This window comes from Alistipes onderdonkii (assembly GCF_025145285.1).
GTDB lineage: Bacteria > Bacteroidota > Bacteroidia > Bacteroidales > Rikenellaceae > Alistipes > Alistipes onderdonkii.
This window is the reverse complement of sequence record NZ_CP102251.1, coordinates 2,418,723-2,476,393: the sequence shown is the minus strand read 5'-3', so window position 1 is coordinate 2,476,393 and position 57,671 is coordinate 2,418,723. Positions and strand designations below refer to the sequence as shown.

45 protein-coding genes and 1 tRNA gene (2 of these 46 cut by a window edge) are annotated in these 57,671 nt (G+C 60.3%); 28 read left to right on the top strand and 18 right to left on the bottom strand.

Annotated features, from left to right (window positions below; translation table 11 throughout):
* Positions 1-361: the 5' portion of an ATP-dependent Clp endopeptidase proteolytic subunit ClpP gene (gene clpP, locus NQ559_RS10060; protein ID WP_018694810.1), read on the bottom strand. 308 nt of this gene lie to the left of the window's left edge; the window shows 361 of its 669 coding nt (coding positions 1-361); it begins with the start codon at positions 359-361; its stop codon lies beyond the left edge, outside the window.
* Positions 362-619: 258 nt separating this feature from the next.
* Positions 620-1,945 carry a trigger factor gene (locus tag NQ559_RS10055; protein ID WP_018694809.1) on the bottom strand — a complete coding sequence of 442 codons (1,326 nt, stop codon included), beginning with the start codon at positions 1,943-1,945 and terminating at the stop codon, positions 620-622.
* 351 nt (positions 1,946-2,296) lie between these two features.
* On the opposite strand from NQ559_RS10055, the gene NQ559_RS10050 reads away from it, so the two are divergent.
* From NQ559_RS10050 to NQ559_RS10025, 6 genes are read left to right on the top strand one after another with little or no spacing between them, the layout of a single operon-like run.
* Entirely contained in the window at positions 2,297-3,088 is a 792-nt protein-coding gene (locus tag NQ559_RS10050) for a glutaminyl-peptide cyclotransferase (RefSeq protein WP_018694808.1), read from the top strand.
* Positions 3,089-6,703, top strand: a complete 3,615-nt coding sequence (gene metH / locus NQ559_RS10045) for a methionine synthase (protein WP_018694807.1) — start codon at positions 3,089-3,091, stop codon at positions 6,701-6,703.
* Between the two features lie 5 nt (positions 6,704-6,708).
* Complete coding sequence (locus NQ559_RS10040) at positions 6,709-7,674, top strand: methylenetetrahydrofolate reductase (RefSeq protein WP_018694806.1); 966 nt, start codon at positions 6,709-6,711, stop codon at positions 7,672-7,674.
* A 9-nt stretch (positions 7,675-7,683) separates the two neighbouring features.
* A complete protein-coding gene (locus tag NQ559_RS10035) occupies positions 7,684-8,796 on the top strand; it encodes a M20 family metallopeptidase (RefSeq protein WP_018694805.1) in 1,113 nt (370 codons plus the stop codon).
* The gene (rnr, locus tag NQ559_RS10030) at positions 8,793-11,027 is read left to right on the top strand and encodes a ribonuclease R (RefSeq protein WP_018694804.1); all 2,235 of its coding nucleotides are present in this window, start codon (positions 8,793-8,795) and stop codon (positions 11,025-11,027) included. The genes NQ559_RS10035 and rnr overlap by 4 nt, the downstream gene beginning before the upstream one ends.
* Before the next feature lie 2 nt (positions 11,028-11,029).
* Complete coding sequence (locus tag NQ559_RS10025; RefSeq protein WP_018694803.1) at positions 11,030-12,130, top strand: CofH family radical SAM protein; 1,101 nt, start codon at positions 11,030-11,032, stop codon at positions 12,128-12,130.
* A gap of 141 nt (positions 12,131-12,271) precedes the next feature.
* Here NQ559_RS10025 and NQ559_RS10020 read toward each other — a convergent pair whose 3' ends face one another.
* The 6 genes from NQ559_RS10020 to NQ559_RS09995 form a co-directional block, all read right to left on the bottom strand.
* Entirely contained in the window at positions 12,272-14,212 is a 1,941-nt protein-coding gene (locus NQ559_RS10020; RefSeq protein ID WP_026318181.1) for a glycoside hydrolase family 97 protein, read from the bottom strand.
* 91 nt (positions 14,213-14,303) lie between these two features.
* Entirely contained in the window at positions 14,304-15,833 is a 1,530-nt protein-coding gene (locus tag NQ559_RS10015) for a glycoside hydrolase family 125 protein (protein WP_018694801.1), read from the bottom strand.
* A gap of 38 nt (positions 15,834-15,871) precedes the next feature.
* Positions 15,872-18,715, bottom strand: coding sequence for a glycosyl hydrolase (locus tag NQ559_RS10010; RefSeq protein ID WP_018694800.1), 2,844 nt, complete (start codon positions 18,713-18,715; stop codon positions 15,872-15,874).
* 20 nt (positions 18,716-18,735) lie between these two features.
* Positions 18,736-19,902, bottom strand: a complete 1,167-nt coding sequence (locus tag NQ559_RS10005) for a glycoside hydrolase family 76 protein (RefSeq protein WP_154653987.1) — start codon at positions 19,900-19,902, stop codon at positions 18,736-18,738.
* 48 nt (positions 19,903-19,950) lie between these two features.
* Positions 19,951-21,135, bottom strand: a complete 1,185-nt coding sequence (locus NQ559_RS10000; protein WP_018694798.1) for a glycoside hydrolase family 76 protein — start codon at positions 21,133-21,135, stop codon at positions 19,951-19,953.
* Positions 21,136-21,148: 13 nt separating this feature from the next.
* Positions 21,149-21,862, bottom strand: a complete 714-nt coding sequence (locus tag NQ559_RS09995) for a GDSL-type esterase/lipase family protein (protein ID WP_018694797.1) — start codon at positions 21,860-21,862, stop codon at positions 21,149-21,151.
* A gap of 287 nt (positions 21,863-22,149) precedes the next feature.
* On the opposite strand from NQ559_RS09995, the gene NQ559_RS09990 reads away from it, so the two are divergent.
* Positions 22,150-26,202: a hybrid sensor histidine kinase/response regulator transcription factor gene (locus NQ559_RS09990; protein ID WP_018694796.1), complete on the top strand. Its 4,053-nt coding sequence runs from the start codon at positions 22,150-22,152 to the stop codon at positions 26,200-26,202.
* Between the two features lie 325 nt (positions 26,203-26,527).
* Here NQ559_RS09990 and NQ559_RS09985 read toward each other — a convergent pair whose 3' ends face one another.
* The 8 genes from NQ559_RS09985 to NQ559_RS09950 all read right to left on the bottom strand — a co-directional run bounded on the left by NQ559_RS09985 (position 26,528) and on the right by NQ559_RS09950 (position 35,751).
* Positions 26,528-26,983: an ATP synthase subunit C-like protein gene (locus NQ559_RS09985; RefSeq protein WP_022332863.1), complete on the bottom strand. Its 456-nt coding sequence runs from the start codon at positions 26,981-26,983 to the stop codon at positions 26,528-26,530.
* Positions 26,984-27,004: 21 nt separating this feature from the next.
* Entirely contained in the window at positions 27,005-28,840 is a 1,836-nt protein-coding gene (locus NQ559_RS09980; RefSeq protein ID WP_026318178.1) for a V-type ATP synthase subunit I, read from the bottom strand.
* A gap of 8 nt (positions 28,841-28,848) precedes the next feature.
* Positions 28,849-29,457, bottom strand: coding sequence for a V-type ATP synthase subunit D (locus tag NQ559_RS09975; RefSeq protein WP_018694793.1), 609 nt, complete (start codon positions 29,455-29,457; stop codon positions 28,849-28,851).
* A gap of 6 nt (positions 29,458-29,463) precedes the next feature.
* Positions 29,464-30,786, bottom strand: coding sequence for a V-type ATP synthase subunit B (locus NQ559_RS09970; RefSeq protein WP_018694792.1), 1,323 nt, complete (start codon positions 30,784-30,786; stop codon positions 29,464-29,466).
* 10 nt (positions 30,787-30,796) lie between these two features.
* Complete coding sequence (locus NQ559_RS09965) at positions 30,797-32,551, bottom strand: V-type ATP synthase subunit A (protein WP_018694791.1); 1,755 nt, start codon at positions 32,549-32,551, stop codon at positions 30,797-30,799.
* An 8-nt stretch (positions 32,552-32,559) separates the two neighbouring features.
* Positions 32,560-33,396, bottom strand: a complete 837-nt coding sequence (locus NQ559_RS09960; protein WP_018694790.1) for a DUF2764 family protein — start codon at positions 33,394-33,396, stop codon at positions 32,560-32,562.
* Between the two features lie 4 nt (positions 33,397-33,400).
* A complete protein-coding gene (locus tag NQ559_RS09955) occupies positions 33,401-34,015 on the bottom strand; it encodes a hypothetical protein (protein ID WP_018694789.1) in 615 nt (204 codons plus the stop codon).
* A gap of 302 nt (positions 34,016-34,317) precedes the next feature.
* A complete protein-coding gene (locus NQ559_RS09950; RefSeq protein ID WP_018694788.1) occupies positions 34,318-35,751 on the bottom strand; it encodes a DUF4301 family protein in 1,434 nt (477 codons plus the stop codon).
* A gap of 77 nt (positions 35,752-35,828) precedes the next feature.
* Here NQ559_RS09950 and murB point away from each other — a divergent pair, with 77 nt between their 5' ends.
* From murB to NQ559_RS09845, 21 genes are all read left to right on the top strand, one after another.
* On the top strand, positions 35,829-36,839 hold the full coding sequence (gene murB / locus NQ559_RS09945) for a UDP-N-acetylmuramate dehydrogenase (protein WP_018694787.1): 1,011 nt from the start codon (positions 35,829-35,831) through the stop codon (positions 36,837-36,839).
* A 1-nt stretch (position 36,840) separates the two neighbouring features.
* Entirely contained in the window at positions 36,841-38,184 is a 1,344-nt protein-coding gene (gene tilS / locus NQ559_RS09940) for a tRNA lysidine(34) synthetase TilS (RefSeq protein ID WP_018694786.1), read from the top strand.
* A 1-nt stretch (position 38,185) separates the two neighbouring features.
* Positions 38,186-39,256, top strand: a complete 1,071-nt coding sequence (gene holA, locus NQ559_RS09935) for a DNA polymerase III subunit delta (protein WP_018694785.1) — start codon at positions 38,186-38,188, stop codon at positions 39,254-39,256.
* A complete protein-coding gene (locus tag NQ559_RS09930) occupies positions 39,256-39,975 on the top strand; it encodes an aminotransferase class IV (RefSeq protein WP_018694784.1) in 720 nt (239 codons plus the stop codon). Before holA ends, NQ559_RS09930 begins: the two co-directional genes overlap by 1 nt.
* A gap of 50 nt (positions 39,976-40,025) precedes the next feature.
* Entirely contained in the window at positions 40,026-40,619 is a 594-nt protein-coding gene (locus NQ559_RS09925; RefSeq protein WP_018694783.1) for a DUF6549 family protein, read from the top strand.
* 54 nt (positions 40,620-40,673) lie between these two features.
* Positions 40,674-41,144: a pantetheine-phosphate adenylyltransferase gene (coaD, locus tag NQ559_RS09920; RefSeq protein ID WP_018694782.1), complete on the top strand. Its 471-nt coding sequence runs from the start codon at positions 40,674-40,676 to the stop codon at positions 41,142-41,144.
* Positions 41,145-41,148: 4 nt separating this feature from the next.
* Positions 41,149-42,183: a UDP-3-O-(3-hydroxymyristoyl)glucosamine N-acyltransferase gene (gene lpxD / locus NQ559_RS09915; RefSeq protein ID WP_018694781.1), complete on the top strand. Its 1,035-nt coding sequence runs from the start codon at positions 41,149-41,151 to the stop codon at positions 42,181-42,183.
* Between the two features lie 16 nt (positions 42,184-42,199).
* Positions 42,200-43,255, top strand: coding sequence for a TlpA disulfide reductase family protein (locus NQ559_RS09910; RefSeq protein WP_018694780.1), 1,056 nt, complete (start codon positions 42,200-42,202; stop codon positions 43,253-43,255).
* A 73-nt stretch (positions 43,256-43,328) separates the two neighbouring features.
* Positions 43,329-44,387 carry a TlpA disulfide reductase family protein gene (locus tag NQ559_RS09905; RefSeq protein ID WP_018694779.1) on the top strand — a complete coding sequence of 353 codons (1,059 nt, stop codon included), beginning with the start codon at positions 43,329-43,331 and terminating at the stop codon, positions 44,385-44,387.
* A 284-nt stretch (positions 44,388-44,671) separates the two neighbouring features.
* Complete coding sequence (ruvC, locus tag NQ559_RS09900) at positions 44,672-45,289, top strand: crossover junction endodeoxyribonuclease RuvC (protein WP_018694777.1); 618 nt, start codon at positions 44,672-44,674, stop codon at positions 45,287-45,289.
* An 18-nt stretch (positions 45,290-45,307) separates the two neighbouring features.
* Complete coding sequence (locus NQ559_RS09895) at positions 45,308-46,357, top strand: TlpA disulfide reductase family protein (protein WP_018694776.1); 1,050 nt, start codon at positions 45,308-45,310, stop codon at positions 46,355-46,357.
* 131 nt (positions 46,358-46,488) lie between these two features.
* Positions 46,489-46,562: transfer RNA gene (locus NQ559_RS09890), tRNA-Arg, on the top strand.
* A 305-nt stretch (positions 46,563-46,867) separates the two neighbouring features.
* Positions 46,868-47,632 carry a SinI family restriction endonuclease gene (locus tag NQ559_RS09885; protein ID WP_018694775.1) on the top strand — a complete coding sequence of 255 codons (765 nt, stop codon included), beginning with the start codon at positions 46,868-46,870 and terminating at the stop codon, positions 47,630-47,632.
* 194 nt (positions 47,633-47,826) lie between these two features.
* Entirely contained in the window at positions 47,827-48,285 is a 459-nt protein-coding gene (gene trxA, locus NQ559_RS09880; RefSeq protein WP_026318177.1) for a thioredoxin, read from the top strand.
* A 6-nt stretch (positions 48,286-48,291) separates the two neighbouring features.
* Positions 48,292-48,495, top strand: coding sequence for a 4Fe-4S binding protein (locus NQ559_RS09875; protein ID WP_018694773.1), 204 nt, complete (start codon positions 48,292-48,294; stop codon positions 48,493-48,495).
* Entirely contained in the window at positions 48,479-48,832 is a 354-nt protein-coding gene (locus NQ559_RS09870) for a MarR family transcriptional regulator (RefSeq protein ID WP_018694772.1), read from the top strand. The genes NQ559_RS09875 and NQ559_RS09870 overlap by 17 nt, the downstream gene beginning before the upstream one ends.
* Before the next feature lie 228 nt (positions 48,833-49,060).
* Positions 49,061-50,662 (top strand): thiamine pyrophosphate-dependent enzyme, encoded by a 1,602-nt coding sequence (locus NQ559_RS09865; protein WP_018694771.1) that lies wholly within the window; start codon positions 49,061-49,063, stop codon positions 50,660-50,662.
* A 55-nt stretch (positions 50,663-50,717) separates the two neighbouring features.
* On the top strand, positions 50,718-51,320 hold the full coding sequence (locus tag NQ559_RS09860; RefSeq protein WP_018694770.1) for an indolepyruvate oxidoreductase subunit beta: 603 nt from the start codon (positions 50,718-50,720) through the stop codon (positions 51,318-51,320).
* Positions 51,302-52,615, top strand: a complete 1,314-nt coding sequence (locus NQ559_RS09855) for an aminotransferase class I/II-fold pyridoxal phosphate-dependent enzyme (RefSeq protein WP_018694769.1) — start codon at positions 51,302-51,304, stop codon at positions 52,613-52,615. The genes NQ559_RS09860 and NQ559_RS09855 overlap by 19 nt, the downstream gene beginning before the upstream one ends.
* 4 nt (positions 52,616-52,619) lie before the next feature.
* The gene (locus NQ559_RS09850) at positions 52,620-53,912 is read left to right on the top strand and encodes an acetyl-CoA hydrolase/transferase family protein (protein WP_018694768.1); all 1,293 of its coding nucleotides are present in this window, start codon (positions 52,620-52,622) and stop codon (positions 53,910-53,912) included.
* A 118-nt stretch (positions 53,913-54,030) separates the two neighbouring features.
* Positions 54,031-54,681: an HAD family hydrolase gene (locus tag NQ559_RS09845; protein ID WP_018694767.1), complete on the top strand. Its 651-nt coding sequence runs from the start codon at positions 54,031-54,033 to the stop codon at positions 54,679-54,681.
* Between the two features lie 246 nt (positions 54,682-54,927).
* On the opposite strand, the gene NQ559_RS09840 is transcribed toward NQ559_RS09845, so the two are convergent.
* Together NQ559_RS09840 and NQ559_RS09835 are read right to left on the bottom strand one after the other, a co-directional pair.
* A complete protein-coding gene (locus NQ559_RS09840) occupies positions 54,928-57,099 on the bottom strand; it encodes a S46 family peptidase (RefSeq protein ID WP_033395118.1) in 2,172 nt (723 codons plus the stop codon).
* A 60-nt stretch (positions 57,100-57,159) separates the two neighbouring features.
* Positions 57,160-57,671: the 3' end of a 4Fe-4S binding protein gene (locus tag NQ559_RS09835; protein ID WP_018694765.1), read on the bottom strand. 1,441 nt of this gene lie beyond the right edge of the window; 512 of the gene's 1,953 nt are visible here — the last part of the coding sequence; its start codon lies off the right edge, out of view; the stop codon is at positions 57,160-57,162.

The window sequence follows — 57,671 nt, the reverse complement described above, 5'->3', positions numbered from 1 at the left end:
CGGTGCAGATGGTCGCCACGTCGGAATTGACGAGCTGCATGGTGTCGTAAATACCCAATCCGGCCGAAACCGACCCGCCGGGCGAATTAATATATATCTGTATGTCCTTTTCGGGATCGACAGATTCGAGGAAGAGCAGCTGTGCCTGGATGATATTGGCCGCGTCGTCGTAGATCGGCGCGCCGAGGAAGATGATGCGATCCATCATCAGGCGCGAGAAGACGTCCATCGTAGCGATGTTCAACTGGCGCTCCTCGATGATCGTCGGCGACACATACGATGCGCTTACCGACTGGAAGTCATGCAGTTTCAGCGAACTGATGCCGCAATGGTTCCGTGCGTATTTTTCAAATTCTGACATATCAAAAGCGAGCCCGGCGAATTCAGGTTTTACAAAGCATGTCGGGATTTTCGCTCATGGAACTCGTCGGACTCATATTACGGCGCCTCCGTGCACCGCATTCCATAATTAAAATCCCGCTGAACCTCCCTTTGCACAGGGAGAATTTCCATATATCCGGTTCTTTCGGCCGCCACCGGAAAAGGCGCTGAAACAAACAAAAGGACTTTGCAAACATCACGCCTGCAAAGTCCAAAGATAAGATTTTTTCCGCAAATACTAAAGTGCCTGGGCCAATTTAGCGAAATCCTCCGCAGATACGGCTTTTTCCGTCACCTTGATCTTCGATTTCACATCTTCGACGACCTTCGCTTCGTAGAGCTTCTCGTAAATCTTCTGGCCCTGATCCTTGTCGGCGAGGATCTTCTCGGCATAGCCGGCGAGCATATCCTCGGGCGCCGACGGCATCCCGTACTGAGCGAACTGCGCGGCGGCCAGCGACTTGGCCTCGGCGAGCGCCTCCTCCTTTGTTACGGAGAGGTTGTCCTGCTTGATGAAATGCTTCTGGAGGTAGTTCCACGTGAACATCTTGAGGAACTGGTCGAAATCCTTGTCGATATCCTCCATCGAGAACTTGCCTTCGTTGATGGTAAAGAGCCAGCGCTTGAGGAATTTCTCGGGCATCTTCAGCGCGGCCTTCTTCACGAGGTAGTCACGCAGCTGGAGCGTGAAGAGGTAATCGCTTTCGCGGCGGAGCTCCTGCCCGATCTGCGCGTCGATGAACTTATCCAGCCCGGCCTGGTCGGTAACCTCGCCTGCGGGGAATGCCATCTTGAAGAACTCCTCGTTCAGCTCCGGTTCGGCGAACTTGCGGATCTTGGTGATCTCCAGCGAAAATTCGGGGTTGATGCCCTCCAGCTCGTCCTCCTTGACCTGCAGCACGGCAGCACGCTGCGACGGATTCTTGTAAAGTTCGTTGACGTTGACCGTGGTCTTGAAGCCCACCTTCTTGCCGATGAACGGCTTGCGCTCCTCCTCCGACATCGAGATCAACCCGACATAAGCGTCGGCAACGTTCATCTCGCCGTTGTCGAGCGTTACGGACAGCGCCTCGTCCGAGGTCACCTCGTCGGCGTCGACCAGGCGGCCGAAACGGCGCAGGTAGTTGGCACGGTAGTCGTCGTGCATCTTCTTGTCGACCTTGATCTTGTGGTAGGTCACCTTATCCTTGTCCGAAAGATCGAGTTTGATCTCGGGAGCTTCGCCGATCTCGAACACGAAATCGAACTCCTTGCCGTTTTCGAAATCGAAATCGCCCTGCTCCTCCGAAGGGATCACGTCGCCCAGATAGTCGATCTTCTCCTTCTGGAGATATTCGAACACGGCGTTCGACGCCGTACGGTACGACTGCTCGGCCAGCACGCCTTTGCCGTACATCTTCTTGACAAGGCCCATGGGCACCATGCCGGGACGGAAGCCGGGGATGTTGGCCTTGCGCTTGTACTCGCGCAGCTCCTTCTCGACGGCCTGGCCGTAATCCTCCTCGCCCACCGTCACCCGGAGCAGCGAGTTGTTTTCTTCGCGTTGTTCTCTTACGATCTTCATAATGAATGGTTGCTATATTGTTGTTATCCTATTTTCCGTTCCGAAATCGGGTTGCAAAGATAGCGATTTTCACCGAGAAAGCAACAATTTTTCCAAATTATATGTATACCAGCCCGTTCGGCGGGGAACAGCGGGCAGGCGGAAGGTTGGCAGGCGACAAGCCGACAAAGGGCCAAGCGGCGGATGGACGGACAGGCAGGCGGCAGACCCGGCCGGAATACTGCCTGCCGGACGGACAGGCGCTGCGGAGCTGTCCCGGACGTCCGCCGCCGCACCGATTGTGCAATGAACGATAAAAAATTCGTCATATGCCGGGTTTTTCGTATCTTTGCCTCCAAGTAAAACGAGAAAATGGAAAAGTTCGCAAGCGTTCTGTTATCCGGCCTGCTGCTGGTAGCATGCGGCGGGAACCAGGCCCGTGCCAAACGCCCCGAGGCTCCTGTCACGCCGAAAGAATACACATATGCCGTACGGAGTGTACACCCCCACCCGACGACCAGTTACACGCAGGGGCTGCAATTCGCCGACGGCCTGCTGTGGGAAGGCACCGGAGAGCACGGCGAATCGGTCGTGCAGACCCTCGACCTCGAAACCGGGCGCACGGAGGTGTTCGCACGGCTGCCGCAGGAGGATTTCGGCGAAGGGATCACGCTGCTCGACGGCAAGTTGTACCAGCTCACGTGGCAATCGAACAAAGCCTATGTCTACGACCTGAAAACAGGCAAGAAAATCAAGGAGTTCCGCTATCCCGGCGAAGGCTGGGGACTGACCACCGACGGGCAGAAGCTCTACATGTCGGACGGCACGGCCAATATCTACACGCTCGACCCTGCGACGTTCAAACGCGAGAAACGCACGACGGTGACGCTCAAAGGCATGGCGATCAATTTCCTCAACGAACTGGAGTGGATCGACGGCAAGTTGTGGGCCAACGTCTACACGACCGACCAGATCGTCATTATCGACCCGGCGACGGGCGTGGTCGAAGGGGTCGTAGACCTCACGGGACTGTTGCCCGACGAGGAGGTTACGCCCACGACCGACGTACTGAACGGCATCGCATACGATGCCGCCGGGAAGCGCATCTTCGTGACGGGCAAGAACTGGAGCAAACTCTTCGAAATAGAAATCATCGGAAAGTAAATGGCAAACAAGTTATACGAGGCGCTCGAATCCCGCATCCTGCTGCTCGACGGCGGCTTCGGCACCATGGTGCAGCAGTACGGATTCACGGAGAAGGATTACCGCGGCGAACGGTTCCGCGACTGGAACGTACTGCTCAAAGGATGCAACGACCTGCTGGCGGTGACACGCCCCGGGGCGGTGCGCGAAATACACGTAAAATACCTGCAGGCGGGCGCCGACATCATCGAGACCGACTCTTTCAACGCCAACGCCGTGTCGCTGGCCGACTACGGGCTGGAGGCATACGCCTATGAGATTTCGCGTGCGGCGGCCGGGGTGGCACGCAGCGCAGCCGACGAATTCACGGCCCGCAACCCGCAGAAGCCCCGCTTCGTGGCGGGATCGATAGGCCCGACCAACCGCACGGCCTCGATGTCGGCCGACGTCGGGAACCCCGCAGCCCGCGAGGTGACCTTCACGCAGCTGGCCGAAGCCTACACCGACCAGGCGCGCGGCCTCGTGGACGGCGGCGCGGATGTCCTGCTGGTCGAAACCGTTTTCGACACGCTCAACGCCAAGGCCGCCCTCTACGCCATCGACACACTGGCCGCCCAGCTCGGACGCGCAATCCCCGTCATGATCTCGGGCACGCTGGCCGACGCCAGCGGCCGCACCCTCTCGGGACAGACCGTCGAGGCTTTCTACGCCTCGGTATCGCATGCGCGGCTCCTCTCCGTCGGCTTCAACTGCGCCTACGGCGCCCGGCAACTGATGCCCTACCTCGAACGGCTGACCGCAGTGGCCGAATTCCGCATCTCGGCACACCCCAACGCCGGGCTTCCCAATGTCATGGGCGGCTACGACGAAACACCCGAGATGTTCGCCCGCGACGTCGGCGAATACATGCGCCGCGGGCTGGTAAACATCGTCGGCGGATGCTGCGGCACCACGCCGGCACATATCTTCGAGCTGGCGAAGATCGCAGGGAACTACGCCCCGCGCCCCGTGCCGGCACCCAAACATGTCACGACGCTGAGCGGCCTCGAACCGCTGCGCATCGTCCCCGAAGCCAATTTCGTGAACGTCGGCGAACGCACCAACGTCGCAGGCTCGGCCAAGTTCGCGCGGCTGATCCGCGAGGGCAACTACGAAGAGGCGCTCTCCGTCGCCCGCGCCCAGGTCGACGCCGGGGCACAGATCGTCGACGTCTGCATGGACGACGGGCTGATCGACGGTGCGGAGGCCATGCGCACGTTCCTCAACCTGATGGCGTCGGAACCCGAGATAGCCCGCGTACCGACGATGATCGACTCGTCGAAATGGGAGGTGCTCGTGGCCGGGTTGCAGGTCACGCAGGGCAAGGCCGTCGTGAACTCCATATCGCTCAAGGAGGGCGAAGCCGAATTCCTGCGCCGCGCGCAGGAGATACACCGCTACGGTGCGGCCGCCGTGGTGATGCTTTTCGACGAGCGGGGACAAGCCGACACCTACGAACGTAAGACCGAGGTGGCCGGACGCGCCTACAAGCTGCTCACCGATGCGGGATTCCCTGCCGAGGACATCATCTTCGACCCCAACGTGCTGGCCGTGGCGACGGGAATCCCCGAGCACGACAGCTATGCCAAAGCCTTTATCGACGCCACGCGCTGGATCAAGCGGAACCTGCCCCATGCCAAGGTCTCGGGCGGCGTGTCGAACCTCTCGTTCGCCTTCCGCGGCAACAACGCCGTGCGCGAGGCGATGCACTCGGCGTTCCTCTACCACGCCATCCGCGCCGGGATGGACATGGGCATCGTCAACCCGCAGATGGTGCGGGTTTACAGCGAAATAGAGCCCGAACTGCTCGAACGGGTCGAGGACGTGATCCTCTGCCGCCGCCCGGACGCCGCAGAGCGGCTCACCGAATATGCCCAGCAGGTGCGCACGGTCGCCCAGACGCAGCCCCAGGCTCCCGACGCATGGCGCGCGGGGACGCTCAGCGAGCGCATCGGCCACGCAATGCTCAAAGGCGTGGCGGATTTCATCGAGCAGGATGCGCTGGAGGGTTACGAAGCCCTGGGCAGCCCGATGGCCGTGATCGACACGCTGCTGATGCCCGCCATGGAACATGTCGGCACACTCTTCGGCGAAGGCAAGATGTTCCTGCCGCAGGTAGTGAAAACCGCCCGCGTGATGAAGCGCGCCGTGGCGGCGCTTACGCCCTACATCGAGCAGGGGGCGGCCGGGGTGCCGAACCGAGCGGGCAAGGTGCTGATCGCCACCGTGAAAGGCGACGTGCACGACATCGGAAAGAATATCGTGGCGGTCGTGATGGCCTGCAACGGATACGAAATAAAGGATCTGGGCGTGATGGTCGAGTCGCAGCGAATAGTCGACGAGGCGGTGGCGTGGGGCGCCGACTGCATCTGCCTGAGCGGGCTGATCACCCCGTCGCTCGACGAGATGGCGCATGTCTGCGAGGAGCTGGAACGCCGCGCCCTGCGCATCCCGGTCATTATCGGCGGGGCGACGACCTCCGACCTGCACACGGCGGTGAAGATCGCCCCGGTCTACGCGGGCGTGGTTGTCCATTCGCCCAACGCCAGCCGCAACAGCCAGATACTGGCACAATTGCTCGGCCCCGACGGGGCACTTTACGCCGACAAAGTCCGCGCCGGACAGCAGGCCATGCGGAGCGAATACGAGAGCGCCGAGCGCACACGCAACCTGATCCCGATCGTCGAGGTGCGCAAAGCCCTCAAGGGCGCCACACCGCACCGTCCCGTCGTACCGGCACACCCAGGACGGATGGTCTTCCCCGATTTCGACGTGGCCGATGCCGAGCCCTACATCGACTGGAACTTCTTTTTCCCGGCATGGGGGTTGAAGGGGCGTTACCCCGAGATCCTCGACCACCCCGAAAAGGGGGAGGAGGCCCGCAAGGTATTCGCCGACGCGCAAGCGCTGCTGGCACGCATCCGCGACGAGCGGTTACTCACGCTGCAAGCCGCCGTAGGCATCTTCCCGGCGCGTTCCGAGGGCGACGACATCTGGATCACAGACCCCAAGGGCCGCGAACACCGCCTGGCGATGCTCCGCAACCAGACCCGCGGGCAGGACAACCTCTCGCTGGCGGATTTCATCGCCCCGGAAGGCGATTGGATCGGCTGCTTCGCCGTGACGGCGGGCATCGGGCTGAAGGAGCTGTGCGAAAAATTCCGCGCCGGGGGCGACGACTACAACGCCATCATGGCCAAGCTGCTGGCCGACCGACTGACCGAGGCGTTCGCCGAAGCCGTGCACTCGTTCGTGCGGCGGCAGATGTGGGGCTACGAAACCGGCGAAGCGCCCACACCCCGGCAGGTCATCCGCGGCGAATACCGCGGACGCAGGATGGCGTTCGGTTACCCCGCATCGCCCGACCATTCGCTCAAGCGCGAGGTTTTCGACCTGCTGGCGGCCGAACTGACCACGGGCATGAAACTCACGGAAAATTACATGGTCGATCCCGGGGAGGCACTCTGCGGACTGCTGCTGGCCGACGCGGACTACTTCTCGGTCGGCACGGTCGACACCAAACAACTGCTCGACTACGCCCGGCGCCGCGGGCTGGATGTCGAACTGGTAAAAAAACTCATACCGCATAATATCTGAACCCCATGAATGTCGTAGACATCATCAATAAGGCCGTCGAGCAACGCCGCACGCGCTTTGCCTTCGAACTGCTGCCGCCGCTCAAGGGCGACGGCATGGGCGGCGTCTTCGAGAGCATCGACCGGCTGATCGGATTCGACCCGGCCTACATCAACGTGACGTTCCACCGCGAAGGCATCAAGCAGGCGGTGCGTCCCGATGGCAGCGTCGAATGGCACGTCGTACGCCGCCGCCCCGGCACGGTGGGCATCTCGGCCGCCATCCAGAAGAAATACGGCGTCGAAGTCGTACCGCACCTGATCTGCGGCGGGCAGTCGAAATACGACATCGAGGATGCGCTGATCGACCTCGATTTCCTCGGCCTGCACAACGTACTGGCGCTGCGCGGCGACAAGTCGCAGAACGAAAAGTTCTTCATGCCCCACCCGCAGGGACATACGCATGCCGTTGACCTCGTGCGGCAGATCGCGGCCATGAACCGCGGCCAGTTCGTCGACGGCGAGGTCGAGGAGTGCCACCACTCGAAATTCTCGATCGGCGTGGCGGGTTACCCGGAGATGCACGAGGAAGCCGCCTCGCCCGAGGCCGACATCGCCTGCCTCAAGGCGAAGGTCGATGCCGGGGCGGAATACGTCGTCACGCAGCTCTTCTACGACAACGCGCGGTTCTTCGATTACGTACGCCGGTGCCGCGAGGCCGGCATCACCGTCCCGATCATCCCGGGCATCAAGCCGTTATCGACGGTGCGCCACCTGACGCTGCTGCCCCGGACCTTCGGCTGCCATATCCCCGAGGAACTCGAGCGCGAGGTGCTGCGCCACAAGGACGACCCGAAAGCCGTCCGCGAAGTCGGCACCGAGTGGGCCGTCGCCCAGAGCCGGGAGCTGGTCGAGGCGGGCGTCCCCGTCCTGCACTACTACCCGATGGGCAAGGCCGACAACATCATAAAGATTGCAAAAGCGATATTTTAAACGACACAAATGAATCCCACAGAATTCCGCCGCCACCTGCATGCACACCCCGAACTGTCGTTCAAGGAACACGCCACGGCAGCCTTCATCGCCGATCGGCTCACGGAGCTGGGCATCGAACACCGTCCCATCGCCCGGACGGGCGTACTGGCCAGAATCGAAGGGCACGGGAAAGCCGATCCCAAACGCCGCGCCATAGTGCTGCGCGCCGACATCGACGCCCTGCCGATCACCGAACAGAACGACATCGGCTGGCGGTCGTGCAACCCCGGCGTCATGCACGCCTGCGGCCATGACATGCACGCGGCTGTACTCTTCGGGGTATTGCAGCAGCTCGGCGCCGAACCCGACTTCCGCGGCACGCTCTTCGGACTGTTCCAGCCGGGCGAAGAGTGCAACCCGGGCGGGGCGTCGCTGGTACTGGCCGAAAACCCGTTCGAAGGGTACGAGGTACGTGCCGTGGTGGGCGAACACGTCGAGCCGCAGCTGGAGGTCGGGACGCTGGGATTCCGCGCCGGGAAATACATGGCCTCCAGCGACGAACTGCGCTTCTCGGTACACGGCACGGGCGGGCACGGCGCCATGCGCCCGCAGCTGAAAGATCCCGTGGCGGCCGCCGCGGAGTTCGTGACGCGGCTCATCGCGCTCAACCACGAGGAGTGCGTGCTCTCGATCGGCCGCGTAGAGGCCGGAGGCGCCACGAACATCGTCCCCGACGAGGTCTACCTGGAGGGGACGCTGCGCACGTTCGACGAGCGTGAGCGCGAAATCATCCACCAGCGCATCCGCAACATCGCCGCCGAGATCGACAAGCGCCTGGGGGTGCGGATCGTCGTCGACATCAGCCACGGCTACCCCTGCGTGGTCAACGACGAACACCTCGTGAAACAGGCCGCGGCACTGGCCCGCGAGGAGAAACTGCAGGTCGAAATGCTGCCGCTGCGCACCACGGCCGAGGATTTCGGCTTTTACTGCACCAAATATCCGTCGCTGTTCTACCGGCTGGGCGTAGGCGCCGCGGCAGGACGTCCTCACACGGCGACATTCAACCCCGATGAAGGGGCTATCAACGTGGGCATCGGCTTCATGAAGCGCCTTGCCCTGCAAATTCTGAAGAAATGAAAAAGCAAACACAAAAAAAGCGCCCGGAAAAGGGTGCGAAGAACACCGACAGGGCGGCAATCATCCTGAGCCTTTTCCGGGAGTTCCCCAACAATAAATTCTCACTCAAGCACCTGGCTTCGGCCTCGGGAGGCGCCACGAAAGAGGGGCGCCGCGAAACATTCGAGATCCTGGGACGGCTGCACGACGAAGGCATCGTCGAGGAGTGCGCACGCGAGAAATACCGCCTCACGCACAAGCACCTGCCCCACTTCGAAGGCGTGGCGGACATGACGGCCACGGGGTCGATCTACGTGCGCGTCGAGGGTGAGGAGAAAGATATCTTCGTCAACCAGCGCAACACGGCCAACGCCCTGAACGGCGACCGCGTGGAGGTGGTCGTCATGCACCGCGGCCGCGACGGGAAGATGGAGGGCGAGATCACACGCATCGTTGAACGCAGCCGCAAACCCTATGTCGGCATCGCCGAAGTAGGGGCGCACCAGATATTCGTACGGGCGGATTCGCGCCGTATGCCGATGGACATCTACCTCTCCAAACGGCTGTACCCCGACGTGAAGGACGGCGAAAAGGTCGTCGTGCGCATAGCCGACTGGGCCGAGGGGAGCAAGAGCCCCGTGGGCGAGCTGATCGAGCGGCTGGGCATGGCGGGCAACAACGACACCGAGATGCACGCCATCCTGGCCGAATACGAACTGCCCTACCGCTTCGAGCCCGAGATCGAACAGGCGGCGGAGGGTATCGACGGCCGGATTACGGCCAAGGAGATCGCCCGGCGCCGCGATTTCCGCAATGTGACGACCTTCACGGTCGACCCGGCCGACGCCAAGGACTTCGACGACGCGCTTTCGGTACGCAAGGTCGGGGAGGGCGTATGGGAAATCGGCGTGCATATCGCCGACGTGACGCACTACGTGCGCCCGCATTCGGTGATCGACGACGAGGCCGTCGAACGCGGCACGTCGGTCTACCTGGTAGACCGCACCGTCCCGATGCTGCCCGAGCGGTTGTCGAACGAGCTCTGCTCGCTGCGCCCGCACGAGGCGAGCCTCTGTTTCTCGGCGGTATTCACGATCAACGAAGGGCTGGAGATACTCGACGAATGGTTCGGACGGACGGTGATCTACTCCGACCGCCGGTTCACCTATGCCGAGGCGCAGGAGATCATCGAAACGGGCCGGGGTGATTTCGCCGAAGAGGTTCTGACCCTCAACCGACTGGCACAGGCGTTGCGCAGGGAGCGTTTCAAGAACGGAGCCATCAGCTTCGACCGCGAGGAGGTGAAATTCCAACTCGACGAGGCTGGGAAGCCCATCGGCGTCTATTTCAAGGAGCAGAAAGAATCGAACCAGATGATCGAGGAGTTCATGCTGCTGGCAAACCGCCGTGTCGCCGAGTTCTGCGGCAAGCGCAAGACCGACAAGGGGCGCACCGTGGAACGCACGATGGTCTACCGCGTGCACGACAAGCCGAGCGAAGAGAAGCTCGACCGTTTCCGGCAGTTCATCCTGCGCTTCGGGCACATCTTCAAGGCCACGAGCGGGCGTGCCGTGGCCAAGGAGCTGAACAAGCTCTTCGCCCAAATCAAAGGTTCGACTGAGGAGAACGCCGTGTCGACGATGGCCGTGCGTTCGATGGCAAAAGCCTTTTACACGACCGACAACATCGGCCACTACGGCCTTGCATTCCCCTACTATACGCATTTCACGTCGCCCATCCGCCGCTATCCCGACATGATGGTGCACCGCCTGCTGGCGCATTACCTCGCAGGCGAGAAGGCGGCAGACAAGACGACGCTCGAAGATCTGTGCGCCCGCGCTTCGGAACGCGAAGTGATCGCCTCCGAGGCCGAACGCGCCTCGATCAAATACAAGATGGTCGAATTCATGAAGGAGCGCATCGGCGAAGAGTTCGACGGCCACATTTCGGGGCTCACCGAATGGGGCATCTATGTCGAGCTGGACGAAACCCACATCGAGGGCATGTCGTTCCTGCGCGACATCGAAGGTGATTTCTTCCAGTTCGACGAAGCCAATTACGAGATCGTCGGCCGCTCGACAGGCCGCCGCATGACGCTGGGCGACGCCGTACGCATCCGCGTGAAACGTGCCGACCTGCAGAAGCGCCAGCTCGATTTCGAGCTGCTGATAGACAACGGTCGTCCCATGGCCCCCGCACCCCGCGAGGACGGCCCGAAGGTACGCCGCAGCACCCGCCGTAAAAACCGATAGCCGTGCAACGCATCTACGACAAATGCCGGCGAAGGGAGCCGCTCTCACGCGAGGAGGCCTACCGGCTCTATGACCAGGCTCCGTTGCAGGAGCTGGCGCTCGTGGCCGACGAGGTGCGCCGCGCCGTGGTTCCCGACCCGGAGGTGGTGACCTGGCAGATCGACCGCAATGTCAACATCACCAACGTCTGCATCTCGGGTTGCCGGTTCTGCAATTTCCACTGCAAGCCCCACCAGACAGACCGGGCATTCGTCACCACGCTGGCCGAATACCGCGAGAAGATCGACCGTACGCTGGAGCTGGGCGGCGACCAGCTGCTGTTGCAGGGCGGCCTGCATCCGCAACTGCGCATTGACTTCTACGAGCGGCTTTTCTCCGACCTGAAAGCGCTCTACCCCACGCTGCGGCTGCATGCGCTGGGTGCGCCCGAGGTGGCGCACATCGCCCGCATCAGCGGCCTGACGACCCTGGAGACCCTGCGCCGCCTGATGGCAGCCGGGCTCGACTCGCTTCCGGGCGCCGGCGCCGAGATCCTCGACCCCGTCGTACGCAGGGCCATATCGCCCGCCAAGCCGTCGGTCGAAAAGTGGCTCGACGTGATGCACGAGGCGCACTGCCTCGGCCTTCCGACCTCGGCAACGATGATGTACGGCCATGTCGAGACCCCGCACCAGCGTGTAGACCACCTGCTGCGTATCCGCGACCTGCAGGCCCGCTGCCCCGAAGGAAAGTACGGGTTCATCGCATTCATCCCGTGGATCTTCCGGTCGACGGGCACCGAATTGGAACGCCAGGGGGTAACGACACGGTTCTCTCCGTTGGAATACCTGCGCATCATCGCCGTGAGCCGCCTTGTATTGTGCAATATCCGCAACATCCAGGCCTCGTGGCTCACCGTGGGCAAGGCCACGGCACAAGCCGCCCTGCACAGCGGCGCCAACGACATGGGGTCGATCATGATCGAGGAAAACGTCGTCTCCTCGGCCGGAGCGCACAACCGTTTCGACGCCGAGGGCATCCGCAAAGCCATCCGCGAGGCGGGTTTCACCCCTCGCCTGCGCGACCAGCTGTACCGGATGCGGGAATATGCCCCGCAGGCCTGAAACCCTCCCGGGCTCGCCAGGAAAAACACAGGAACGAAAAAACGAAAGGAAGTGCGAATAACGCATTTCCTTTCGTTTTTTTACGGCAAATCCGGGCACTGTCCGCCTACCGATCGCGGATGGACTCCGGCCCGGGCACGCCTATTCGATTACGGCCGCCCAGCCGCCATTGCGAACCATGTCGATCTTCACGACGGTCGAAGCATCGACTTTCCGCTCACGTTTCTTGTAATCCATGGCCTGCAGGTCGGCATTCACACCGTCCTCGAACGAGGTCATCGTATAACTGCGCCCGGCAGGCAGGAAATCGAGCGCGACCTCGGTGGAATAGGGCCGGTTGTTGGTAATGCCCCCGATGAACCACCGGTCGCCCTTGCGGCGCGCCATGACGACCTGTTCGCCGCACCGTGCACGCAGCACGCGCAGCTCGTCCCAGGTCGTAGGCACCGAGGCGATGAACTCCGTGCAGGGATGTTCGCGGTAATAATAGACCGGGTTGTCGGCCATCATCTGTAACGGGCTTTCGAAGACGACGTAAAGTGCCAGTTGGTAAGCGCGCGTCCCCGAGGCCATCGGGTTCGAACCCGTCGAACGGTTATCCTCGGGCTGAGAGCAGAACATCCCGCCCGGGGTGAAGTCCATGGGGCCGACGGCATTGCGGATGAAAGGCAGGTAATTGCTGTTGTCGGGTTTGCAGCGGCCGCCTTGCTCCATGCCAAGCACCGCCTCGTAGGTCAGCAGGTTCGGATAGGTGCGGAAAAGGCCCTTGGGTGTATAGGAGCCGTGCCAGTCGACGAAGATATGATGATCGGCCGCACACTTGGTCACACGCTCGTAATAGTTGACCATCCACTGGTCGCTACGATCCATGAAGTCGATCTTCACGCCCGGGATGCCCCACTCTTCGAGCGTCGTGAAAAGGCGTTCCATGTCCTTCTCGACGGCGAGCCATGTCAGCCACAGCACGATCTGCACGTTGCGCTCCTTGCCGTAGGCGATCAGGCCGGGCAGGTCGAGGTCGGGATTGGGACGGAATACGTCGGTCGTCGATGCCGACCAGCCTTCGTCCATGATAATATAGGGAACGCCGTATTTGGCTGCGAAGTCGATGTAGTACCGATAGGACTCCGTATTGCGCCCGGCACGGAAATCGACCCCCGACAGGCGCATGCCGTTCCACCAATCCCAGCTCACCAGTCCGGGCTTCACCCACTCCCAGTCGGTATCGGCAGCGGGAGCGGCCAGCAGCCACACCAGTTCGTTTTCGATCAGGTCGGCATCCTCCTCGGCCACGACGGCAAGGCGCCACGGGAAAGTGCGCGTCCCCTGCGTCCTGGCAATATAGGGTTCTTCGGAGAGCACCTTCAGGCTGCGGTCGCCATCGGGGCCGTACTCCTTCGGCACGCGCGGGAAAAGCGATTCGAAACCGCCCCGTCCGTCGCTCCTGACGAACATGCAGGGGTAGTCCCGTACATCGGACTCAGCCAGCAGGAGCTTCTTGCCCCCCGGCATCCCGACCAGCACGGGCAGGTAGCTCATCTTGTCCGAAGGGGCATACCCGGACATCGCCACACGGGTGTAGGGCTCCTCGTACATCGAACGGAAACCGTTCACCTCGGAGAGCCACGCCTCGCTTCCGGCGGGCAGTCCCAGCCGGCACTCTTCGCCGAGCACCTCGACCTCGCCGGGCAGCGAGGTGACGAAGCGGTAGGCCACACCGTCGTCGAAAAGGCGGAACTCCACCGCGTAGTCGCCGGCGAACCTGAGTTGCACGGCATTATAGCAGTTCCGGACGATGGCATCCTTGGTCGGGTTGCGGCGTTCGAGCATCTCGTCGGCCGAGGAGCGTTTCACGCTGCGCAGACGGGGAGCCTCGCCCAGCGTACGGTCTGCCAGGGTCAGCGACAACGTACAGGCATCGAGGACTTTGTCCGCACCGCTCCAGACGGTATAACTGATCTTGTCTGCCACCTCGATTTCCATGCGGAGGTTTCCGCCGGGCGACGTCGCACCGACGGTCTTGGCCGTAACGGCACCGCCCACAGCCAATGCGCAGAACAATGCCAGAAGTCGTTTCTTCATAATATAATAATTTAGGTCGGATACAAAGATAGCAAAAAAACGACAGGAGAGCCGCGATATTCCCGCGGCCCTCCTGAAAAAAACGAACCTGTTATTTTACCGTAATCGAGTTCAGCAGGTCGACCTTACCCTCGTTCACCAGCTTGAGAATCAACTCACCGAACAGCGTGTTCTGCCAAGCGAACCACGAGCGGGTGAAATCCGTCGGGTCGTTCACATTGAACGACTCGTGCATGAAGCCCGTCCCGGCATCGGTGGTCATCAGCATCTCTACGCAGCGCTTGATCTCGGCATCGTCCTGCGAGGTAAAGGCCTTCATCATGATGCTCATCGGCCAGGCCATGTCGTAACCGATATGCGGGCCGCCAATGCCTTCGCCCGCCGAACCGCGGAAGAAGTAGGGGTTCGCCTCGCTCCACACGAAGCGGCGGGTATTCTGGTAGATCGGATCGTTCACGTCCATATCGCCCAGGTAAGGCATCGCCAGCAGGCTCGGCACGTTGGCGTCGTCCATCAGGAAACGGTTGCCGTAACCGTCGACCTCGAAGGCGTAGATCGTCCCGTATTCGGGATGGTTGTAGGTGGCGTATTTCTTGAGCGCCGTCTCCACCTCGGCAGCCAGTTCGGTGCACTCGGCAGCCAAGGCGGCCTGTCCGTTGACTTTGGTCAGGATTTCGGCAGCCTTGCGCAGCGAAGTCACGGCAAAGAAATTCGAAGGCACGAGAAAGAGGAACGTCGTCGCATCGTCCGAGGGACGGAATACCGAAGCGATCAGCCCGACGGGATTCACCGGATTGCCCTTGCCCATGTTGCAGACCGTATCGAGCTGGCGGTCGGTCACACGCATGAACGTATAGGGGCCGACACCCTCCTTGCGCTGCTGTTCACGGAACGTCTTGAGAATGTTCCTGACGGCCGCCATCCAATGTTCGTCGAACACCGAATCGTCGCCCGTCACCAGCCAGTATTCATAGGCCAGGCGCAACGGATAGCACAACGAGTCGATCTCCCACTTGCGTTCGTGCAGTTCGGGGCGCATCTGGGTCTGGTCGCTCATCCACTGATGGTCGGGGTTCGGGTCGTAGGGGTCGAGGAACGCATTGGCATAGGGATCGAGCTCGATGCACTTGAACTGGCGGCGGATCACGCCGGCCAGCATACTGCGCAGGTGCTCGTCCTTGTTGGCCAGCTGGAGGTAGGGCCACACCTGCGCACCCGAGTCACGGAGCCACATGGCATGGATGTCTCCGGTATAAACCACCGTGTCGTCCTTGCCGTTGTCGTCCTTGCGGTAGCGCACCGTCGTGTCGAGCGTGTTGGGAAAACAGTTCTCGAACATCCAGGCCAGCTTGGCATTGGAGAGCACGCCCTTGATGCGCGCGATCTCGGCCTCGACGGCCTCGGAGCGGAACAGACGCTCGGACTCGGCCGGACGGTTGGTCGGGGCATATTCTTTTACGATCTTCGCTTTGGGCCTGGCCATACGCGTATTGTCCATAATCATAACCGCGGCTTCGGTTTCCGGAGCACTGCTGCGGAGCGCCGAGGCGTGTGCCGAAACCGTACCGGCCATGACGAGGGCCGCAGCAAGGCAAGCCCGGGAGATGTTTTTGTTTTTCATAGTCGTTTACAGAATTACTTTATTAGGGTTTTAAGTTATCAGTACAGGGTTACGGGGCCGCGCAGGCCGAGTTCCTTATTGAGCCGCTGCGCCCATTCCCAGCGGGCGGCCGTCGGAGTGTCGGCGGCACGGGCCTTGGCATAGTTGGTCAGCACCGTGGTGACACGGATCGTCAGGACGTTCGCGCCCTTACGGAGTTTGCCCGCTACGTCGAACGTACGTGCACCGTACCAGCGTATGCCCGCGGGCTCGCCGTTGACGAAAAGTTCGGTGATGCCGTTATGCGTAAGGCCGGCATCGAGCGTATGGTAGGCCGCCGGATCTTCGACATCGACCGTGCGGGTGTATTCGATGGTGCCGGCGAAGCTCTGCAACCAGGGGAACGGCAGGCTGTGCAGATCCACGAGGTCGGTCAGGGAGAATTCCCGGGTACTCTTATCCACATGGTGCGTGGCCCTGACATCCCAGATGCCGTTGAGGGCAATGGGGTTCGCGCTGCGGGGTGCAGGTGCGGGCAGCATTTGGCCACCGCGGTCTTTCTCGAAGACGATGAATTTCGCCTCGGCAGGCGTCAGGCACAACTCCAGCGTACCGTTCCGCATGTCGAGCATATGCCGCCCGCCCGTCTCGGCATCCCAGACCCAGGCCTGCTTGACCGCCACCTCGGCGGGGAATTCGAGCCGGGTCTGCATGGAACGTTCGATCGAAGAGTTGACGACGAAATAGATATCCTTGTCGCCCGACTTGTAATAGTTCATCATCATAAAACGGTCGGGGGCGGAGATTTTCGCATAAGGGGTCAGGCCGTATTCCGCTTGCAAGGTGCGGTACCAGCCGAGCATATCCCCCTGCGGGGCATCGACACGGACAAAACGGTCGGGCCAGGTCGTCACGACACGGTCGATGATCGCCTTCACACGGGCATCCTTCGCCGCGGCATCGCGGAATCCGAGCCCCTTGTGGGGCACCTTCCCGATGGCGATCACACGTCCGCCCGCCGCCACGAAGTCAGCGATGCGCGCAGCGGTCCGGGGTTCGAGGCTCTCGACCTCCATCAGCAACAGGGTCTTGTAGCTGCGCGAACCGAAGCGGAGCTGGCCGCCGGAGACAGACGACTGACAGATGACCTTCTCGCTGACATAGTCGCAGCCGTTGCCGCTCTGCTGGACGGCCTCCCAGAGGTCGTTGGCATAGGCGGGATAGGTGACGCCGGGATAGGGGTCGCGCTGCATGCCGTGGATCGACCAGAGGTCTTCGAGCGGCGGCAGGATGGCGATGTCGGCCTGATAGACGCTGTTCTGCAACAGGGCGGAGACACGCGCCTTGTAATCCATCCACGGACGCACATAAGGCCACCACGTATTGTTCTCGTTGAAATAAGTACCGAACTGTATCCAGCCGAAGAAATCCTTCTGGCGGGGGCTGTAATTGAAGCCGTGGAGCACCGAGTGGTTCACGCCCGAAAGGTTGCTGCGGTCGCCCGTCACCTTGACCTCCTCGAGCGTGGTCTGGAAGATATTGCCCACGTTGGTCTGCTCTTCACAGCTCACGATGTTGCGGTTGGCCAGGAACGCCCCCGAAGCGACGAACTTGTTGACCATGCTGTAACCGCGTCCCGAAAGGTACTGGTTGGGCTCCATCACCCGGCCGATACCGTCGTGTATCCACGATTCGCATTCGGGGATGTCGAGATACATCGACGTTTCGATGGGATGGAGCTGGTGGCCGTAGGCCTGGATGCGCGACTTGAGCCCGTTGCGATGGCACCACGCATTGTATACGTCGATGAAGTTCTCCTTGAAGAGCTGCATCTGCACGTGCCAGAAATCGTGGCGGACACGCTCGATCACGTCGCGCGTCACTTCGGGCGAGAAACTGCAGCCGTAAGCCTCACGGACGGGTTCGCCCATGGCTCCGGTACGCTGGAACACATAGGGCAGGAACGGATAGAGCGAGTAACCCATACGCTTCTCGAACTCGGCGAACATGCCGGGCGTCCAGTTGTTGCCTTCCAGCTCGAAACTGTCGCAGAACGCCGCGCGGATTTCCCCCTTGAGTTTGCCGCGGGTGAAATGCATCGCATCGGAAAATTTATCGAGGTAACGCTCCACGGCCTTGCCGTCGAGGTGGTTCACCACGGGCCCGCTGGCGCCCGGAGCCCCCAGGATAACACGCGAATAGCCGTTCAGCTTCACGAAAAAGTAGAGAACATGTTCGCCCTCGGGGACATCGACCGTGATGGTATCATTGCCGGCCTGTTCGTCGTACGAAACGCCCTCGGTGAAATGGGCGACATGCTTGGGCATCAGGCGGATGAACATAAGCTCCTTGGTCGGGTTGCTGCGGGGATTGGCCACATGGGCGTTGGCCATGCCCAGCACCTCGTCGCGGCCGATGGTAAACCGCCCGCCCTTGACATCGACCGTAACGGGATAGAGCATCTGCACCTGCTCCTCGGGCGCAAGGTATTCTGCGCCGAAGGGCCAGCCCGAGCCGACGATGATGTCGCAGACCATACCGCGCTCACGGCAGCCGTCGGCAGCCACGTTGACCATGCGGATCCACTCGTCGCTCAGCCATGTCAGCGCAGCACACCCCACCGTATCGGTGGTCTGGTCGGGGAACTGGATGGTGTTGATCTCCACACCGCCGATTCCGGCATCACGCATCACGTCCAGCTCGCGCAGGATCTCCTGCTCGTTCACACGGGCGCCGTTCCACCACCAGCGCACATAGGGACGATGGCGCCCGTCGGGATTAGCGAATGTTTTATACAACTCTTTTTCAGGGCGGACAGCCTTTGCCACGGGCAACTTTTCCGCAAAGGCGATCCCCGCGGCGAACACCGCGGCCAATAGTGTGAAGAGGATCTTTCGTTTCATCAGGTTATAGGTTTTTCGGTTTATTTCAAGTTCAGGTTTGCCATACGGGCATACATTTCGGCCATCCCGGCCTGCGTCAGCAACCATTTCCGGGAATCTTTCACGCGGCCCGTGAGATCCGCCCCGAACAACCCTTTCCCGTCGCGTGCATGCACCCACGCATGGTCGAGGCTGCGCTGCACGGCCTCGAGGTACTCGGCATTGCCGTCAATCCGGTAAAGTTCGATGAAGCCGCGTGTCATCACGGCGGAGAACCACACGTCACCCTTGCCTAAAATCCGGAACGGGGTACCGTCTTCGGGCGTGAACCCGGTAAAAAAGCACCCGTAGCTTGCCGCTGCGGTTCGTTGCGCGTCTTTCAAGTAGCTTTCGTCCCCCGTAGCCTTATGGAGCAGGGCACCGGCCTGCACCATCTGCCCGCTGTTACAAGAATACTTGGTCTTAACGAGCGTACCGTCGAGCGCCATGTTGTCATAGTATAGGCCGTCCCCGGGATCGGACAAGTACCGTTTCGTCCAGGCATAGAGGGCTTTGCCCTGTTCCAGGTAGTGCCTTTCGCCCGTAGCGGCATAGAGTTTGAGCGCATAAACCGCGGCCGGGGCATTCGAACAGGTATTTTTCGAATCCTTATGCTGCTCGCACCAGTAGATGCCGCCACCCAGCACGTCGTCCATGCCGCTCCCGATGAACTCCCATATCCGCTCCGCTTCGGCAAGGTACTTCCTCTCGCCGGTGGCCTCGTAAATATCGCAAAGGTCGATGCCCAGCCACAGGTTGTCATCGTAAAAACGGTCGGATCCCGCATCGACATAAGCGGCGTAAGCCACGGGCATACGCGTCGTATCGAGATACCGCGCCAGCCCGGGCAGTATGCGGCCGTCGATCACACTGCGGTACGAGGGATCGGCCCCGAGGATCGCGGTCGCAGCCGACAGGGTTCCCGAAAAAGGCCACAGGTAAGAATAGGGGTTCGGGGCGGCCTGCCCTTCTGCCAAATACCCGGCCTTGTAGTCCGCATCGAAAGGGTGATTTTCGCGCAGCAGGAAACTGCCGTCCACCCCGTACCATTTATAGATGGAATCGAGCGTCGCCTTCGCACGGCCGAGATTGCCGGGCGCGGTCGCACCGCACCGTCCGCAAGCGGCAAACGAGCACGTCAAGAGCGTTATGGCGAGAAATCTCTTCACTGGTTTCTTTTATTCGTAAGGCCCGGGCATGTCCATGCTGCAAGGGGATTATTTCAGTCCGACGCCGGACATGCGGCCGTACATCTCGGCCATGGCACCCTGCGTGAGCAACCACTTCTCGGCCTGTTTGTCTGCGCCCGTAAAATCGGTTTCGAAAAGCCCGTGCCCGTCGCGCGCATGATCCCACGCATAGTCCAGACTGCGCTGCACGGCATCGACATAGGTGGCATTGCCGTCGATGCGATAGAGTTCGACGAGCCCGCGTACCATCACGGCCGAGAACCACACGTTGCCCTTGCGGATGATACGGAATGCCTCACCGCCCTCGGGCGTGAATTCCTCGAAGAAATAATCGTAGCTTGCGGCGGCCGTGCGCTGCGCATCTTTCAGGTAGCTTTCATCGCCCGTAGCCTTGTAAAGCAGGGCACCCGCCTGTACCATCTGGCCGCTGTTGTAGGCGAACTTCGCACGGCCGATATTGCCGTCGAGCGACACGTTATCGAAATAGAGCCCGTCCCCGGTGTCGAGCAGGTGCTCCTTCGTCCAGGCATAGAGCCGTTTGCCCTGCTCGAGGTAGCGGCTGTCGCCCGTCGCGGCATAGAGTTTCAGTGCATAGACGGTGCCCGGTGCATTGGAACAGGTGTTCTTCGAATATTTCTTCTGTTCGCACCAGTAGATGCCGCCGCCCAGCACATCGTCCGTGCCGCTCTCGATGAATTTCCAGATCATCTCGGCCTGGGCGAGGTATTTCTTGTCGCCCGTAGCCTCGTAGATATCGCAGAAGTCGATGCCCAGCCACACGTTGTCGTCGTAGAAACGATCCGAGGCCGGAGCCGTATTAATATAGGAGGCATAAGCCGCCGGCATACGCGTCGTATCGAGGTACTCGGCCAACCCCGGCAGCACGCGGTTGTCGAGCACGCTGCGATAGGAGGCATCCTCCTCGAGGATCGTATTCACAGCCGAGAGCGTTCCCGAGAAGGGCCACAGGTAGGAATAGGGATTCGGACGCGCCTGGTCTTCGGAGGCAAGGTACCCCGCCTTGTAACCGGCATTGAACGGATAGTTTTCGCGCAGCAGGCAGCGGTCGGCGACACCATAATAAGCATAGACCGAATCGAGCGTTGCCTTGGCACGGTCGAGGTTGCGGGCCTGGCTCGGCGACGTCCGGTCACAGGCGGCAAAAGCACATGCGGCAACTGCCGCAGCGGTGAGGAGGAGTGTTTTCTTCATTATCTGTTATCGGTTATTCGTTGGGTGTCGGGGTGGTATACCGCGCCTGCTTCGTACGGAGGGCCTTGTTGATCCCCTCGACGACCATCGGCTCCATGAGCGTGTAGCCGTACAGGGTCGGATGGCAGCCGTCCTGGGAGAAACGGGCATCCAGGCCGCCGGAACCGTTGTCGAACGCCGCATGGTAATCCACATAGGGGATCTTATGTTCGGCGGCGTACTGTCTGAGCATCGTATTGAGCTCCGCGACGGCTGCCGCAGGTTTGATCTCGGGGCGCCACGAAAACCGGTCGCAGGGCAGCACCGAGCAGAGCACCACGCGGATCCCGTTGAATTTGGCCAGTTCGCACATCGAGACGATGTTGCCGAAGACGTTTTCGAGTTTGATGGCGCCGTTGTTCTGCGCAATGTCGTTGATACCGGCCAGGATCACCACGGCCTTCGGGTTCAGGTCGATGACGTCGCGGCGGAAACGCGCGAGCATCTCGGCGGTCGTCTGGCCGCTGATACCCCGGTCGACGAAGCCGTTGCGGGCGAAGAAATCGGGATCGGCCCCGATCCAGTTGTCCGTGATGGAATTGCCCATGAAGACCACTTCGACGGATTCACCCGCCAGTGCGGCATTCTGCTGTTCGTAACGCCCGTACTGCGCCCAGTCGCGGGGTTGCTGGGCTGAGAGCGAAAGCGCCGCGAAAACAGCCAGTGACAGGAGTACGATTTTTTTCATAGGGCAATAAGGTTTTTAGGTTTTCCGCTAACAAAATTAGGAAACCCGGAATGATCGGCAGTCCGTATCCATGAAGAAATAGTACACATCCGTGCCAAACACAAAATATTCCGGTTTTTGCCACCTCCCACCGCCGGGACAGAGGCTCCAGAGGGGATTTCCCGGAGACAAAGGTAAGAAATATGTCTGTTTTCATGCCCAAAATGGCAATGGTTAGTCTGTTTTTACGAAAAAATTTGCATAAATTTGCACAACCAACATAAAATTTCCACAAACCGCAACCCTCCATGAAACGAATAATCTACCTGGTCTGTATACACCTGCTGTGCTGTGCGGCGGCACAAGCCAGCAACCTGCGGCAGATATCGAGCCGCGAAGGCATATCGAACAACGCCATCCTCTCGCTGGCACAGGATAAACACGGGTTTATCTGGGTCGGTTCGTGCGACGGGCTGAACATGTGGGACGGCGAACGCATGCGCCTCTTCCCGAACGACTGGGGCGAATACACCCCCCTGTCGGGCAACCTCATCGAGGAGATCGCCGTGACGACGGACTCGCTTTTCTGGATCCGCACGAACTACGGGCTCGACCTGTTCGATCCGGACAGCAAGCACGTCGAACCGCACACCTGTTTCCAGGGAATGTACCGGATCGTGACCCGCAGCAGCGACGAGGTGATCGTCATCACGCAGGACAACAAATTCAGCTACTACGACCGCACACGCCATGAATTCGCCCCCACAAGGCCGATGCAGCAAGGGCGGTATGCCGACATCCTGGAGATGGTGCTCGACGACGAGGGCAACCTGTGGAGCTTTTCACGCAAGGGTATTTTCTGTATGCCGGTGAAAATTCCCGCCGACGGGCAGGGGGACATCCGGTTCGGCGAAACACAGCAGATAGCCCTGCCTTCGCTCCCGGAATTCGCATTCCGCGAAGGGAACAGGGTTTATTTCATCGACCGGAACAAAGTGTTCTACGAGTTCGACATCAAAAGCCGTCAGATCATATATATAAAGGATATGCGCGAGGAGCTGGCCGCCATGGGACAGGTGTCCCGCATCATCAGCGACGGAGACGATTACCTCGTGTCGTTCAACACCAACGGCGTCGTCCGTCTGAAAACCACCCCCCAAAACAGCGTAAAATACGTCACGGAGCACATCAACATCACCTGCGGCGCCATGACGCTGCTGCGCGATGCCCGGCAGGAGATCGTATGGATCGGCACCGACGGGCAGGGGCTTTACCAGTACACGCGCAATGCGGTGGCTTTCCGCTCGATCACCTTCAACGACCTGCCCTACAACCTTTCGAAGCCCGTGCGTGCGCTCTACGTCGACCACGAACGCAGCCTGTGGGTGGGAACCAAGGGCGAAGGATTATTGCGCATCCCCAACTTCTACGACAGAAAGACCTTCGACGCAGCCCATGTCGAACAGAAAACCACGGCCAACAGCGATCTGCTGGACAACTCGGTCTACACTTTCGCCGCAAGCAGCCGCAACCTGCTGTGGATCGGCACCGACGGCGACGGGCTGAACTACTACTCCTATGCCGACCGGAGGATCCACCGCCTCGGCGTCCCCGAGGAGATGCGGTTCATCCACACGCTGCGCGAGACGGCGCCGGACACCCTGTGGGTGGCTTCGGTAGGCTGCGGTATATTCCGCATCACGCTGGGCGGATCGCAGACCCATCCTGAAATCCGCGAGGTCAAGCGACTCCACTTCAACGAGGAACTGGAGGTCAAAAAATTCTTCTTCGCCCTCTACGAGCAGAACGATTCGATCATGTGGTTCGGCAACCGCGGAGGCGGGGCCGTACGCTACAACACGCATACGAATACGCACCAGATCGCCAAATTCGACCACAACCGCAGCGCCATCGTCAACGACATCTTCACGATCCACCAGACCCAGGACAAGAGCCTCTGGTTCGGCACGAGCGGCGGACTGATACAGGTCGCACGCGACACGACGCTCATCCCGGGCATCACCAACACCGTGCACGGCATCCTCGACGACCGCAAGGGCGACCTCTGGCTGAGCACCAACCGAGGACTGGTGCAGTACACGCCCCACACGGGCAACGTGGTGACCTACGGGTACTCCTACGGCCTGAATACCATCGAATACAGCGACGGAGCCTACTTCACCGACCCGCAGACGGGGCTGCTCTTCTTCGGCGGCATCAACGGGCTGGTCACCGTCGAGGAAACCGGCTTCGAGGAACAGTCGTTCAACCCGCCGATCCTCTTCCGCGACGTGCGCCTCAACGACGGGGTGCACAACATCGGCAACCTGCTCTCCGACAAAGGCGCGCTGACGCTGCGGCACGGGCAGCGCATCTACGAGATCACGGTATCGGCACTCGACTACGTCAACGGCAGCAACTACACCTATTACACGCGGCTGGACGGGTTCAGCGACCAATGGACGAGCACTTCGTCGAAGCTGTCCTTCGCCGACCTGCCGCCCGGCACCTACCGGCTCGACGTACGCTACCGCAATAATATCACCGGGGCGACAAGTCCCGTCTATTCACTGGAAATACGCCTCAAACCGGCATGGTACGCCACATTCCTGGCAAAGCTGCTCTACATGCTGCTGGCGCTGGCCGCCGTCACCATGACCCTGCGTTATTACCTGCTCCGTTACCGGCAACGCAAGGCCCAACAGCTGCAACGCCTCGAAAGCCGGCGCAAAGAGGAGGTCTACGAATCGAAAATGCGATTCTTCTCGAACATCACGCAGGAGTTGTCCATGCCGCTGACAATGATCTCGGGGCCCTGCCAGCAGATCATGACATACCGTAAATCGGACTCCTACATCCTCAAATACGCGCAGACCATCCGGCAGAACGTGTCGAAGCTCCACGACCTGATCTACATGCTCCACGAGTTCCGCGGTATCCGCACCTCGCAAAACGATGAGAATGAAAACATCGAGCTGGTACCCGTGGCCGAAATCGCCCAGGGAATCGCGGAGACCTTCGGCGAATACTCCGAGCAGAACAGCATCCACTGCAAGCTGGACATCGAGCGCAACCTGGCATGGCCGAGCGACCGGGAAGGGCTTTCTACGATCCTCAACACACTGTTGTCCAATGCATTCAAGCACACGCCTTACAACGGCTCGGTGAGCCTGACGATCCGCAACGACGACGGGGAACTGTTCATATCGGCCGCCAACGACAGCATCGGGGTCAACCTCGACGACATCGAGGCCATTTTCGACCGTTACCGCGTGCTGGATTATTTCGAGCGCAAGAGCGAACGGGGGCTTTCGTTCCAGGGCGACCTGCGGCTGGCGATCTGCCACAGCATCGTGACCCGCATGCACGGCCGGATCACGGTCGAAAGCACCCCCAATGCCCAGACGACGTTCACCGTGCGGCTGCCGCGGCTGAAAGTAACCGCCGAGAACACGTCCGTGAACGACAACATCGTGCCGATCGACACGAACTACGGGCTGCCGCTGCCGACCGTCACGCAACGCGAATTCACGTTCGACAAGAACCGCCGGACGATGTTCGTGGTCAACGACGATTCGGAGATCATGAATTTCGTGGCCGAGCTGTTTGCCCCGGACTACAATATCAAAATGCCCGACGGCCTGAACGCGATGATCGAACTGCTCAAACAGATGCACCCCGACATCATCATCTGCGATGCGCTCTCGGAGAAATCGGACTGCCTGTCGCTCATCAAGTTCATCAAGGAGGGCAAGCTGACCTCGCATATCCCGGTGATCCTGCTCTCGACGGCACAGCAGGTCGACGAACGCATCAAGGGCGTAGAATCCGGCGCCGACATCTGCCTGACGCTGCCCTTCAACGTCGAATACCTGAAGGCCGTGACCGAGCAGTTGCTCAAACGCAACCGCTCGCTCAAGGACTATTACAAATCGTCGATCAGCGCCTTCGAACTCTCCGACGGCAAGATGCTCCACCAGGACGATAAGGAGTTCATCGACAAGATGCTGAAGATCATCAACGACAACATTTCCAACACGGAGATCTCGACGAAATTCATCGCCGACGAGATGGGCGTAAGCATCCGCAACCTCTACCGCCGCCTGGAAGGCATCCTGAACCAGACCCCGACCAACATCATCAAGGAGTACCGGCTGGCCAAAGCCGAGCAGCTGCTCACCTCGACCAAGCTCTCCATCGACGAGATCATCTACAAGGCGGGGTTCGTCAACCGGGGCACGTTCTTCAAGTGCTTTGCCGCCAAATACGGCTGCACCCCCAAGGTATACCGCAAGGAGAAGCTCTCCCAGATCAAACAGGAGGTTGACGAACTGCCCGAAGGGCCACAGGAAAAAGCATAAGGCGGGGGTTCCCGGCAATACAGGAATCCCTGTCCGCCCGACCGGAGACGGCGGTTCCCGCCAACCAGTCTAAAAACCCAGGCCCGGCTGCACTTGCAGCCGGGCCTGAATCCCTAATTATACCACTTAAAAACTTGTAACTGTCCCATCCCGACGGAAAAACAATCGCCCGGAACTTTCGAGTCAATGCAAAATTACACATTCCCGAGGTTTCGCCAAGTATCAATTCATGCAATAAAAGTACAATTCAAGCCACACCCCTGAAAAAAGCAGGGCGGGACACCGGAATGTCCCGCCCTGCGGAGCGATTTGCCGCTGCGGCCGTTTAGATCGCGCCCGCGATCAGGAACACGGCAGCCACCGTAAGGATGGCGTACAACTCGGGGAATGCCGCGAGGATAAGCGTCTTACCCATCACATCGTGGCCGTTGCCGATTGCGGCGATACCGTTGGCACACACCTTCGACTGGTAGTATGACGAAGCGAGGCAGACCAGACCCGTCAGCAGACCGGCGCCGAAGATGGCGGCCCCCTGCAACAACGTCATCGAATCCGTAAGGAACCCTTTGATGATGAAGTAGCCCACGAAACCGTAAAGGCCCTGCGAACCGGGGATAGCCGACAGGATCATGTAGCTACCGAAAGCCCCGCCGTTTTTCTTCATGGCGCCTACCGATGCCATACCGGCGATCGAAGTACCGATACAGCTCGCTACGCCCGAAAGGCCTACCATCAGCGCTACGCCGAGATAGCCCAAAATAATTGCAGTTGTTGATTCCATAATTTTAATTTGTTTTAGTTGTTATTTGTTTTCCGAATTATCTATTTTCTGCAAGGGCTCGAACGAACGCATTGACATTTCGAAGCCCGCGTTTTTGTAGAACTCGACGAACGTCAGACGCATCGGGTGCACGAACGACGAAATGGTCGACATGAAGAGGTTGATGCCGTGGCCGATCAGCAGGATCGGGATCATGATCAGCAGCCGCACGACGATGCCCGAACCTTCGGGCACGAACCCGGCGGCAAGCGCATTGAACACCGTGGCGAGGATACCGCCCGAGAGGCCGATGGCGAACAGACGGATATACGACAGTACGTCGGAGAGGATGCCCGTAAGGTTATTATAGGTATCCCACAATCCCAGCCCGAAATTCAGCAGCGGGTTCTTGCCCGGCGAATTGAAGAACAGCATCAGCACCGCACCCACGCCGAGCGTCGCATAGAACGCGGGCGAGGAGGTGGTGTAGAACGGGATCACCCACCCGGAGTTGAGCATCGGCAGTCCGGCGGCAAGGCTCCCGCCCAAAATGACCAGCAGCCACCCCAGCGAACCGAGCGAATAGCGGAACCCGACGGTCGACGAGATCATGACGATCTTGAGCACCATGCCGAACATGATCTGCACGAGGCCGATGGCCAGCGCGATCGAGAAGAACTGGCCCTGGAAATCGAAGAAATGGATCGACGGGAACCATTCCGACATGTTGATGCCGAAGAACGAACCGCACAGCAGCCCGAAGAGGATCGTCATCACGCCGCACAGCGTGGCGAACCACGCAGCCTGGCGCATCATGCCGGGCTTGCGGTTCCTGGAGAGCATCCAGGCTCCCAGGAGTGCCAGGATGGCACCGTAGCCGGCGTCGTTCAGGCAGATGCCAAAGAAAAGCATGTAGAACGGGGCGAAGAACGGCGTGAGATCCATCGTGCCATATTTCGGCCGGGCATACATGTCGCCCACCAGTTCGAAAACGCGCGCGAACCGGTTATTCTTGAGCTTCACGGGCGTATCGTCCTCAGGCGTAGGGTCTCCCTTGAGATAAACGACGTTGGGATACGCTTCCAGCAGGGCGTCGACCTTGTCGGAGGTCTCCTTCTCGGCCCAGCCCTCCATGACGACCAGCGTACCGTCGGCGGCCTGCTGCGCCGTGGCTTTCACGCGCACGCCCTGCAAGCGCTCCTTCAGTTGCGCAGCGTGCGCCGCAAGCAACTTCTCCGACGCCGCCACGCGCGAGAATTCAGCGTCGAGTGCCCGCAATTCCTGCCCCGCCTCGGCGATACGGCGTTCCGCTTCGCGGAAGTCCATCGAAGGAGCCTTCATCTCCTGCGCATCGAGCGTCACATCCTCGCCCGGGGCCGTCACGGCAACGAAATAGGCCGTAGAATCGGTACGGTTGATCAGCGAAAGCATATAGCGTTCCGACCACTCGGGCCCGAACTTGTCGTAGTTGCTCTTCGGGGTGAAGAAATAGCGCAGCACGATGCCCTGCGAAGCCAGCGCCTTCGTACGCTCGGGCGAGAACTCGCCCCACGGACGCAGCTCGTCGGCCGATTTCTCCAGGCGTCCGATCTCGGCGGCGAGCGCCGTGGCCTTCTGGTGTGCGGCGACATAGTGCTCATAGGCCTCGGCACCCGAGGCGAAGGGTTTCGCACCGGCCTTGAAACGACCTTCCCCGGCACGGAAATTCCGCAGGAAGTCGGCGGCCTTCGCATGCCCCTCGATATCGAGCAGCAGTTGCCGGTCTTCCTCCGAAGGCTCCCAGCCCGTCGTCGTGATGTCGACAAGGCCCAGTTCGCGCAGCTTCCCGATAAAATCCTCACTTTGGGCCGCATAGAGCACAAAGTCGTATTTTGCCATTTTCGCTATCATAACATCGCGCCCTCCCCGGCCTGTTGCTGTTTGGTTTTCACGATCTTCTGGGCCGACTTGGAAAGGTTCTCCTCGTCTTCCATGAAGCGTTTGATCTTACGTATGGCGTCCTCGTACCCGGGTATCTGCACCTTTTCGTACAAGTTCACCTTCTGAGTGGTTTTACGGCGTGCGTGATCCAGCAACTCCATCTTGCGGTTATACACCTCGAATTCGATTCCCAGCTGCGCCATGCGCTTGAGGATATCGATTCCGTCGGCGAACCATACGGGCGACGAGAAGAGGTCGTAGGGCTTCTCCTCGAATTTCACGTCCTGCAAGACGGGTGTACGCACACCCGCGATCTTCTGTACCGAAAGTTCGACATCAGCGATGCGCAAGAGGTCACAATCAAACTCTCCCCAGAGCGATACCATGTAGTCGTACTCGGCCTTCAGGGCATCGAGCCGACGGCGGTAATCGCCCGCGGAGTCCTTCGCCTTCTTCACCTCGGAGCGCAGGGCCGACTCCTTACTTTTGATCGTAGGGAGCGCCTTCTGCCGCATTTTCAGCTGTTTGCCGAGGTCGCCGAGCGAGGTCTTGTTATATTGAAATTTGATTGCCATCGTGCCTTACGCTTCTTTCCAGTACTTTTTGATGAGTTCCTCCTTGATCGCAACTTCCTCCTTGGAGAAATATTTGGCAAAGAGCCCCCATGCCGTGTCGAGCATCTCGGTAATGCCGATGTTGACGTCGATCGAAAGGAGTTTCTCCGAATAGTCGTATGCGAACTTCAGCGTACGCTCATCGTAGTCCGAGAGGTCGAAACCGTTCTCGAGCTTGGTCTTGGCATTGGCGGCATCGGCGTACAGACGCACACAGGCGTTCATCACCTGCGGATGGTCTTCGCGGGTCTTCTTGCCGATCACGAGCTGCTTCAGACGCGACAGCGAACGGAACGGGTCGACGATGACCTTGCCCGTATCGGAATCGTTCCTCAGGAACAGCTGGCCCTCGGTGATGTAACCCGTGTTGTCGGGGATGGCGTGCGTGATGTCGCCGCCCGACAGGGTCGTCACGGCAATGATCGTGATCGAGCCGCCGTTGGGCAGCTGCACGGCCTTCTCGTAGATCTTGGCCAGGTCGGAGTAGAGAGAACCGGGCATCGAGTCCTTCGACGGGATCTGATCCATACGGTTCGACACGATGGCCAGCGCATCGGCATAGAGCGTCATGTCGGTCAGCAGGACGAGTACCTTCTCGCCCTTGTCCACCGCGAAGTACTCGGCGGCGGTCAGCGCCATGTCGGGGACGAGCAGCCGCTCCACGGGCGGGTTCTCGGTCGTGTTGACGAACGACACGATACGGTCGAGCGCACCGGCATTCTCGAACACCGACTTGAAATAGAGGAAGTCGTCGTTGGTGAGTCCCATGCCGCCCAGGATGATCTTGTCGGCTTTGGCACGCAGCGCCACGTTGGCCATTACGGCGTTATAGGGCTGGTCGGGGTCGGCGAAGAAAGGGATCTTCTGCCCCGTCACGATCGTGTTGTTCAGGTCGATACCGGCAATACCCGTGGCGATCAGCTCCGAAGGCTGGATACGGCGGAACGGGTTTACCGTCGGGCCGCCGATCTCGCGCGCCTCGCCCTCGACGATCTCACCGCCTTCGAGCGGTTCGCCGTAGGCGTTGAAGAAGCGTCCCGCGAGGTTGTCCGACACGCGCAGCTTGGGAGGTTCGCCGTGGAAGACCACTTCCGAGTCGGTAGCCAGCCCCTCGGTACCTGCGAAAACCTGCAACGTCACGTTCTCGCCCATGATTTTCACCACCTGCGCCAGCTTGCCGCCCACGGTGGCCAGCTCGTCGTTGCCGACGCCCTGCGCCCGCAGGGTCACGGTCGCCTTGGTGATGTTGTCGATTTTGGTATATATTTTCTGAAAAGCTCGTGTTGTCATGGTCTAAAGCTTATTTTGTTTTTTCACTCACATACTCCTCGATCTGCTTCAGGTAGCCGTTGAACTTCTCCGACTGCCACTGCGAATAGTTCATCTGGCGGAAGAGGTTGATAAGACCCTTGAAGAACTGCGAGCACTCTTCGAAATCGGCGAAGGCGAAATCCTTCCGGCAGATGTCGAGCACCATTTTATACATCATCTTCTGGCGCTCGATCGGACAGTTGGCATCGATGTCGTCGAAAGCGTCCTGCTGGAGGATCACGAAGTCGATCAGCTCCGACTTCCAGAAACGTTCGTGGTACTCCACCGGCACGCCGTCATCACCCAGGATGTTGATCTGGTCATTGGCCTCCTTGCCGCGCTGCACGATGGTCTTGCCGGCATACACGAGGTCTACCCAATCCTTCTCGATATGATCGTCGAGGTATTCGCGGATCTCGGGGTATTCCAGATATTTCGAGTAGGAATCCAGCGGGTCGATGGACGGGTAGCGCTTCGAGTCGGCGCGCCCCTGCGAAAGGGCGTAGAAACAACGCGCCGCCTTCTTCGTGGATTCGGTCACCGGCTCCTTGAGGTTACCGCCCGCGGGCGACACCGTTCCGAGGAAGGTCACCGAACCGGTCTCCCCGTTGGTGAGTTTCACCAGGCCGGCCCGCGAGTAGAAGTTCGAGATGATCGCCGAAAGGTCCATCGGGAAAGCGTCCTGTCCGGGAAGCTCCTCCAGGCGGTTCGACATCTCGCGCAGCGCCTGTGCCCAGCGCGACGTCGAGTCGGCCATCACGAGCACCTTGAGACCCATGGCACGGTAGTATTCGCCGATCGTCATGCCCGTATATACCGACGCCTCACGCGCCGCAACGGGCATGTTCGACGTATTGCAGACGATGATCGTACGCTCCATCAGGTTGTGCCCCGTACGGGGGTCGATCAGCTCGGGGAACTCCTTGAAGATCTCCACCACCTCGTTGGCACGCTCGCCGCATGCCACCATGATGATGATATCGGCATCGGCCTGCTTCGAAATAGCGTGCTGGAGCACCGTCTTGCCGGCACCGAAAGGCCCGGGAATAAAACCCGTACCGCCCTCGGCCATCGGATTGAAGGTGTCGATGGCACGAACGCCCGTCTCCATCACACGCGAGGGGCGCGGCTTCTCGACGTAGCAGCGCACGGCCTGCTTCACCGGCCATTTCTGCACCATCGTGATCCCGTGCTCCCGGCCTTCGTCGTCCGTCACCACGGCAACCGTGTCCGTAACCTTGTATTTCCCGGCCGCAACGATGCTCTTGACCGTATAATTGCCGGTCATCGTGAAAGGCACCATGATCTTGTGGCTCACCCACTGCTCCTTGACCTCGCCCAGCCACGATGCGGCCGAGACCTTGTCGCCCGCCTTCGCCAGCGGGGCGAACTCCCATTCGGCCGAGAAATCGACCGGGTCGGTGATCGAACCGCGCGCGATGAACAGGCCGTCCATCTTTTCGAGGTCGTTCTGCAGACCGTCGTAGTTGCGCGACAAGAGGCCCGGAGCGAGCGTCACTTCGAGCATATGCCCCTCGAACTCGACCCTGTCGCCGATCTTCAGCCCCCGGGTGCTGTCAAAAACCTGGACATAGGCGCTGTCGCCTACGACCTTGATGACCTCGGCCATCATTTTGGTATCCCCCGTATACACGTAGCAGATCTCGTTCTGGCCCACGGCTCCGTCGGCCTTGACGATCACGATATTGGAGATGATACCATTTACACGTCCTGTAGTTTTCATGAATTATCCTATTGTTTATTTTCTATCAGCCCTTTGCCATCCAGCTCGGCCATCAAACGCTCGAACATCTCGCGTCCGCGCACCGCATCGAGCTGCGTCCAGCGCGCCACGATGTTGACACGCGACAGGTACGACAGGATGGAATTAATGTCGAAATAGTCGAACGTCGCCAGCTCCACGGCTTCGTTCCAGCGGATCAGGTCGATCTTGTGCTCCTTCTCCACGAGGTTGGCCTCGTCGTTCACGGCAGCGATCACGGCGTCGATGTAGGGCAACTCGCCCCGCAGCCCGAAATCGGCAGCCGAGCTGCGCTCCAGCTGCTCGACCACGTCGCCTCCGCCGACGGTCACCTCCTCGACGGGCCGCCCCGCCGCACGGGCCGTCACGGCGGCCGTCACATTGCGCAGGTTGCGGTCGAATTCCGACCATGCGCGCAGGAAGCGGCTCCGGGAGCGGCTGCAGGCATCGTAGTAGGCCCCGAAGAGCGCAGTCTCGAAGCGCCCGGCCGTATCGACCTCCTCGGCATCCTCGCCTTCGGGGTCGGCAAAGGCGCGCAATACGCGGGCTACGGGCGCCGGCAGGCGCCGGGGAGTCTTCACCTCCTCTTCCAGCTCCTCGCGTGTGAAGTTACCCAGCGGATTGTGCGCCGAGCGCCCCGCACGCAGCGAAGCGATATTCTCACAGTCGTAATAGCCGTACAACAGCCGCACCGCGTCGGCATCGGCCCCGTCCACCCCTTCGAGGATCTCCCCGACGATGGCCTTGGCATCGAAACCCTTGGTGTCGGCATCGAGCGAATACTCCTTCAGCCCGGCTACCAGACAATAATAATTCGTCGTGAACATAGCGTCACGCCTTAAAAAGCATGTCCGATACTTTCTCGCGCAGGTATTCGCCCAGCAAGGCGTCGAAATCGGCATCGGAGAACGAGATGTAGTAACCGCCGTCCTTGGCACCTACCTTGAACCCGCTCTTCACCTCCTTCGAATAGCCCACTTCGATACCGGCGGCGAGCAGTTCCCGGGCGCTCTTGCCGAACGCCGCGTCGAGCTTGGTGCGCTCGGCCTCGGGCAGCAGGGCTTTCAGTTCCACCTTGCCCGCATCGGCACCGTTCCAGTTCCCGGCCACGGCCAGCAGCATCTCCTTGATGAATGCGGGATCGAGCGCAGCCTCCTTCACCCCGGCCGCAGTGGCCTTGGCCACGATCATCGAAGCGATCTCCGACTTGATCTTCGCAGCGGCCTGCTTGCCCGCGAGTGCGATCTCGGTCATCGTGTTCTTCTCGACATCTTCGGCCTTGTCACGGGCCTTCTTGACGATCTCCTCGGCCTGGGCGCGGGCTTCGGCGACGATCTTCGCCGCCTCGTTCTTAGCCTCCCCGACCAGACGGTCGGCTTCGGCACGGCCTTTCTCCAGCCCCTCGTCGTAGAGCTTTTTGGTCAGCTCCTGAAGTTTGTTTTCCATAGTGTTATTTAGTTTTGATTATCGTTTTTCAAAATATGCACACAAATATATAAAAGATTATCAGAAAACTGAGGCACACTGCAATAATTTGTCCTTTTTTGACAAAATTCAAGAACAAAAAGAAGAAGTTTCGAAGCGAAATGAAGTGTCTTACGGCCGGGAAACCCGCCGCCCGCCGCAGGCTGTCCGGTAAAAACCCACCGGCGCCGTAAAAAAAACGGACGGCCCCGCGGGAAGGCGGCAGCCCCACAAAAAACGGACGCCGCTCACGCGGCATCCGCCTTATCGGGTTCGCACAGGGGTCACTGGTGCTGGGGACGCAGCAAATCCTGCACGACTTTCACGGGCGAGAAGGTCGTGATGGGCACATCCACGAAGATGGTGTTCCACCGCGACATCGTGCCGTTCCACAAACCGGGCAACTCCTGCGCACGCAATTCGCGGCCACCGCTCGACTTGGACGAGATAAAGCCCGTCGCAGGGTCGGTATAACGCCGCAGGTCGAACTTGCGCCCCTTGGAATCCCGGACGCCGCACACGAGGTCTACGGGATTGAAATGCGTCGCGGCCTTCATCAGCGGCTGGTCGGCGGGTGCGATCTGGCTCGACTCGGCGATCTGGAGCGACTGCGTGCCATCGGCGTTCGAAGCCCAGAACGGGCCGCCTCCCGGCTCGCCTTCATTGCGAACCATGCCGCAGACACGGATCGGACGGTCGAGCACGGCGCGCAACAGGGCAGAATCGTAGTCGGCGGGCAGTTTGACGCACAAACGCTGTTCGATGAACTCCACGATCGGCTCCAGCTCGGCACCGCCCACCTCAAGCGCTTTGAGGTACTCGAAAGCCCGATCCTGCAAATCCAGCAGGATGCCGGCCAATACCTTTTTATAGCGGATCGTATCGCCGCGCTGCGCATCGGTCGTCACGTTGTCGATGTTCTTGATGAACACCAGATCGGCGTCGATTTCGTTCAGGTTCTCGACTAACGCGCCGTGCCCTGCCGGACGGAACAGCAGCGTGCCGTCGTCCTGCCGGAAAGGGGTGTTGTCGGGATTGACGGCAATCGTATCGGTCGAAGGTTTCTGCACCGAGAACGAGATGTCGTAACGGATGCCGAAACGCTGTTCGTACACGGGTACCTTTTCCGCCAGGAGGGTTTCGAAGCCCGCGATGTGCTCGGGCGACACGGTGAAATGGATCCGGGCCACGCCTCTGGCCGCGGCATAGACCGCGCCCTCCACCAGGTGCTCCTCCACCGCCTTGCGCGCCCCTTCGGGATAGGCATGGAAGGTCACCAGCCCCTTGGGCTTCTGCCCGTAGCCGAGCCCGTCCTTTACGATGGCACGCACGGTTGCCTTGTCGTCGGCATCGGGCGGCAGCACGGCCTTGAGTTCCGGCCAGAAGGCGAAGCGCCCGATATTGTCCAGCAACGTGTCGATGCCCTTGCCGCGCTTACCCTCGTTGACAAACTCGAACAACTCCTTGAACATACGGGTCGCGGCACCCGAGGCTGGCACGAATTTCACGATGCCCAGGCGGTCGGCCTCCCGTTCATAACGCGCCACGGCGGCGGCAGCCTCCGCGTCGCCCACGACCATCACCCCGTCGCCGGGCGATGCGGCGCGCACAACCTTCAGGAAGGGGAACCCGCGGCGGAAATTCTCCAGCTGGCGCTCGACCGCGTCGGGAGTCAGCCCGTGTTTTTCGATCTGCTGTAAATCTTTTTCGGTAAACATGGTTCTATCGTCTTTAGTTTTTCGTCGGATCGGAATTATCTTCAAAGATAACGAAATAATTTCTAACTTTGCACATCATGATCCGAGAATTTCACCAAACCAGCCTGCGCGGACGCAACAGTTTCGGCGTCGAGCAGCACGCCGCCCGGCTCGTCGAATTCGAGACCGAGGAGGATCTGCACGCGATTTTCGGCGGCGGAATCCCCGACCGCTGGAGCGTCCTGAGCGGCGGCAACAACATACTTTTCACACAGGACTACGACGGGCTGCTGCTGACCCCCGTCTCGCAGCGGATCGCCCTGCTCGGAGAAGAGGGGGGCACGGTACACGTGCGCGCCGACGCCGGGGTCGAATGGGACGACCTGGTGGAGTGGGCCGTACAGCGCGGATTGTGGGGGCTCGAAAACCTCTCGCTGATCCCGGGCAAGGCCGGGGCGGCGCCCGTGCAGAACATCGGCGCCTACGGCTGCGAGGCGAAGGACGCGATCGAGCAGGTACACATGTTCTGCGTGGAAAACTGCAAATGCATGACGCTCGACGCCGCGCACTGCTGTTTCGGTTACCGCGAAAGCATCTTCAAGCACGACCTGCGGGGACGTGTCGTCATCACGGCGGTAGACATCCGCCTTTCGCGTACGCCGCAACCCCGGCTGGGGTACGGCGACGTGGAGCGCGAAGTCGAATCCCGCGGCGGCACGACGCTGCGCAACATCCGCGAGGCAATCTGCGCCATCCGCCGCGCCAAACTACCCGACCCGAAGGTGACGGGCAATGCGGGGAGCTTCTTCAAAAACCCGGTCGTCGATGAATCCGTGGCGCAGCAACTGCGGGCCCGCTGGCCCGACATGCCGCTCTACCCCGCCACCCTTTCGGGCAAGGCCAAACTCGCCGCCGGGTGGCTCATCGACAAGGCGGGGCTGAAAGGCTGCCGAAGCGGACGGGTAGGCATCCATGAACGGCAGGCACTGGTATTGGTGAACCTGGGAGGCGCCACGGGCGGCGAGATACTCGATTTTGCCCGCATGGTACAGGCCCGCGTACACGAAAAGTTCGGCATAGAGATAGACACCGAAGTCAACATATTGTAATATGGCACTTTTAGAGGCTTTCCAGAGGTATGTCGCCGAGAATGACCTGGCGACGCACGACGACCGCATCCTGCTGACCGTTTCGGGGGGCGTGGATTCGATGGTCATGCTGTCGCTTTTCACCCGCAGCGGCTATTCGGTGGGCGTGGCGCACTGCAATTTCCAGCTGCGGGGCGCCGAGAGCGAAGAGGACGAGGTGCTGGTGGAAGAGGAAGCGAAGAAGTACGGCGTGGAGTTTTACAACAAGCGGTTCGAAACCACGGCCGAAATGGAGCGCACGGGCGAGTCGATGGAAATGGCGGCACGACGCCTGCGCTATGCGTGGTTCGACACCCTGAGCCGCGGGCAGGGCTACACGGCCGTGGCGATCGCCCACCATGCCGACGACTCGATCGAGACGTTCTTCATCAACCTGCTGCGCGGCACGGGGCTGCGCGGGCTGACGGGCATCTCGACGCAGGTGGGCAGGATCATCCGTCCGCTGATGTTCGCTTCGCGCAAGGAGATCCTCGAATATGCCGTAGCCAACCGCATCCCGTTCCGCGAGGATTCGTCGAACCGCTCGACCAAATACCTGCGCAACAAGATCCGGCTCGGACTGATCCCCCGCATCCGGGAGATCAACCCCAAGTTCACGAGCCTCATGAGCCGCAACCTGGCACGCCTGACCGATGCCCAGCTATTCATCAACCACGGCATCGAACGTATCCGCGGCGAGGCGGTGACTTCGGCGGACGGGTTCGACACGATCCACCTCGACCGCATCGACCCAGCATTCCCGCAGGAGTTCGTGATTTACGAGTTGCTGAGTTCGGCCTACGGGTTCAAGGGCGACGTCGTCGACTCGCTCTGCCATTCGCTCCGGCACGACATGACGGGGCGACGCTTTTATTCGCGCGAACGGGTGGCCTACGTCGACCGCGGCACCATCGTCGTGGCGCCGATCACCCCCGACGACGCCTGCATGACGCAGGTGGAAAGGGGCGCACAGCGGAGCTACTGCGGCAATTCGGTGCTCTACTTCGAATATACGGACATCGACACGATCAAGAATTTCGGCGTACCGGAGCATATCGCCCAGGTCGATGCCGACCGCTTACAATTTCCGCTCACGCTGCGCCGCTGGCGCGAAGGCGACTCCTTCGTGCCGTTCGGCATGACGGGGCGCAAGAAAGTGAGCGATTTTTTGATCGACGCCAAGGTCTCGATGGCCGAAAAACAGCGGCAGTTCGTACTGCTGTCGGGCGGCGAGATCGTATGGCTCGTCGGCCGCCGCATCGACGACCGCTACCGCCTGACGCCCGACACGGAGAACGTGCTGCGTATCACCAAAGAAATCGTCTGACATGGCTAAAAGCGTACTGAAATTCAAGGATTCCGTCGCCGCATACGAACAACTCGCCGGCCAGATCGCCGCACGGCGGTTCGTCCCCATCTACCTGCTCATGGGCGAAGAGAGCTACTTCATCGACGCCATCGCCGAGCAGATAGCCACGACCGTGCTGGGCGAAGCCGAACGGGCTTTCAACCAGCTCACCGTCTACGGCAGGGACTCCGAGGCGGGGCAGGTCATCAACCTCTGCCGCCAGATGCCGATGATGGGATCCTACCAGGTCGTCATCCTCAAGGAGGCGCAGCAGCTGCGCGGGCTGGACAAGCTCTCGCTCTACACCCAGAAGCCGTCGCCGACGACGATCCTCGTAATCTGCCACAAGGAGAAAAACGCCGACAGGCGTTCGGCCTTCTACAAGGGTTGCGCCGCCAACGGCGCGGTGCTCGAGTCGATGCGTCCGCGCGACTACGAGATCGCCTCGTGGCTCCAGCGATTCATCGCCGGGAAAGGGTTGGCGATCGACACGAAGGCGCTGTCGATGCTGACCGACCACCTGGGCACCGACATTTCGAAAATCTCGAACGAGCTGGGCAAACTGGTCGTCTCGCTGCCCGAAGGCACGAAGCGCATCACCGACGCCGACATCGAGGCCAACATCGGCATCTCGAAGGACTACAACAACTTCGAGCTGTGCAAGGCCGTGGCGACCCGGGACATGGCGCGGGCACTGACGATCGCGGAGCATTTCGCCCGCAACCCCAAGGACAACCCGCTGCTGGTCACCGTACTGGCGCTTTTCGGGCAGTTCAAGGAGCTCTTCGTCGTGAACTACCTCCGCTGGCTCTCGCGGCACAAGGGGGTCGCATTCCCGCCCGACACGGAGCTGATGCGCATCCTCAAGAAGAGCAACGTCTACGTCATCGGCGAGATCAAGCAGAACGCCGCCAACTGGGACAACCGCAAGGTATTCAACATCCTCGGCCTGCTGCGCGAATACGACGCCAAGAGCAAGGGCATGAACGCCGGGGGTGCATCGGACGGCGAACTGCTGCGCGAACTGCTGCTCAAAATCTTCATGCTCTGATGCGGGAAGTCTACCTATACCAGACCGTACATGTCCTCGACGGGGAGTCCCTCTGCCTGCGGGAACACCTGGCCGTACTCGACCGCTGGTCGCGCACGCTCTTCGGGTGCCCGGGGCCACAGGACGCCCGGGAGGTCGGGACGGCCATCGCGGCGGTGGCCGGACGGGAAGCCCCCGGCAGCGACCGTTCGAAATTCGTGCGGCTCGTCCTGCCGGCATCGGGCTCCCTGCGGCTGGAATTCGAAGGCGTTTCGCTCTACCGCGGCTACGACCTGCGCAGCCTGATGCCCGAAGCCGTGACGCTGCAATACGAACCGCCGCTGTTCGACGCCCCCACCTCGGCACGCGAGGCCGCCGTAGAGCTGGCACGGCAATACGCCGGGTTGCAGGGTGCGAGCGTCGCCGTACGCTGCGACCGCAACGGGACTCTCATGGCGGCCGACGAAGCGGCGCTGTTCGCCATCCGGGGCAGGCGGGTCTACGCCCCGCCGGGCGAAGCGAGCATCGGGCGCAGCCTTGCAGTCAGGAGCATCCGCGCCGCCGGGCTGGAACTGGCCGAAGCGCCCGTCGGGCGCGACGACCTGCCGCGCATGGACGAACTTTTCTTCATCGACCACCGGGGCGTCACCGCCCTTTCCCGCTGCGACGGGCAGCCCTACATGGCCATCTTCGCCGAACGCATTGCCGGGGCGCTCCGCGGGCTGTTTCCGAATATGTAGAAACCCTCCCGGGACGGCACACGCTATCTTCGCCGCAAAACCCGGAAACCATGAAAAAATACCTTTTCCTTTACGCCGTCCTCACAACGGCGCTGCTGGCATACGGCTATGCCCGTTACCGCCACGAAACCCGCCGCCTCACCCAGAACCAGGATGCCCTGGCCTCCGGCATCGAACACTACCGCACCCGGCTGGGACAAGAGGCCGCCTCGGTGCAGGCATTGCGTCTGCGCTGTGCCGAATTCGAACGCCTCCGCGCCGAGGATGCCGCCTCCATCCGCCGGCTCGGCATCAAGCTCCGGAGGCTGGAAGCCGCCGCCAAAACAGTCACCGCCACGAGCGTCGACCTGCGCGCGCCCGTCCGCGACACCGTCGTCCTGCTCCGCCGGGACACGCTCCGAATCCGCGATACCCTGAAACTATTCCGCTGGCGCGATGCCTGGGTTACGGTCGAAGGGCGTATCCGCACCGACTCGGTCGCCTGCCGCGTGGAGAGCACCGACACCCTGCGGCAGGTCGTGCACCGCGTCCCGCGGCGATTCCTCTTCATCCGCTGGGGCACGAAGGCCCTGCGCCAGGAGATCGTATCGTCGAATCCGCATACGCGGATCGTCTATTCGGACTATGTAAAGTTCGAACGGTAAATTAATTCGCATTTTTTAACCCGGTATTCCCAAATATTATTACCTTTGTCCGATATGGAAAGGTCTGCTATTTTCCCCGGGTCGTTCGACCCGTTCACCCGCGGCCATGCGGCACTGGTCGACGAGGCCCTGAACCTCTTCGACCGCGTAGTCATCGGCATCGGCAACAACACCTCGAAACAGGGATTGCTGACCGTCGTCAACCGCAAACGGCTGATCGACGACCTCTATGCCGGGAATGCACGTGTCGAAGCCCGGATTTACACGGGGCTCACGGGCGAATTCGCCGAGGAGATGGGGGCCTGCGCCATTATCCGCGGCGTGCGGAACACAACCGACTTCGAATACGAACGCACGATGGAGGCCACCAACCACCGGATCTACCCCGACATCACGACCGTGATGTTGTTCACCCCGGCGCCCGTGGCCGACATTTCGTCGTCGACGGTGCGCGAAGTGCTTTCGTTCGGCCGTTCGGTGGAAGAGTTCATGCCCGTGGGAGTAGATATTAACAAATACCTGTAATTTTATGATGGAATTCACAGCCGAAATGATCGCCGGGTTCCTGGGCGGTGAAATCGTCGGCGACAAGGAGGCGAAAGTACACACCGTATCTTCGATCGAGGAAGGCAGGGCCGGCTCGCTCAGCTACCTTACCAACCCCAAATACGAAGCCTGTATTTATACTACCGGAGCGTCGGTCGTGCTGGTCAACCGCACGTTCGAGCCCTCACAGCCGCTTTCGGCCACGCTCATCAAGGTCGACGACGCAGGCGCCTGCGTCCTGAAGCTGCTCGAAATGTACAATGCCGCAAAACCCCGCCGCAGCGGCATAAGCCCGCTGGCCTCGGTCTGCGCCGAAGCCCAGGTGGGCGAAGGGTGCTACATCGGCGACTTCGCGGTCGTCGAAGCCGGCGTGAAGATCGGCAACGGATGCCAGATTTATCCGCAGGTATACCTCGGAACGGGCGTAAGTGTGGGAGAAGGCACGATCCTCTATCCGGGGGTCAAGGTCTACGAAGGCTGTTGCATCGGACGCAACTGCATCCTGCACGCGGGCGCCGTGATCGGCGCCGACGGATTCGGATTCATGCCCAATGCCGCAGGCGGGTTCGACAAGATACCCCAGCTGGGCAACGTCGTGATCGAAGACGACGTGGAGATCGGCGCCAATACCTGCATCGACCGCGCCAAAACCGACTCGACGGTCATCCGCCGGGGCGTGAAACTGGACAACCTGATCCAGATCGGCCACAACGTGCAGGTCGGCGAGAACACCGTCTCGTCGGCACAGACCGGCATCGCAGGCACCTCGAAGGTGGGCAGCAACTGCTTCCTCGCGGGGCAGGTGGGCATCGCCGACCATGTCAACGTCGGCAACAATGTGAAGATCGGCTCGAAGAGCGGCCTGGACAAGGACGTGCCCGACGGCGAGATCCGCTTCGGCTACCCGGCGCTGCCCGGCATGCAGTACCACCGTTCGGCGACGGTTTTCAAACGGCTGCCCGAACTCGAAAAACGCGTGAACGAGCTGGAGAAGCAACTCGCAGCATCAAAAAAATAACCAACATCTTCGCATTATGAAAAACTTATTCCTTTTCGCAACAGCCGCAGCCGTGCTGTGCAGTTGCAGTAACCAGCCCAAGTACATCATCGACGGCGATATCGCCGGGCTCGAAGGAACGGTCTACCTGTACCAGGGCGACAGCCTGATCGACTCGGCAGCCGTCAAGGCAGGCAAGTTCCAGTTCAGGGGCAACGCCCAAACGCCGGGCGTACACTACCTGCTCGACTCGCGCGAGGGACGCCCGCAGGCTTTCGCCATGCAGTTCATCCTCGAACCGGGCAACATCTCGATCAAGAGCGACGCCGAGGATCCGCAGGTTCGCCATACCACCGGCACGCCGGCCAACGACGCCAGCGACGCCTATTCGGCAGCCAGCCGTGCCCTGATCAAGGAATACCGCGACCAGGCTACGACCGACGAGCGCCGCGAGGCCATCGAAAAGGAGTTCGAACAACTGACGCTTTCGACGATCGACAACAACCGCGACAATTTCTTCGGCGTGGCGCTGATGCCCAACCGGGCCTACGAGCTTTCGGGACAGGAAACCCTGGACGAAATCGCCAAGTTCTCGCCCGAGATGCAGCAGACCAAGGAACTGACCGACCTGAAGGCCTCGGCCGAACAGAAGCTCAAGACCGACGTCGGCCAGCCCTACATCGACATCGTGCAGAACAATGCCGAGGGGCAGCCCGTATCGCTCAAGTCGGTGATCGACAATCCGGCCAACAAGTACACGCTCGTGGACTTCTGGGCTTCGTGGTGCGGCCCCTGCATGGGTGAGGTTCCCCACCTGAAGGAGACCTACGACAAGTTCCACAAAAAAGGCTTCGAAATCTACGGTGTCTCGTTCGACCGCGACCGCGACAAGTGGCTCGCTGCCGTCAAGGACAACGGCATGGACTGGATTCATGTCAGCGAGCTGCAACAGTTTGACAACCAAGCTGCCAAAGACTATGCGGTACAGGGCATCCCGTCGAATTTCCTGATCGACGCCCAGGGCGTGATCGTCGCCAAGAACCTGCGCGGCGAAGACCTCTACAAGAAAGTGGAGGAGCTCCTCGGAAAGTAGCCCGCCGCGAATAAAAAGCCCCTCCGAGCCGCAAATGCCCCGGAGGGGCTTTTCGATAAAACCACCCCGTCCTATGAAAAAAACACTCCTTTTCGCATCGGCCGCAGTCCTGTTATGCGGTTGCGGCACCGGATCCAAATACGTCGTCGAAGGCCACATCGCCGGGCTCGAAGGCACCGTCTACATGTTCGAGGGCGACAGCCTGATCGACTCGGCCGTCGTCGAAGGCGGCAAGTTCCGCTTCGAAGGCCCGGCGGACATCACCGCCCGGCGCACCGTCACCGATTCGCGCGAAGGGGAGGTGCAGCGGTTCGGGACGATGTTCTTCCCCGAACCGGGGACGGTTTCGATCGAGGACAACCCCGATGCCCCGGCCGGGTCGACCCGTGTGACGGGCACCCCGGCAAACGATGCAAGCGCCGCTTTCTGGGCGTCGGCCATGGCGCTGATGAATGAATACCACCGGGAAGGCACCTCCGATGAACGTCGCCGGGAGATCGAAGACGAACTGGGCGGGCTCCCCCGCAAAACGGCGGATGCCAACCGCGACAATGCGTTCGGAATCATAGCCCTGGAAGGGATGGCCCCCACGCTTTCGGGACAGGAGCTGCTCGACCGGATCGCCGAATTTTCGCCAGGGATGCAAAAGTCCCGGGAGTTGTCCGCGCTCAGGACGGTTGCGGCGCAACGTCTCAAGACCGACATCGGCCAGCCCTACATGAACATCATGCAGGGCGATGCCGACGGGCAGATCGTCACCCTGACCTCGGTGATCGACAACCCGGCCAACAAATACACGCTCGTGGACTTCTGGGCATCGTGGTGCGGCCCCTGCATGGAGGAGGTTCCCCATCTGAAGCAGGCTTACGACAAGTTCCACGGCCGGGGCTTCGAAATATACGGCGTATCGCTGGACAACGACAACGACAAATGGCTCGGCGCCATCCGCGAGCACGGCATGGGCTGGGTGCAGGTCAGCGACCTCAACGGCTTCGACAACCTCGCGGCGAAAGACTATGCCGTGCAAAGCATCCCGTCGAATTTCCTGATCGACGCCCAGGGCCGGATCGTCGCCAAGAACCTGCGCGGCGAAGACCTTTGCAGCAAAGTCGCCGAATTGCTCGCCGAGTAATCCGTCCTGCGCGGGGATACCCGTCCGCCTCCGCTCAGGGCCACCGGAACGGTTCTTTGCAAAAAGCCGAAACGGCCCTGCCCGAAAACACGAACACGGCCTTACGGGCATCCCTCGACCCGAACACCATGCAATGCCGGAAATATATTCCAGCACGCAAATTCGGGATGCTTCCGACTACCGGATCTTCATCCGCTGCGGCGAGGCGTCCCACATATTGAAATATCGGAAGAAGCGCCTGTCTTTATTCCGAATAACGAAGGGATAACAACCTGCTTAAAAAAATGCAACATCAGGAGACATACCGCATCATGGGCATCGACCCCGGCACCAATTACATGGGGTACGGGGTGTTGGAAATCGAGGGGCGCAACGTCCGTTCGGTCGTACTGGGCGACATCGACCTGCACAAACTGACCGATCCCTATGCCAAGCTACGTTATATCTTCGAGCGGGTCGGAGCGCTGATCGACCAGTACGCCCCGCGCGAAGTGGCGTTGGAATCGCCTTTCTTCGGCGAAAACGTGCAGTCGATGCTCAAACTCGGGAGGGCACAGGGCGTGGCCATGGCGGCTGCGCTGAGCCGCGGCCTCGCCGTTTCGGAATACGCCCCGATGCGCATCAAGCAGAGCATCACGGGGCGCGGTTCCGCCGCCAAGGAACAGGTCGCAGCCATCGTCTGCCGCATCCTCTCGATAGATCAGCCCCCCAGACGGCTCGATGCCACGGACGGCATGGCCGTAGCCTTGTGCCACCACTTCACAACGGCCAGCCCGCTCAACACGGCCCTGGGTGACGAGCGCGTAAAAGGGCTGGGCGGCGGCAAAAAAGCAGCTTCGAAACGCGGCTCCCAGAGTTGGGAGAAATTTCTGAAAGACCATCCCGACCGGGAGCTCAAATAAACCTCACAGACCCATAGCATGAAAAGAATCTCTGCCATTTTTATCGCCACGGCACTCCTATCCGGCTGCGGTGGCCCTCATTACACCGTCACCGGGCGTTACGGCCTCGCACCGGGCGACTCGGTATATCTGCTGGGCAGCGGCAATACGGTGCTTGCAGCCGGAGTCATGGATGCAGATACGACCTTTACGCTGAAAGGACGCATTGCAGCACCCGAACTGGCATCCCTGTCCGACCGCTATGCCACGGTAGAACCGGCCATGCTCTTCCTCGAAGCGGGCACCATCCGGATCGAACCCAGAAACGGCTCCGGCTACCGGGTCACGGGCACCCGGCTCAACGACCGGGCGGACTCGGTTTACCGGTCTTGTGCGGCGCTCGACGCCCGCCTCCGGGACGAAAAGCTATCGGGCGGAAACCCGGAAACGATCCGGACTATCGCATCGGAACGCAATGAGGTGATTTCAACAGCCGTCAGGGCCAACAACGACAACCTGCTGGGTGCATATCTGTTCCAGCAATTCCAATCGTCCGGCACCCCCGCCGGTGTCCGGGAGCGCCTTGCGGAGTTCTCCCCCGAGATGCAGGCACATCCGATCCTGAGAGGAGTGCTCGCGCGGATTGAAGCAGTCGAAAAGACAGCTATCGGCCAGCCGTACACCGACCTCGCCCTGTGCGACGCCGAAGGTGCCGCTATCCCGCTGTCATCCGTTGCGGGAAAGGCGAACTGGGTTCTGCTCGACTTCTGGGCGACCTGGTGCACCCCCTGCTGCCGCGAGATCCCCCACCTGCGCGAGGCATACGCCGCCTACAAAGCCAAAGGGCTCGAAATTTACTGCGTCTCGCTCGACAACGACGAGACGAAATGGCGGTCGTTCACATCGGATAACGACATGCCGTGGATCAATGTCCTGGGCATCGACGCGGACAAACAGAGCACGGCGGCCGCAGCCTACGGGATCACGTCGATCCCCGCGAACTTCCTGATCTCGCCCGACGGCATCATCGTAGCGAAGAACCTGCGCGGCGGGGAGCTTTCGAAGAAACTCGCCGAAATGCTGGAATAGCCGTGGCAACAACCCTCTGATAATCCGACCGGTGTATGTTTCCGACACAAAACGGGCCATCTTTTTATTAAAATATTTACGGAATAATTTGCGTGTTTAGGATTTTCACCCTATATTTGCACCTGCAATTCGGCACCGTAGCTTAATTGAATAGAGCATCTGACTACGGATCAGAAGGTTACAGGTTTGAGTCCTGTCGGTGTCACGAAGAGGGAGCAAAGAAAGTTGCTCCCTCTATTGTTTTTTAGCGAGTTACATCGCTGAAACCAAACTCTTTCGGCAATGCAGGTAGTTTTTCCGTGTCTCGTTTCAAGCCTGTTTTTCCTCGGTTCTCACCGTTTATGTAAACCAAGGTGCAAACCGATTGTATCGGTTAAACATAATAATGTGCCGGACAGTGAATAAACCTGCCGGATTTTATGCCTTTTCACCCAGAAAAAAAAGAAAAGCCGGTGATACCGCTATTTATGAAACAAATAATCATTAACTTTATCAGAAAAACATCCCCCAATGAAAGAAACCACTAATTTCGATGATTTTTCGGTAAAAAAAGCGATCTCGCTTGCGAAAACTTTTGCAAAAGACGCTTACACGAAAGAATTAGGAGTCGTTCTGAGTGTGGCATTTAGAGATATACGCAATCTACCGGCATTGAAATTTAACCAGAACGAGCCCATCCCCCTCAAAGAATATGTCAAGAAGTGGGTTGCACGATATCTATCAGGATACAATGGCAGGCCGTCCAAACGGCAGGGCAAAAAATCCCAAACAAAACCGGATCCTGCCGTAAAATTAATTCTCCGAACCCGAAGAGAAGATATCGACGACAATTTCGCAGATACACTTGAAAAAGGGCACTCCATCATGATGACAATCGAGGGGATGGTCGGCAATCTGCTCGAAGAATATCTGGCGACAATTTTACACCCGTATGGTTGGTATTGCTGCTGGGGAAGCACCATAGACGCGGTCGACTTTTGCAAGGAAGACGGCTCTTTACTCCAGGTGAAGACAAGCAGCAATTCGGAAAACAGCTCCAGCATCCGCGTGCGGAACGGAACAGAAATAAGAAAATGGTTTCGAAGATTTTCCAATAAAGCCAATAAATTCAACTGGGTCGCCCTAAACGAAATAATCGGCAGGGACATATTCAGCGAAGAAAATTCTGAACGAGAATTCAGGGATTTCATTACCCGGACGATCCGAGAGAATCCCGGCTGCATCTACACCCCCGAAAAGTGCCATATCGAAGATGTTCAGATGGAGCTGTTGTAATTCCCAAAAACAATCGAACCTTCCATTCCGAATCGGTTCGATTGTTTTTATGACGACTATCGCGCTCCCGGCATTTTAATAATTCATTTTCTATCCGACTTGTTATTTTCCATAGGAAATTTGTTTTGATGGAAAATAATTCATATCTTTGCATCGTTATTGATACAGAAGAACGATAAAAACGGATAAAGCCCATGAAAAAACTATTATTGACCACGATGTGCATGCTCGGCCTGGCAGCCTGCGCAAACGGCAGCAACAAGGAAAACAACACTAAAAAAGAGAATACCATGAAAACGATCGCACTGACCAAGGCGGATTTCCTGACCAAAGTCGCAAATTACGAAACGAACCCTACCGAGTGGAAGTACCTCGGCGACAAACCGGCGCTCATCGACTTCTACGCATCATGGTGCGGCCCCTGCAAGGCGCTTGCCCCGGTTCTGGAAGAGCTGGCTGCCGAGTACGGCGACAGCATCTACATCTACAAGGTGAATACCGAAGAGGAGCAGGAGCTCGCCGCCGCATTTGGCATCCGCTCGATCCCGACGCTGCTTTTCATCCCCACCAGCGGCAAGCCCCAGATCGCACAGGGTGCCCTACCCAAGGCGTCGCTCAAGGAAGCCATCGACCAGGTACTGCTCAACAAGTAAACAGGCATGGCACTCACCGTAGACAATCTCCGCTGCCCGCAGAACCACCGGTGCCCGCTGCTTTTGGTCTGTCCCGTCGGGGCGATCACCCAATCGGGGTTCGGGCTTCCGGCAATCGACCCGGAGAAATGTATCGAATGCGGCAAATGTATCGGGCACTGCGGCAAACAGGCCATACGCAAACCGGCAGACAATGGAAAAACTGTGTAGGATCCGCGAGCTGCAACGGGCCGTCAACCGGTTCGAAGCGGCACTCGAACGCTCGCACGGGATCTGCCTGAACGAAGGCATGGCCTTATGCAGCCTTTCGAAAGCCGGACGTCTCTCCTGCGGGGAGCTGGGCGAAATGCTGGGGCTTACTCCGTCGAACACCTCGAAGGTGCTCCGCTCGGTCGAAGGGAAAGGCTACGTAAACCGGGAGTTGGGTACGAACGATAAGCGGCAGATGTACTTTTCGCTGACCGAAAAGGGCCGCGGGCTCCTGGGAAGCATAAATTGTGAAGAAATCAAAACGCCCGAATTACTGAAAACACTATTCGGGGAATAATGACGCAAACGGGGCAGCCGGTCTTTCGGGATCGGCTGCTTTTTTATACCCGTTCCTGCCAGTCGTCATTGTATGGAACGGATGCCATATTACAATTTTTTCCAAAAACACTTATTTATATAATATTTTAAATATTAAATACCGTTTTATGTGATTTTTTATCATTAAAAGTGAATTTTTAATTAAAAATTCCTTAAATTTGTGAAAACAGCATAACTGCACGACCTCATGGCAAAACGGGAATTATTACTCGGAGACGAAGCCCTCGCACTGGGGGCGCTCCACGCAGGATTGTCGGGTGTCTATGCCTATCCGGGCACGCCTTCGACCGAAATCACCGAATATATACAAGGACATCCGCTCACCGCCGAACGAGGCATCCACTGCACATGGTCGGCCAATGAGAAGACGGCGATGGAGGAGGCGCTGGGCATGTCGTTCGCCGGAAAGCGCGCCTTGGTGTGCATGAAACATGTGGGCATGAACGTCGCCGCCGACGCCTTCGTCAACTCGGCGATGACGGGAGCCAACGGCGGACTGGTCGTCGTGGCGGCCGACGACCCCTCGATGCACTCGTCGCAGAACGAGCAGGATTCACGCTTCTACGGCAAGTTCGCACTCGTCCCGACGTTCGAGCCCTCCACGCAGCAGGAGGCCTACGAGATGGTGCAGGCCGCGTTCGATTTCTCGGAAAAATACCGCATCCCCGTACTGATGCGCCTTACGACCCGCATGGCGCACTCGCGCGCCATGGTCGAACCGCGCGAGGCACGCCCCGAGAACAGCCTCGCCTATCCCGCCCGGACGCGCCAATGGGTGCTGATGCCGGGCAATTCGCGCGTAAGATACGAGGCATTGCTCGCCGACTATGCCCGCTTCGAAGAGGAGGCGGCTGCAAGCCGCTTCAACCGTTACGCCGACGCTGAAGATAAATCGCTGGGCATCATCGCCTGCGGCATTGCCTACAACTACCTCATGGAGAACTACCCCGACGGATGCCCGCACCCGGTGCTCAAAATATCGCAATACCCGCTTCCGCAGGAACTCGTGCGCCGCATGGCGTCGGAATGCAAGGCGCTGCTCATCATCGAGGAGGGACAACCCGTCGTCGAAGAAGCCCTGCGCGGCATCCTGCCTGCGCCCATTGAGATCCGTGGCCGCATGTCGGGCGAACTGCCCCGCACCGGGGAACTGACTCCGGACAGCGTACGCACGGCCCTGGGGCTCACCCCGCACGCGCCCCTCGCCGCCAGCGGCATCGTCGTCCCCCGTCCGCCCGCATTGTGCCAGGGTTGCGGCCACCGCGACATGTATACGGCACTGACGGAGGTAGCAGGCGAATATGAAAATGCCAAGGTATTCAGCGACATCGGCTGCTACACGCTGGGGTGGCTCTCGCCGTTCCATGCCATCGACACCTGCGTCGACATGGGCGCCTCGATCACGATGGCCAAAGGCGCAGCCGACGCCGGACAGCACCCCGCCCTGGCCGTCATCGGCGACTCGACCTTCACCCACTCGGGGATGACCGGGCTGCTGGACGCCGTGAACGAGGGGACGAACATCACGGTCGTCATTTCGGACAACCTCACCACAGGCATGACCGGAGGCCAGGATTCGGCCGGCACGGGACGCCTCGAACAGATATGCGCCGGCCTGGGCGTCGCCCCCGCCCACATCCGCGTCGTAGTGCCGCTGCCCCGAACCCGCGAAGAGATGAAGGCCATGCTCCGCGAAGAGATCGCCTTCGACGGCGTCTCGGTCATCATCCCCCGCCGCGAATGCATACAGACCGCCAAACGGCACAACGCAACCAAACAGAAACAATAGCGACACGCCCGTCGCGGCGACCGCCCGGCGGCAAAACCCTAAAAACAGGCAAACCATGAAACGCGACATCATACTCTCGGGCGTAGGGGGACAAGGCATCCTCTCGATCGCCACCGTCATCGGCAGGGCTGCCCTCGACCAGGGGCTGCACATCAAGCAGGCCGAAGTCCACGGCATGAGCCAGCGGGGCGGCGACGTGCAGTCGAACCTGCGCATCTCGTCAGATGAAATCGCCTCCGACCTCATTCCGCGGGGTGCCGCCGACCTGATCATCTCGCTCGAACCGATGGAAGCACTCCGCTACCTGCCGTGGCTTTCGACCGGGGGCTGGGTCATCACCAACACCGCCCCGCTGGTCAACATCCCCGACTATCCCGATGCCGATACGCTCGGGCGGGAGATAGCCTCCCTGCCGCACAGCGTGGCACTCGACGTGGATGCCATCGCCCGCCAGGCCGCATCGCCCCGTGCCGCCAACATCGTGCTGCTGGGCGCCGCAGCACCGTTCCTGGGCATCGCACCCGAAAAACTCGAAGCGGGCATACGCGCCATTTTCGCCCGCAAGGGCGACGCCATCGTCGACACGAACCTCGCGGCATTCCGCGCAGGCTACGCATACGCACAAAAACAGACCGCACAATGGGAAGGCTGCCGATAGACCGCTCCGTGCTCGACTCCGCGCTGGAGCGCATGGACATTGCGGACATCGCCCAAGCGACGATCCGCCAGTCGGGCGACATAGCCCGCATCATGGAAACACAGACGGGGATGGAATTCCTGCACCTCGAAATGGGTGTGCCGGGGCTTCCGCCCGAAAAGGCGGGGGTCGAAGCCGAATGCCGGGCTCTGCAATCAGGCGTGGCATCGCAGTACCCCAACATGTTCGGCATCCCCGAACTCAAACAACAGGCTTCGCGTTTCATCCGCGCGTTCCTCGACGTCGGGGTCGCACCGCAGGGCTGCATCCCGACGGTCGGGTCGATGCAGGGCAGTTTCACGGCTTTCCTGCTCTGCTCGCAGCTCGTGCCCGGGAAGGATACGATCCTCTTCATCGACCCCGGATTCCCCGTGCAGCGCAACCAGGTGCAGATCCTCGATATCCCCAGCGCGTCGTTCGACATCTATGAATACCGCGCCGAAAAACTGGGCCCGAAGCTGGAAAGCTACCTCGCACAGGGCAACATCGCCGCCATCGTCTATTCGAACCCCAACAATCCGGCGTGGATATGCCTCACCGAGGATGAGCTGCGTACGATCGGCGAGCTGGCTACCCGATACGACGCCATCGTCATCGAAGACCTCGCCTACCTTTGCATGGACTTCCGCAAACCCCTGGGACGCCCCTTCGAAGCGCCCTACCAGGCCACCGTGGCCAGGTACACGGACAACTACATCCTGATGATCTCCGGCTCGAAGATATTCAGCTACGCCGGCCAGCGCATCGCCATCGCAGCCATCTCCGACAAACTCTACCCGCGGCACTACCCCGCGCTCAAACAGCGCTACGGCATGGGGCGCCTGGGCGACGCCTATGTCCTGACGTTCCTCTATGCCGCCTCGTCAGGCACGAGCCACTCGGCGCAGCACGCCCTGGCGGCGATGTTCCGCGCTGCGGCCGACGGGCACCTCGATTTCGTGGGCGAAACCTCGGAATACGCCCGGCGCGCCCGCCTCACCAAGGAGATCTTCCAGCGCCACGGCTTCCGCATCGTCTACGACAAAGACCAGGACGAAACCGTCAGCGACGGATTCTTCTACACCGTCGGCTACGGCGGTCTCTCCAGCGCGGAGCTGCTGAGCGAACTGCTCCTCTACGGCATCTGCGCCATATCGCTCACATCGACCGGCAGCCGCCAGCCGGGCATCCGGGTCTGCGTTTCGCAACTGAACCGCCCCGAGCAGTTCGAACTGCTCGAAACACGCCTAACCGCCTTCGGGCAAAACCACCGATAAGCCTATGCGATTCACGACAGCCGCCGAAGCCGTAAAGCTCATCCGCCCGCACAGCAGCGTCTACATTCAGGGCAGCACCTCGATCCCCGAAGTGCTCGTCCGCGCCATGACCGACCGCGCCGCCGAGCTCACCGATGTCACGCTCTACTCCGGATTCGCCGTCGGGAGGGCAGACGCCCCCTATTGCAGCCCCGAATACAAGGATACGTTCCTGGTCAACAGCCTGTTCGTGGCCAATAACATCCGCCGCTGGCTGGCCCAGGGCTACGGACAGTCGATCCCGGCCTTCCTGGGCGAAATCCCGGGGCTGTTCCGCGACGGGACGCTGCCCGTCGACGTGGCAATCCTCAACCTCTCACGCCCCAACGAGGAGGGCTACTGCTCGTTCGGCGTCTCGGCCGACCTGGCCGTTTCGGCCGTGGAATGCGCCAGGACAATCATCGCACAGGTCAACACGGCCATGCCGTTCTCCTACGGCGACGCCGTGATCCACCTCTCGCGCGTCGCCGCGGCCGTCGAGGTCGACGACCCGCTGGTCGAGGTGCCCTCGGCAACCCCCACCGACATCGAACGCAGGATCGGCAACCACATCGCCGAACTGATCCCCGACGGAGCGACATTGCAGATCGGCGTGGGCGGAATCCCCAATGCCGTGCTGGCCGCGCTCACGGGCCACAAACACCTCGGGCTGCATACCGAGGCGATGACCGACGGCGTGCTGCCGCTGCTCGAAAGCGGCGTGATCGACAACTCGCTCAAACGGGTCATGCCCGGCGTAACGGTCGCCTCGCTGGCGCTGGGATCGCGCCGGCTGTACGATTATATGGACTACCGCAAAGACCTCGTGATGAAGGATGTGGCATGGACGAACGACCCGTTCCGCATCCGCGAGAACCCGCGCGTGATGGCGATCAACTCGGCCGTCGAGGTCGACCTCACGGGGCAGGTCTGCGCCGACTCGGTCGGTGAGCGCATCATTTCCGGCGTAGGCGGGCAGCACGATTTCATGTACGGAGGAGCCCTGTCGGAGGGCGGGAAAACCTTCATCGCCATCCCGTCGACTACTCTCAAGGGCGAATCGAAAATCAAGGCGCTGCTGACGCCCGGCGCGGGCGTCGTGACGACCCGCCACATGGTACAGCACATCGTAACGGAATACGGCGTTGCGCACCTGCGCGGCCGCAACCTCGCCCAGCGGGCGCGGGCATTGATCGCCGTCGCCCATCCCTCGGTGCGCGAAAAGCTGGAAAAGGCCGCCTGCGAACGCTTCGGCTACTCGTTCCTCAGGCTCAGATAGGGGCGCCCGGCCTCTTCGAAGAGGGCGACACGCTTATCCTGCATTTTTCCACCCGGCAAGCCGGCAAGGAATAGCGTAAAAAGCGTGATTCGTCCGGAATAATATAAAACGACGATCCATGCGCTGGAAATACCTCTTTTTCGACCTCGACGGAACGCTCACCGACCCGATGCCGGGTATCACCCGTTCGGTGCAGTACGCCCTGCGGCATTTCGGCATCGAGGCCGACGACCCCACGGCGCTGTGCCCCTTCATCGGGCCGCCGCTGCGCAATTCGTTCCGCGAATTCTATGACATGAGCGACGCCGATGCCGAGGTAGCCGTCGAAAAATACCGCGAATATTACGCCCCGAAAGGGATTTTCGAGAACAGGCTCTACGAAGGGATCCCCGAGTTGTTACGCGACCTGCGGGCGCACGGGGCGACACTGGTCGTGGCGACCTCGAAACCCACCCGTTTCGCGGAGCAGATTGCCCGGCATTTCGGGTTCGCGGACGACTTCGCGCTTATCAGCGGCAGCACGCCCGACGGCTCGCGCGACGCCAAGGCCGACGTAATCCGCCATGCACTCGCCACGCTGGGCATCGACGACCCCGCCCGTGCCGTGATGATCGGCGACCGCCGCCATGACGTCGAAGGCGCAGCCGCAACGGGGCTTGCCGCCATCGGCGTACTGTGGGGTTACGGCAGCCGCGAAGAGCTTCAGACCGCAAAACCCGCATTTATTGCGGAAGATATTCCCGCCCTGCGGCAGTTGCTTCTGGGATAGACGCGGACAGGAGCCGGAGGTCGACCCCAAACACGTAACAGAGACGGAGGCCGAAGGCAAAAGCCCGACGAAACCGGATACGGGCGCCGACCCCAAACGCGCGACGGATACGCAGACGGACACCGATCCCAAAAGCCATACGGATACGGACACCGGACAGCTATGCCCCTGCAACAAAAGCAGACCTGCCAATTGGCAGGTCTGCTTGACACGTCGGGATGCCGCGGTTACCACCGGCACACCGGGTTATTTTGCGAACTTCATTTCGTCGAGCAACCACCCGGCGTCGGCATACTTGTCGATCACCCACATCACATAGCGGATATCCACGCACACCGTGCGCGCCAATTCGGGATGGAACCACACGTCGCCGGCCATCGACTCGCGGTTGCCGTCGAACGCAAGCCCTATAAGGTGCCCCCTGCCGTCGAGTACGGGGCTGCCCGAATTGCCTCCCGTAATGTCGTTGTCGGTCAGGAAATTGACATAGAGCGTACCATTCTCGCCCCAGCGTCCCCAGTCCCGTTTGGCGATCAGCCGCCGCATACGGTCGTCGACACGGTATTCGTATTCGTCGGGGTTGTACTTCTCCATATAGCCCGCAATCGTCGAACGCGAATCGTAATGCACGCCGTCCGAAGGGTTCAGGGGCTGCACGTTACCGTAGGTCAGGCGCATGGTCGAGTTGGCATTGGGATACTGCGCCAGTCCTTCCGAAGCACGGAAATCGTAAAGCAGGTCGGCATAGCGGCTCTCGCTCCGCCCGACATGCGCACGGCCGCGCTTTTCGGCCTTGTCCACACCGCCCGTAAAACGCTGTACGGTGACCGATTCGGTAAGCGCCACCATGGGGTCACGGCGTATTTCGGCCACCGACCGGTTCTTCGAGAAATAGGCATCGTAACGCACGGGGTCGCTGCAAAACGAAGCATCGAACGCCGCACGCGCCATACGGTCGGCATCGCCTCCCGCCTGGTCGTACATCGCCTGCAACTGCACGCCCCACATCTCGCGCGGCACGTTGGCCGTGAAGTTCACCACCATCCGCGCCAACAGGTCGCGGTCGGTCGCGGCATCGTAGTTACGGCGCAGGCGGCCGCTCCCGGCCACGACGCTTCGGGCATCCTTCGAATCCACGATCAGCGAGTCCTGCTTCAGCCGTTCGAGTTTGCCAAGGTACGACGACACGCGGTTGGCCACGAGCAGCGCCTCGCTGGGGCCGAGCCATGCCTCGCGGAAATAATTGAGGTTGCGCTCGGCGCCCTGCCGCGCCTCGTAACCGCGCGCGAGCTCTTCGAGCAACGTCCCGTCCTCGGCCTTGCGGGCGGAATCGGCCTCGATCCAACGCTGCAGGCGTTCCTCCTCGGCCTCACGGATCGCCACGACGTCGAAACGGCGCAGGCATTTGTTCTCCCACTTGGCGTAGTCGGCGTAGTTGCTCAGGCCGAAATAAGCATCCGAATACTCCATGCGCACCCGCGGATCGCGTTCCATATGGCGTTTGAGAATATCCATCCGGTCATGGCGGTTGGCCACGACGATCGGGTTCCGGACACGCTGCTTCTCGGCCACGGCGAACGACGACGCATAGCGGTTCGTACGCCCCGGGAATCCGATCACCATTGCGAAGTCGCCGTCATGCACGCCGCCCGTGGCGACCTGCAACACGCGGCGGGGTTTGAGCGGCACATTGTCGGCGGAATAGGCCGCAGGGCGTCCCTCCCGGTCGGCATAGACGCGGTAAAGCGCGAAATCGCCCTTGTGCTGGGGCCAGCCCCAGTTGTCGTAATCGCCGCCGAAGGCACCGATCGACGCAGGCGGCGTACCCACCAGCCGCACATCCTTGTAGATGTCGTAGTAGAACATCAGGTACATTTTGCCGCCCCACATCGAGTAGCACGACACCTCGCACTCCGTTTCCCGGCCGTAGCGCCCTTCCAGTTCGGCATAGAGGCGGCGCGGGGCCATCATGCCCCATTTCCCGGCGGCTTTCATCTCCTCCTTGAGCGCATTGGCCTCGTCGGTCACGTCGACCACCTTGCGCACGAACCACACGGTCTTGCCGGGGACGGGAATCTCCTCATCGCGCGTACGTGCCCAGAATCCCGTTTCGAGCAGGTTGCATTCGGGCGTCGACAGGGCGCAGATGTCGCTGTAAGCCACATGGTGATTGGTAATCATCAGCCCCTGGTCGGAGATCATGCTGCCCGTCCCCATGCCGCCGTCGACAGCCACCACGGCATCGGCCAGCGCCGCCGATTTCTCGTTGTAAATCTCCTTATCCTTGATTTTCAGTCCCCGGGCCTTCATCTGCGGATAAATCTCCGCCAGCCGGTGCATCAGCCACATGCCCTCGTCGGCCCTTGCAGTCTGCATACAGAGCAGCACAACGGCCAGACAGGCTATCCATCTTCTCATATCTTTCATTCTTATAAACGGGAGGGCACCGTCGCCGACGCCCTCCCGTTGAGTTTAGGGTTACTCTTCGACGGTCTTACCCTCGGTCGTGAACTTCAGCCGCGGGTCAGCCTCCTTGAAGGTGCCGTCAGCCATGCGCAGCGTCCATTTTTCGGCCTGGAAAACCTCTTTCCACAGCTTCGCGTCGTCCCACATCGACTTCACATAGCGGATGCGCATCACGGGCTTCATATCCCGCAGGACGAAATCCACGGACACGATGCCGTCCGTACACGAAAGGAAGCTCTTGAAATAGGGGAACGCATTGCGGATCGGCATCTTCTCGATACCGGGGAATACCATCTCGTAGACCGCCTTGGGGAACTGCTCGTCGTCCCCCCACTTCTCCTGGTTGGCAACGAACCTGCCCGCGAGCTTCTCCACATCGCGGAACATGATCTGCGCAAACTCTTCACGCGAAACCTGTCCGGCGACCGCATAGCTTTTAAGCACCGTATGCATCGGGATCACCTTCTCGCTCTCCTTGGTCGGGATGACCAGTTCCTTGGCGTCGATCGCCTCCCCGAACATCT

Bases quoted from the DNA above. Each gene is read 5' to 3' on its own strand.
- NQ559_RS10055 (WP_018694809.1), bottom strand. From the start codon at position 1,945: ATGAAGATCGTAAGAGAACAACGCGAAGAAAACAACTCGCTGCTCCGG.
- NQ559_RS10050 (WP_018694808.1), top strand. From the start codon at position 2,297: ATGGAAAAGTTCGCAAGCGTTCTGTTATCCGGCCTGCTGCTGGTAGCA.
- metH (WP_018694807.1), top strand. From the start codon at position 3,089: ATGGCAAACAAGTTATACGAGGCGCTCGAATCCCGCATCCTGCTGCTC.
- NQ559_RS10040 (WP_018694806.1), top strand. From the start codon at position 6,709: ATGAATGTCGTAGACATCATCAATAAGGCCGTCGAGCAACGCCGCACG.
- NQ559_RS10035 (WP_018694805.1), top strand. From the start codon at position 7,684: ATGAATCCCACAGAATTCCGCCGCCACCTGCATGCACACCCCGAACTG.
- rnr (WP_018694804.1), top strand. From the start codon at position 8,793: ATGAAAAAGCAAACACAAAAAAAGCGCCCGGAAAAGGGTGCGAAGAAC.
- NQ559_RS10020 (WP_026318181.1), bottom strand. From the start codon at position 14,212: ATGAAGAAACGACTTCTGGCATTGTTCTGCGCATTGGCTGTGGGCGGT.
- NQ559_RS10015 (WP_018694801.1), bottom strand. From the start codon at position 15,833: ATGAAAAACAAAAACATCTCCCGGGCTTGCCTTGCTGCGGCCCTCGTC.
- NQ559_RS10010 (WP_018694800.1), bottom strand. From the start codon at position 18,715: ATGAAACGAAAGATCCTCTTCACACTATTGGCCGCGGTGTTCGCCGCG.
- NQ559_RS10000 (WP_018694798.1), bottom strand. From the start codon at position 21,135: ATGAAGAAAACACTCCTCCTCACCGCTGCGGCAGTTGCCGCATGTGCT.
- NQ559_RS09995 (WP_018694797.1), bottom strand. From the start codon at position 21,862: ATGAAAAAAATCGTACTCCTGTCACTGGCTGTTTTCGCGGCGCTTTCG.
- NQ559_RS09990 (WP_018694796.1), top strand. From the start codon at position 22,150: ATGAAACGAATAATCTACCTGGTCTGTATACACCTGCTGTGCTGTGCG.
- NQ559_RS09985 (WP_022332863.1), bottom strand. From the start codon at position 26,983: ATGGAATCAACAACTGCAATTATTTTGGGCTATCTCGGCGTAGCGCTG.
- NQ559_RS09980 (WP_026318178.1), bottom strand. From the start codon at position 28,840: ATGGCAAAATACGACTTTGTGCTCTATGCGGCCCAAAGTGAGGATTTT.
- NQ559_RS09975 (WP_018694793.1), bottom strand. From the start codon at position 29,457: ATGGCAATCAAATTTCAATATAACAAGACCTCGCTCGGCGACCTCGGC.
- NQ559_RS09970 (WP_018694792.1), bottom strand. From the start codon at position 30,786: ATGACAACACGAGCTTTTCAGAAAATATATACCAAAATCGACAACATC.
- NQ559_RS09965 (WP_018694791.1), bottom strand. From the start codon at position 32,551: ATGAAAACTACAGGACGTGTAAATGGTATCATCTCCAATATCGTGATC.
- NQ559_RS09960 (WP_018694790.1), bottom strand. From the start codon at position 33,396: ATGTTCACGACGAATTATTATTGTCTGGTAGCCGGGCTGAAGGAGTAT.
- NQ559_RS09955 (WP_018694789.1), bottom strand. From the start codon at position 34,015: ATGGAAAACAAACTTCAGGAGCTGACCAAAAAGCTCTACGACGAGGGG.
- NQ559_RS09950 (WP_018694788.1), bottom strand. From the start codon at position 35,751: ATGTTTACCGAAAAAGATTTACAGCAGATCGAAAAACACGGGCTGACT.
- murB (WP_018694787.1), top strand. From the start codon at position 35,829: ATGATCCGAGAATTTCACCAAACCAGCCTGCGCGGACGCAACAGTTTC.
- tilS (WP_018694786.1), top strand. From the start codon at position 36,841: ATGGCACTTTTAGAGGCTTTCCAGAGGTATGTCGCCGAGAATGACCTG.
- holA (WP_018694785.1), top strand. From the start codon at position 38,186: ATGGCTAAAAGCGTACTGAAATTCAAGGATTCCGTCGCCGCATACGAA.
- NQ559_RS09930 (WP_018694784.1), top strand. From the start codon at position 39,256: ATGCGGGAAGTCTACCTATACCAGACCGTACATGTCCTCGACGGGGAG.
- NQ559_RS09925 (WP_018694783.1), top strand. From the start codon at position 40,026: ATGAAAAAATACCTTTTCCTTTACGCCGTCCTCACAACGGCGCTGCTG.
- coaD (WP_018694782.1), top strand. From the start codon at position 40,674: ATGGAAAGGTCTGCTATTTTCCCCGGGTCGTTCGACCCGTTCACCCGC.
- lpxD (WP_018694781.1), top strand. From the start codon at position 41,149: ATGATGGAATTCACAGCCGAAATGATCGCCGGGTTCCTGGGCGGTGAA.
- NQ559_RS09910 (WP_018694780.1), top strand. From the start codon at position 42,200: ATGAAAAACTTATTCCTTTTCGCAACAGCCGCAGCCGTGCTGTGCAGT.
- NQ559_RS09905 (WP_018694779.1), top strand. From the start codon at position 43,329: ATGAAAAAAACACTCCTTTTCGCATCGGCCGCAGTCCTGTTATGCGGT.
- ruvC (WP_018694777.1), top strand. From the start codon at position 44,672: ATGCAACATCAGGAGACATACCGCATCATGGGCATCGACCCCGGCACC.
- NQ559_RS09895 (WP_018694776.1), top strand. From the start codon at position 45,308: ATGAAAAGAATCTCTGCCATTTTTATCGCCACGGCACTCCTATCCGGC.
- NQ559_RS09885 (WP_018694775.1), top strand. From the start codon at position 46,868: ATGAAAGAAACCACTAATTTCGATGATTTTTCGGTAAAAAAAGCGATC.
- trxA (WP_026318177.1), top strand. From the start codon at position 47,827: ATGAAAAAACTATTATTGACCACGATGTGCATGCTCGGCCTGGCAGCC.
- NQ559_RS09875 (WP_018694773.1), top strand. From the start codon at position 48,292: ATGGCACTCACCGTAGACAATCTCCGCTGCCCGCAGAACCACCGGTGC.
- NQ559_RS09870 (WP_018694772.1), top strand. From the start codon at position 48,479: ATGGAAAAACTGTGTAGGATCCGCGAGCTGCAACGGGCCGTCAACCGG.
- NQ559_RS09865 (WP_018694771.1), top strand. From the start codon at position 49,061: ATGGCAAAACGGGAATTATTACTCGGAGACGAAGCCCTCGCACTGGGG.
- NQ559_RS09860 (WP_018694770.1), top strand. From the start codon at position 50,718: ATGAAACGCGACATCATACTCTCGGGCGTAGGGGGACAAGGCATCCTC.
- NQ559_RS09855 (WP_018694769.1), top strand. From the start codon at position 51,302: ATGGGAAGGCTGCCGATAGACCGCTCCGTGCTCGACTCCGCGCTGGAG.
- NQ559_RS09850 (WP_018694768.1), top strand. From the start codon at position 52,620: ATGCGATTCACGACAGCCGCCGAAGCCGTAAAGCTCATCCGCCCGCAC.
- NQ559_RS09845 (WP_018694767.1), top strand. From the start codon at position 54,031: ATGCGCTGGAAATACCTCTTTTTCGACCTCGACGGAACGCTCACCGAC.
- NQ559_RS09840 (WP_033395118.1), bottom strand. From the start codon at position 57,099: ATGAGAAGATGGATAGCCTGTCTGGCCGTTGTGCTGCTCTGTATGCAG.